The following is a 51765-nucleotide window of genomic DNA, read 5'->3' on the forward strand; positions in this document are numbered from 1 at the left end:
CACCGCCAAACGCGTGACTGAACTCCAGAAACGCCTTGCGCTCGTCGTTCATTGCCAACGTCGTGCTGATGTCGGCCACGCCACTCTGGAGCCGTTCAAGCATGTGGTCGGTGGAAAACGATTCCTGATGGACGAACTGCAATCCGGTCATGGCGCTGATGTGCTTGAGTACATCGTTGTTCAAGCCGGTCCACTGGCCATGCTCGTCCTGAAACAGATACAACGGGTACTGCACCGAGGCGACGGTCACCCGTGGGTTATCTCGAATCCACTGACGCTCATGCTCATTCAGCTCGATGGGCTGAACCGCCTCCAGCGCATCGGAATGCTTCGTCAGATGGGCTGCTTCGATCCACTGCGACAACCCGAAACATCCCAATAAAAACAACCAGCACAGCGCTGGTTTCAATCCTGAAAAAAACCGCATTGCCACATCCTTCGTCATCGACTCGCCCGTCCTTGGTGGGCGAAACGCGCGCAGTGTGGCATGCAAAAACAAGAAAGCCCGTCAGGAGACGGGCTTCAAAATGTGACAGCTTTGCGGGCTTAAAGAGGCTTACCGCGGTTGCCATGCTGGCTGACAAAGGCTTGCACGGCTTTGAGCTCGTTCGCCAGCACAGTGCAGCGCTCTTCTCTCTCAAACAAATCAGAAAGATGTGCAGGTAGTTCGAGAGCTTTTCCTACACCAGCTTTCTCCACCGCGTCCGGGAACTTGACCGGATGCGCCGTGCCCAGAATCACCATCGGGATATCCAGGCTGCGACGGCACTCGCGAGCGGCTTTCACGCCGATGGCGGTGTGTGGGTCCAGCACTTCACCGGTCTGCTCGTAGACTTCGGCGATGGTTTCGCAGGTTTGCGCATCGTCCACAGCCAGCGAGTCGAACAGTTTGCGGGCCTCGGTCCAGCGTTCCTGTTCAACGCTGAAACCACCGCCCTGCTTGAACGAATCCATTAGCCCGGCAATCGCCGCGCCGTTGCGACCGTGCAGGTCGAACAGCAGACGTTCGAAGTTCGACGAGACCATGATGTCCATCGACGGCGACAGCGTGGCGTGCAGGGTTTCCTTGACGTACTGGTTGCCGCTCATGAAGCGGTGCAGGATGTCGTTGCGGTTGGTGGCGACGACCAACTGGTTGATCGGCAGGCCCATGTTGCGCGCCAGGTAGCCGGCGAAGATATCGCCGAAGTTGCCGGTCGGCACCGAGAACGACACCGAACGCGCCGGGCCGCCCAGTTGCAGGGCCGCGTGGAAGTAGTAAACGATCTGAGCCATGATCCGCGCCCAGTTGATCGAGTTCACTGCCACCAGGCGGGTGCCCTTGAGGAAGCTCTGGTCGGCGAAGCTGGCCTTGACCATTTCCTGGCAGTCATCGAAGTTGCCTTCGATCGCGATGTTGTGGATGTTCTCACCGAGGATGGTGGTCATCTGCCGACGCTGCACTTCGGACACACGGTTGTGCGGGTGCAGGATGAAGATGTCGACGTTTTCGCAGTGCTTGCAGCCTTCAATGGCGGCCGAGCCGGTGTCACCGGAGGTGGCGCCGACGATGACAACGCGCTCGCCGCGCTTTTCCAGCACGTAGTCGAGCAAACGACCGAGCAGTTGCAGGGCGAAGTCCTTGAACGCCAGGGTCGGGCCGTGGAACAGCTCCAGCACCCACTCGTTGCCGTTCAGCTGACGCAGCGGCGCAACGGCGTTGTGGGCGAACACACCGTAGGTTTCTTCAAGAATCTTTTTGAAATCGGCGTCCGGAATGCTGCCGGTGACGAACGGGCGCATGACGCGGAAGGCCAGCTCGTGATACGGCAGGCCGGCCCAGGAAGCGATTTCTTCCTGGGTGAAACGTGGCAGGTTTTCCGGGACGTACAGACCGCCGTCGGTCGCGAGACCGGCCAGCAGGACGTCTTCGAAATTCAGGGCCGGTGCCTGGCCGCGGGTACTGATGTAACGCATGACTGACTCCAATGGACAGTGTTCACGACACCGGCCCCGCTGGCGGGACCGGTGGAGGAGATCGGCTTAGTTCAAGTGCTCGACGCGGATCCGCACAACCGGACCGACCACGCCCGCCAGCGCTTCGAGGGCGGCGATCGCATCGTTGATGTGCTGTTCCAGCACGCGATGGGTCAGCAGGATCATCGGCACCAGGCCGTCGTGTTCCTCGACTTCCTTCTGCATGATCGACTCGATGTTGATGCCGCGCTCCGAAAGGATGCTCGCCACCTGAGCGAGTACGCCCGGATGGTCCTTGGCCTGGATGCGCAGGTAGTAGGCGCTTTCGCAGGCTTCGATCGGCAGGATCGGGTGGGCCGACAGCGAGTCCGGCTGGAAGGCCAGGTGCGGCACGCGGTTTTCCGGATCGGAGGTCATGGCGCGAACCACATCCACCAGATCCGCGATCACCGACGAAGCGGTCGGCTCCATGCCGGCACCGGCGCCGTAGAACAGGGTCGAACCGGCAGCGTCACCGTTGACCATCACCGCGTTCATCACGCCGTTGACGTTGGCGATCAGACGATCGGCCGGGATCAGCGTCGGGTGTACGCGCAACTCGATACCGGCGGCGGTGCTGCGTGCCACGCCCAGGTGCTTGATGCGGTAGCCCAGCGCTTCGGCGTAGTTCACGTCGGCGGTGGTCAGCTTGGTGATGCCCTCGGTGTAAGCCTTGTCGAACTGCAGCGGAATACCGAATGCGATCGACGCCAGGATCGTCAGCTTGTGCGCGGCGTCGATGCCTTCGACGTCGAAGGTCGGATCGGCTTCGGCGTAACCCAGCGCTTGCGCCTCGGCCAGCACGTCTTCGAAGGTGCGACCCTTCTCGCGCATTTCGGTGAGGATGAAGTTGCCGGTGCCGTTGATGATCCCGGCGACCCAGTTGATACGGTTGGCGGACAGCCCTTCACGGATCGCCTTGATCACCGGAATGCCGCCGGCTACCGCCGCTTCGAATGCCACGATCACGCCTTTCTCGCGTGCCTTGGCGAAAATTTCATTACCGTGAACGGCAATCAGAGCCTTGTTCGCGGTGACCACATGCTTGCCATTCTCGATGGCCTTGAGTACCAGCTCGCGGGCAACGGTATAGCCGCCCATCAGCTCTATGACGATGTCGATCTCAGGGTTCGTGGCCACTTCGAAGACATCGTTGGTAATCGCAATACCGGTCGTCTGGAACTGAGGCTTTGGCGTGCGCATGGCAATTTGTGCCACTTCGATTCCACGCCCGGCACGACGAGCAATTTCCTCGGCGTTGCGCTGAAGTACGTTGAAGGTTCCGCCACCGACGGTCCCTAACCCACAGATGCCTACTTTGACCGGTTTCACTGTGAACTCCCCATAAAACGGCCGACACGAGGCCGGCCGTGAAAACAACCGCAGGTTCGCGGCTCTCTATTGATGGCCCGGCTATCCAGCCGCCGGACCACGCTCGTCAACGCCTGAGCGTGACGATGCGAATTACTTCGCGCCCAGCGCCAGTTTGGCGACTTGTGGCGCAGGCTGGTAGCCCGGAATGACTTGTCCGTCAGCCAAAACGATGGCCGGCGTGCCGTTCACGCCAATCGACTGACCGAGGGCGAACTGTTTGGAAACCGGGTTCTCGCACTTGGCGGCCTTGATTTCCTTGCCATCGACCATTTTGTCCATGGCGGCTTTCTTGTCCTTCGAGCACCACACGGCTTGCAGCTGTTCGTCACCCGGCGATCCCAGGCCCTGACGCGGGAACGCCACGTAACGCACTTCGATGCCGCGCTTGTTCAGCTCAGGCACTTCGGCGTGCAGCTTGTGGCAGTACGGGCACGTGGTGTCGGTGAAAACGGTGATGTGCGACTTGGTTTCGCCCACAGCCGGGTAAACCACGGTCTCGGCCACCGGGATTGCATTGATCAGTTTGGAAATGCCCAGGCGCTCGGTCTTCTCGGTCAGGTTGACCGGTTTGCCGTCCTTGAGCTGGAACATGTAGCCCTGAACGATGTACTGGCCGTCGGCGCTGGCGTAGAGCACGCGGCTGCCCTTGAGCTTGACTTCGTACAGGCCCGGCAGCGGGCTGGCGGTGATGGTGTCCACCGGCACGTCGAGCTGGAGGTTTTCCAGGCTTTGGCGAATCGCTTTGTCGGCCGCGTCATCGGCGACGGCAAAGGTGCTGACCAACGCAATGGCTGCGGCGGCGAAAATCTGGGTCAGACGCATGAGAACTCCTGAAGGCGGACAAATGGAACGATCAGAACGCCCGTGCCGGAACACCGGGTCATAACCGCCCATCGTGCAAACCGGCAAAGCCTACCACATAAGGCTCCCGTGGCCGAATGCGCCTGTCGCAAGACAAATGGCGCTCAGCCGCGCGGGTGATGTTTGGCATGCAGATCCTGCAAACGTGCCCGGGCGACGTGGGTGTAGATCTGCGTGGTCGACAGGTCGCTGTGGCCCAACAGCATCTGCACCACCCGCAAGTCGGCGCCATGGTTGAGCAGGTGTGTGGCAAACGCGTGACGCAAGGTGTGCGGCGACAACGACTTGCCGATCCCGGCGACCTTGGCCTGATGCTTGATGCGGTGCCAGAAGGTCTGGCGGGTCATCTGTTCGCCGCGCTGACTGGGGAACAGCACATCGCTGGGGCGCCCGCCCAACAATTCGCCACGACCGTCGCGCAGGTAGCGCTCGACCCAGACGATCGCCTCCTCGCCCATCGGTACAAGGCGCTCTTTACTGCCCTTGCCCATCACCCGCAGCACGCCCTGACGCAGGTTGACCTGCTCCAGAGTCAGGCTGATCAGCTCTGTGACACGCAGACCACAGGCATACAAGACTTCGAGCATGGCGCGGTCGCGCTGGCCGATGGCTTCACTCAGATCCGGTGCCTTCAGCAGCGCTTCAACATCGGCTTCCGACAGGGATTTGGGCAATGGCCGACCGAGTTGCGGCATATCGACGCGCAAGGTCGGATCGACCGAAATCAGTTTTTCCCGCAGCAGGTAGCGATAAAAGCCACGTACCCCGGAGAGAAATCGCGCAGTGGAACGAGGTTTGTAGTTCTGTTCCAGACGCCAGGCCAGGTGATCGAGGATCAGTTCGCGACCGGCATTGATCAGTTCGAGACCTTTGTCCTGCAACCAGCCGTTGAACAGCGCGAGATCGCTGCGATAGGCGTCGCGGGTGTTGTCGGAGAGACCTTTTTCCAGCCAGAGGGCGTCGAGAAACTGGTCGATCAGTGGGTGGTCGATGGCAGGCATGGGCGCTCAAGTCACGCAGGCTTGGCCTGCGCGCAAATAAAGAGTGAACGGTTGAAATGGCCGCTAGTCTTTCATAGCCCGCTATTTCAAGGAACAGGGAGCTTCAATGAACGAGCAGCAAATTCTGTTGGCTTTCGGTGGTATCGGTGCCGCCGCACTGGGCTGCCAATGGCTCGCCTGGCGCCTGAAGCTGCCGGCGATTCTGTTTCTGCTGCTGACCGGGATTCTGGCGGGTCCGGTACTGGGCTGGCTCGACCCGCAGGAAATGTTCGGTCCGCTGCTGATGCCATTGGTGTCGCTGGCCGTGGCGCTGATTCTGTTTGAAGGCAGCCTGACCCTGCATCTGTCGGAATGGCGGGAGGTCGGCAGCGTCGTGCATCGCCTGGTCACAATCGGAGCGCTCTCGACCTGGGTAGTGATTGCGGTCGCGACCCACTGGCTGCTGGGCTTTGACTGGCTGCTGGCGATCCTGTTCGGCAGCTTGACCCTGGTCACCGGGCCGACCGTGATCGTGCCGATGCTGCGCGTGGTGCGGCCGAAGGCTTCAATCGCCAACATCCTGCGCTGGGAAGGGATCGTGATCGACCCGATCGGCGCACTGCTCGCGGTGGTGGTCTACAGCTTCATCATCGCCCGGGCCGAAGGCCATGGCCTGGAACAGAGCCTGTTGACGTTTGGCGGGGTGATTGTCTGCGGCAGCGTGTTCGGCATTGCCGGTGGCTGGCTGCTCGGCACGATCATCCGGCGCCAATGGCTGCCGGAGTATTTGCACAATCTGGCATCGCTCGCCGCGGTGCTGGGGATATTCATCGCTGCCAACCAGACCATGCACGAGTCCGGGCTGCTGGCGGTGACGCTGATGGGCATGTGGCTGGCAAACATGAAGGGCGTGGATGTGCGGCACATCCTGCACTTCAAGGAAAACCTCAGCGTGCTGCTGATTTCCGGGTTGTTCATTTTGCTGGCGGCGCGACTGGACCTGAACGCGTTGATCGGTCTCGGGCCGCTGGTGCTAATTCTGTTGCTGGTGATTCAACTGATCGCCCGGCCGTTGAACGTGGCGTTGAGTACCGCTGGTTCGAGTCTGAGTTGGCGTGAGCGTGCACTGTTGAGCTGGATTGCTCCACGCGGGATCGTCGCGGCGGCGGTTTCGGCGATCTTTGCGATTCGCCTGGATGAAGCGGGTCATGAAGGCGCGCTGTTGCTGGTGCCGCTGACTTTCGCCGTGATTATCGGCACAGTCGTGCTGCAAAGTGCGACTGCCCGGCCATTGGCGCGCCTGTTGAAGGTTGCGGAGCCTGCGCCCAGCGGCTTCCTTATCGTCGGGGCGAACGGGCCTGCGCGCCTGCTCGGCAAGTCGCTGCAGCAGTTAGGCAGCCGGGTGCTGCTGACTGATTCGAGCTGGGAAAACATCCGCGCGGCGCGCATGGAGGGTTTGCCGACCTACTTCGGCAATCCGGCCTCGCAGCATGCCGACGCGCATCTGGATCTGGTCGGACTGGGGCATTTGCTGGCGCTGTCACCGTCCGGCGAACTCAATACCCTGGCAGCCATGCGCTTTCGTCATGACTTTGGCCATCAACGCCTGTTCGGGCTCGCCAGTGGGCAGGAGAGCCGCCGCAGCGACAAGCACCGCGCCAGCCTTGAACATCGCGGCAATCAACTGGGGAGCGAGGCGCTGACTTACGCCAGGCTCGCCAGCCAATTGGGTCAGGGCGCGGATCTGTACAGCACGACGCTGACTGACGGATTTGGCTGGGACGATTACCGTGCATTACATGGCAACCGCGCGACACTGCTGTTCATGCGCGATGACAGCGGCTGGGTGCATGTGGTGTCGCCGGAAACCGTGCTGAAGCCGGGGCCGGGGTGGACGTTGCTGGCGCTGATTCAGCCGGAGGATGTCAGCGCCTGACAGACCGGATCGCGGGCAAGCCCGCTCCCACAGTGTCCCTGTCGAACTCAATATCAGCGAACAACACAAAACCTGTGGGAGCGGGCTTGCCCGCGAATGCCGCGCCTCGGTGCCGGATCAGGCCTCAAAACCCGGCAGCACCGGCACCGGACGCTTGTCATCATCAATCGCAACAAAGCTGAACTGCCCGTGAATGGCTTTCTCACGGCCGTCGCAGCTCATGCTTTCGACGAAGACTTCCACCTCGACCTTGAGACTGGTGTTGCCGACCTTGATCACCCGCCCGACCAGTTCGACGATGGAACCCGCCGGGATCGCATGATTGAAATCGATGCGGTCGGTGGACACGGTCACCAAAGGCAAACGGCAAAACCGCGTAGCAGTGATGAACGACACTTCGTCCATCCAGGCCAGCGCAGTGCCGCCGAACAGGGTGTTGTGGTGATTGGTGGTCGGCGGGAAAACCGCCTTGGTCACGCGGGTCACCGAGAGTTCGGTGCGGCGTTCGATTTCTTGCTCGCGAGGGGTCATGGGTCAGGCCTGGAACGGAATGCTGTGGATAAATTGCGGGCAACAAAAAAGCAGCCCGTAGGCTGCTTTTTTCTGCATCGGAAGCTGGACTTAAGCCAGTTTTTCCTTGATGCGAGCTGCTTTACCCGACAGGTCGCGCAGGTAGTACAGCTTAGCTTTACGTACGTCACCGCGACGTTTGACAGCCATGCTGTCGATCTGCGGGGAGTAGGTCTGGAAAGTACGTTCTACGCCAACACCGTTGGAGATTTTACGAACGGTGAACGCACTGTTCACGCCGCGGTTACGCTTGGCGATTACAACGCCTTCGAACGCTTGTAGACGGGAACGATCGCCTTCCTTCACTTTCACCTGAACGACGATGGTGTCGCCCGGGGCAAAGGTAGGGATTTCTTTGGTCATCTGCTCTGCTTCGAGTGCAAGGATGATTTTGTTGGTCATGCTGTGCTCCTAAGGTAAATCGTCTGATCTACCATCGATACGTTGTTAACTATCGTCCCGCTCGCGGATGTATTCCTCGAGCAGCTTCTTCTCTTCTCCAGAAAGCGAGCGGCTTTCCAGAAGATCGGCGCGTCGTTCATAGGTCCTACCAAGGGACTGCTGTAAACGCCAACGCCGGATATGCGCGTGATTGCCACTCAGCAACACGTCGGGAACACGCTGATCCGCATACACCTCAGGTCGGGTGTAGTGCGGGCAATCCAGCAGACCATCCGTAAAGGAATCTTCCTCAGCGGAATCCGCATGCCCTAAAGCTCCGGGCAGCAGTCGTGTAACCGCATCGATCATGACCATGGCCGGCAGCTCGCCGCCAGACAACACATAGTCACCAATCGACCACTCTTCATCGACATGAGCATCAATAAAACGCTCGTCAATGCCTTCATAGCGACCGGCAATCAGGATCAATGCATCCGATTTCGCCAGTTCGCGTACCGCCGACTGAGTCAGTTGACGGCCTTGGGGGGACAGGTAAATCACCTTCGCCGCCTCCCCGGCTGCTGCCTTGGCCTGAACCAGAGCATCTTCCAGGGGCTTGATCTTCATCACCATGCCCGGACCACCGCCAAACGGGCGATCGTCCACAGTGTGATGCCGATCCGTCGTGTAATCCCGCGGATTCCAACAGGTCAGCTGCAAGAGCCCCTGTTTGACCGCTCGACTGGTGATGCCGTAGTCGCCGATGGCGGAAAACATCTCGGGAAACAAACTGATCACTTCTACGCGCAAGTTAGCCACGCTTAGAAGTCCGCGTCCCAATCCACCTTCATCTCGCCCGCTGCGAGGTCGACTGCCAACACGCATTGCTCCGTATAGGGCAACAGGCGTTCGCGATCATCCAGGCTGCCAGCGCAAGGCTTGACTACCATTACATCATTGGCGCCGGTTTCCAGAAGATGATCGATTTTCCCGAGCAATTGCCCAAGAGTGTCGATGACCTTCAGACCTTCCAGCTGGTACCAGTAGTACTCGCCTTCGGTCAATTCAGCGAACAGATTGCGCGGCACGCAGATCTCGTAACCGGCCAGAAGACGAGCTTCTTCACGATCATCAAGACCTTTGAGCTTTGCGACCAGGAACTTGTCGCTCCCGCGTCCACTGACCAGCTCGACCTGTTTGACATTACCTTCGCGCTTGAGCGTCCAGGTTTTGTACTGCAACAGGTTTTCAGTCGGATCAGTAAAGGAATAAACCTTCACTTCGCCGCGAACGCCGTGAACAGAATAAATTTTGCCAATAACGATCAAATCATCGGCAACAGCAGGCGTCGCGTTCATATTGCTCAGGCCGCAGCCTTAGCCGATTCCTTCAGCAACTGAGCAACACGCTCAGAAGGCTGTGCACCAACGCTCAGCCAGTAGGCTACGCGCTCTTGGTTCACGGACAGACGGATTTCCTGACCACGGGCAACAGGGTTGAAGAAACCAACCTGTTCTTTGTGGGAGCCGTCACGCGGGTTACGCGAGTCGGTTACGGTCAGGTGGTAAAACGGGCGCTTTTTGGAGCCGCCAAGGGCAAGACGGATTGTTAGCATGTGAACATCGTTCCTGTAGTCGGTGCTGCAAATCTAAATGCACAGCGGGCATGGGTGCCCGAAAGGCCGCATATTCTAAGGAATATCCGGACTTTTGCAAATGACTTTTTCCGGCGCCTATGGCATGCCGTGCAGATTTGCATATGGGGCCGTCGTTCAAAACGGCCGGTCAGCTCCCGCCGAGTGCGGGTTTGCTGTTGATCCTGCGTCCTTGCAGGGTCTGCGCCGGTGCGACGACCGGCGAAGGCTTTACATCTTTGGCATGCCGCCGCCGGGCAACATACCGCCCATGCCGCGCATCATTTTCGCCATTCCGCCCTTGGCGGAGAATTTCTTCATCATCTTCTGCATCTGCTTGTGCTGCTTGATCAAGCGACCGATGTCCTGCACCTGAGTGCCGGAACCCATGGCGATCCGGCGCTTGCGCGAACCGCTGATCAGCTCAGGGTCGCGGCGCTCGGCCGGGGTCATGGAGTTGATGATGGCTTCCATCTGTTTGAACTGCTTCTCTGCGGCGTTCTGGGCGTTGCCCATTTGCGAGAGATTGACGCCGCCGATATTCGGCAGTTTGTCCATAAGGCCGCCAAGGCCGCCCATGTTTTTCATCTGTTGCAACTGATCGCGGAAGTCTTCGAGGTCGAAGCCCTTGCCCTTCTTCAGCTTCTTGGCCAGTTTGTCGGCCTTGTCCTTGTCGAGGGTCGCTTCAGCCTGTTCGATCAGGCTGAGCACGTCGCCCATGCCGAGGATCCGCGAAGCGATCCGCTCAGGGTGGAACGGATCGAGCGCTTCGCTCTTCTCGCCCATACCGATGAACTTGATCGGCTTGCCGGTGATCGCGCGAACGGACAGCGCGGCACCGCCACGGGCATCACCGTCGACCTTGGTCAGAATCACGCCGGTCAACGGCAGTGCATCACCGAAGGCCTTGGCGGTGTTGGCCGCGTCCTGGCCGGTCATGGCGTCGACCACGAACAGGGTTTCGACCGGGTTGATCGCAGCGTGGAGCGCCTTGATCTCGCCCATCATCTCTTCATCGATGTGCAGACGACCGGCGGTGTCGACGATGACCACGTCGATGAATTTCAGTTTTGCTTCTTTAATAGCCGCGTTGGCGATGTCGACCGGTTTCTGGCTCAGGTCGGACGGGAAGAACGTCACGCCGATGTCATTGGCCAGGGTTTCCAGCTGTTTAATAGCAGCAGGACGGTAGATGTCCGCCGACACGACCATGACCGACTTCTTCTTGCGCTCTTTAAGGAAGCGCGCCAGCTTGCCGGCAGTGGTGGTTTTACCCGCGCCCTGCAGACCGGCCATCAAAATGACAGCGGGCGGCACGGCGCTCAGGTTCAAGTCTTCGTTGGCCGCGCCCATCAGGCTTTCGAGTTCGGCCTGGACGATCTTCACGAACGCCTGGCCCGGCGTCAGGCTGCGCGACACCTCGGTGCCGACAGCGCGCTCCTTGACCGAATTGACGAAGTCCTTGACCACCGGCAGGGCGACGTCGGCTTCGAGCAACGCCATGCGCACTTCGCGCAGGGTGTCTTTGATGTTGTCCTCGGTCAGCTTCGCCTTGCCGGTGACATGGCGCAGCGTCTGCGAGAGACGGTCGGTTAAGTTTTCAAACATTGCGCGATCCTTTCAGGCCCTGTGTAGACCGGGATAATGGCGGCCCAGACCGGATTCAACATGTGCTCGGCGAGCCTGCGGCGTGGGCAGGTCGCGGATTATAGCGAAGACTGCGTCCGGCGGACACCTCGCCGTCGGGTCACGTGGTCTTTCGTGCAATAGCGGTTCTATGCCAAACTCAGCGCCTTTCGGGCTTGCCTAACAGGACTTATGCTCCCCTTGTCACCGAGTTTGCTGACCACCCTCGCCGCCGCCTTTCTCTATGCCGCTGCGACTCTCTATCAGGGCACCCGCCTGGCCACTGGCGCCAAGGCCAACAAGCGCCTGCTGGTCTCGCTCGGCGTCCTCGCCGTGCTGGCCCACAGCGCCAGCCTGCTTACGCATTTATTGACGCCGATCGGTCTGGGCCTGGATTTCTTCAGCGCATCGAGCCTGATCGCCGCCGCTGTCATCGCCCTGACCCTGCTGGCCTGCTCGCGGATTCCGGTGGAAAACCTGCTGGTGCTGCTGTTCCCGTTGGGTGCGATCACGGTGTTGCTGGCGCAGTTCGCGCCGGCAGGCACGGTGCAGATCATCGACGAAGAGCCGGGCATCCTCGCGCACATTCTGTTGTCGATCCTCGCCTACGGCATGTTCACCATCGCTGTTTTTCAAGCCTTGTTGCTGTTGGTGCAGGATCACCAGCTCAAGCACAAGCACCCGTCCGGGCTGATCAAGAACTTCCCGCCACTGCAAACCATGGAAAGCCTGCTGTTCGGTTTCCTCTGGGCAGGCTGGACTTTGCTGTCGCTGTCGCTGATCTCCGGCTGGCTGTTCGTCGAGAACCTGTTTGCCCAGCATCTGGTTCACAAAACCCTGCTGGCCTGCCTGGCCTGGGTCGTGTTCAGCGTCCTGCTGTGGGGCCGTAACCGCCTCGGCTGGCGCGGGCACAAGGCAATCCGCTGGACCCTCGCCGGTTTCTGCCTGCTGATGCTCGCGTATTTCGGCAGCAAACTGGTTCGTGAATACATCCTGCACATCTGACGGGCGGCATAAATGGACGGTTTGCCCATAGGGCCGATGCTCGCGGTATTTGTCCTGCTGATTCTTTGGTCGGGACTGTTTACCGCCATCGAAGTGGCGCAACAGCATCTGTTGGCGCAACGCACCGCTTCGCGCGCCAGTGACAAACCACTGGCAAAACTCAGCTTCCCGCTCGACAGTCTGATCCTGTGCAACACCCTGTGCCGCGCCCTCGCCGTCATTCTGGCCACGCTGCTGGCAATCTTTCTCTGTGAAGAAAATGGCCCTTGGGCGGCTTGCCTTGGTGCCGGCGCCTTGCTGCTGGTTTTTGCCGACTACTTTCCCCGCGCCCTCGCCCAGCGTTATCCGGATGCGGTGCTGTCGTTCGGCAATACGCTGCTGGCGGTCCCGCTGAAGGTTGTTTACCCGCTTGCCTGGTTGCTCAGCCGCATCAGTGGTTTGCTGGTGCGCCCGTTCATCCGCAAGACCCAGGTGGTGCAACAGAGCGAAGACGATGTACCGGCGGAGCGTCATGACGATCCGGATCATCCGGTGCGTCCGCACCCGGTTTCAGGCATCCATGCGCTGGACAACATCACGGTCAATGACATTCTGGTGCCGCGCAGCGATGTCGACGGCATCAACCTCGACGATCCGATCGAAGAAATCATCGAACAATTACGCAAGAACCGGCGCACTCGCCTGCCGGTCTTCCACAGCGATATCAATCAGGTCGAGGCGGTGCTCAACACCCGGCAGATCCGTCACCTGCTGGACAATGGCAGTCTGACGCGCGAAGCCTTGCTGGCGGCCAGTTACGAGCCGTATTTCGTCCCTGAAAGCACCCCGCTGCAACTGCAACTGCTGAACTTCCACAAGCAGCAGCGGCGTCTGGGCATGGTGGTGGACGAGTACGGCGAAGTGCTCGGCATCGTCACCCTGGAAGACATTCTCGAAGAAATCGTCGGCGAATTCGAAAGCGAGCACAGCCTCGACAACCCCCACATCCACCCGCAAGCCGATGGCCGCATGGTGATCGATGGCGCGGCGTCGATCCGCGAGCTGAACAAATGCCTGGGCTGGCACCTGCCCAGCGACGGCCCCCGGACCCTCAATGGCCTGGTGACCGAGGCGCTGGAAACCATCCCGGAAAGCGCGGTCTGCCTGAAGATCGGCCGCTATCGCCTGGAGATTCTCGAAACCGAGGAGAACCGGGTGAGCAAAGTCCTGATCTGGCACACCACTTCCGCCCCGGCGCTGGCCACGGCCCGCTAGACAGCCCCTTGTTCAATCGTTAGCCACCTTCCTATAATCGCGGTGCTTACCCAAGCCCCGCCGAACCGCGTGCTTACCCCGCACCCGACAAATTCCGGCCGGTTCATCGGCAATATCCGCATCACACCGACGACTGTTCCTACCTGAAGCAGCGATCGCGCCTCATCCCACATCCCTGGGTGTTCGACCATAATAATTCGCTCCAACGGAGCTCATGACTGTCAGGGATCACCGCATGACGACCAGTACCGCTTACAGCGACACCACGCCTGCCCAACCGACCAACTCCGCCACCCGCGTGGCGACGGCGAGTTTCATCGGCACGGCCATCGAGTTCTATGATTTCTACGTCTACGCCACCGCCGCTGCGCTGGTGATCGGGCCGGTGTTTTTCCCGCAGACCTCCGGCACGGCGCAGATGCTCTCTGCATTCCTGACCTTCGGCATCGCTTTCCTCGCCCGACCGTTGGGCTCGGCACTGTTCGGCCACTTCGGCGACCGGATCGGGCGCAAATCGACTTTGGTGGCTTCGCTGTTGCTGATGGGTGTCTGCACCACGCTGATCGGCGTGTTGCCGGGTTACGACAGCATCGGGGCCTGGGCACCGATCCTGCTTTGCGTGCTGCGCTTCGGCCAGGGTTTGGGATTGGGTGGCGAATGGGGTGGCGCGGCACTGCTGGCCACCGAAAACGCCCCGAAAGGCAAACGGGCGTGGTTCGGCATGTTCCCGCAACTAGGCCCTTCGATTGGTTTTCTGGCCGCCAACGGTCTGTTCCTGACCTTGGCCATGAGCCTGAGCGACGATCAGTTCCGCAGCTGGGGCTGGCGTATTCCGTTCCTGCTCAGCGCAGTGCTGGTGATGGTCGGGCTGTACGTGCGCCTCAAGCTCCACGAAACCCCGGTGTTCGCCAATGCCATCGCCCGCCAGGAGCGAGTGAAAGTGCCGCTGGTCGAGCTGTTCAGCCAGTACTGGGCGCCGACGCTGCTGGGCGCCGCCGCCATGGTGGTGTGTTACGCCCTGTTTTACATCTCGACCGTATTTTCCCTGAGCTATGGCGTATCAACATTGGGTTACAGTCGCGAAACCTTCCTCGGGCTGCTGTGCTTCGCAGTACTGTTCATGGCAGCCGCCACGCCTTTGTCGGCGTGGGCCAGTGATCGCTACGGGCGCAAGCCGGTACTGATCGTCGGGGGCGTGCTGGCGATTCTTTCCGGGTTTCTGATGGAGCCGCTGCTGACTCAGGGCTCGACCTGGGGCGTGGCCCTGTTCCTGTGCATCGAGCTGTTTCTGATGGGCGTGACATTCGCCCCGATGGGAGCATTGCTACCGGAACTGTTTCCGACGCACGTGCGGTATACCGGCGCATCGGCAGCCTACAACCTTGGCGGCATTGTCGGAGCCTCGGCGGCGCCGTTCTTCGCGCAGAAACTGGTGGCGATGGGTGGTTTGAGTTACGTCGGCGGGTATGTATCGGCGGCAGCGGTGCTCAGCTTGATCGCTGTGCTGTGCCTGAAGGAAACGCGCAATAACGATTTGAATCAGGTTGCCTGATCTTAGATCAAAAGCTTCGCGAACAAGCTCGCTCCCACATTGTCCGTGCCACACACATAATTTGTGAGTGCCGCCGAACTTGTGGGAGCGAGCTTGCTCGCGATGGATGTGACTCGGTTTACAGCTCTACAACAACAGCCTGGGAAGCACGGGTCGCTTTGGCGCGAGCGGCCTCAATCGACTCGTCACGGGCCAGCGCAACACCCATGCGGCGCTGACCATTGACTTCAGGTTTGCCGAACAGACGCAGCGCGGTATCCGGTTCGCTCAGCGCAGCGCCGAGGTTGGAGAATGCGGTCTGGGTCGACTGGCCTTCCACCAGAATCACCGCCGAGGCCGATGGGCCGAACTGACGGATCAGTGGCACCGGCAGGCCGAGGATCGCCCGGGCGTGCAGGGCGAATTGCGACAGGTCCTGGGAAATCAGGGTCACCAGACCGGTATCGTGCGGACGCGGCGACACTTCGCTGAACCACACCTGATCGCCCTTGATGAACAACTCGACACCGAACAGACCACGACCGCCCAACGCCTCGGTCACAGCTTTGGCAACGCGCTCGGATTCAGCCAGTGCGATTGGGCTCATGGCCTGTGGCTGCCAGGATTCCTGGTAGTCACCCTTCTCCTGACGGTGGCCGACCGGTGCACAGAAAGTCGTGCCACCCACGTGACGCACGGTCAGCAGAGTGATTTCGTAGTCGAAATCGATGAAGCCTTCGATGATCACGCGACCTTTGCCGGCGCGACCGCCCTCTTGGGCGTAATCCCAGGCTTTCTGCACGTCATCGGCGCTGCGCAGCAGGCTCTGGCCCTTGCCCGACGAACTCATCACCGGTTTGACGACGCACGGGAAACCCAGGTCCTCAACGGCTTTGCTGTAATCCTCGAAGGTGTCGGCGAAGTGGTACGGCGAAGTCGGCAGGTCCAGCTCTTCGGCGGCCAGACGACGAATGCCTTCGCGGTTCATGGTCAGTTGCGCGGCGCGAGCGGTCGGGATCACGGTGAAGCCTTCGGCTTCCAGTTCGACCAGAGTGGCGGTGGCGATGGCTTCGATTTCCGGCACGATGAAGTGCGGTTTCTCGGCTTCGATCACTGCACGCAGGGCGGCGCCGTCGAGCATGTTGATCACGTGGCTGCGATGGGCAACCTGCATGGCCGGCGCATTGGCGTAACGGTCGACGGCGATCACTTCAACGCCCAGGCGTTGCAGCTCGATCACCACTTCCTTGCCCAACTCACCACAGCCACACAGCAATACGCGGGTCGCGGTCGGCGACAATGGAGTTCCGATACGGGTCATCTCAGGTCCTCAAAGAAGCGGATCATCGAGGAAAGCAACGCCATACGCGCTTTCCATGGGGAGAAAGCGCGGCATTTTACATGAACCTGAGGGTTTGGCTTCAGCCGGCGACAGCCTGTTTGCGTTCACGCCAGGCCATGATCAGCCAGACCGCAGTCACACCGGCGAACTTCGAGGCCAGCGCGGTGATAAGCACCGGCGGTGTCAGCAGGTCGATCATGCCGAAGAAGATGAAGGTATCGAGGGGAATGCTCAGCGCCGAGCTGATCCACAACCGGTCACGCAGCGGACGCTTGGTGATGGTAAACACCAGCCAGTCTATGCACTCGGAAACCGCGAATGCCGTGGCGCTGGCCAACGCAATCGACGGATCGGACGTGACATAGGACAGCACCAGCGCCGCCAGCATCGCCACAATCGCGCCGTGGCCGAAACGGATCTGCACCATGTCGCGCAACACGAACACCAGTCCGCCCCAGGCCGACCAGATGATGTCCAGGTGCGGCGCAGTGGAGAAGGCGAAGTTGATCAGCACGACGCTGCTGATGTAAGCGATGAGGAAAATCATGGGCGTGACCTGTCAATTTGGCGCACAGGTTACTTCAGCCCTTCGATGGCGCCAATCAAATCGGTTATTGCCCTGGCGTTTTGCCGATCATCCAGACCAGGCCGCTGGCCTTCGCCCGTTCATGACAGAGCCCGAGTACAACCCGGCGTTCGTCATTCGTCATGCGGCTCCAGCGGGTGATTTCCTCTACCGTGCGTTGGCAACCGGTGCAAATGTCGTCTTCGTCCAGCGCGCAAATGCTCACGCACGGCGAGGCGACGGGTCTTTCCGGGGTTGTCATTCTTCCTGCTCGACCAAATCGCGCGCATAGCGCTGGGAGTTGTGCACATAGTGCGCGGCACTGGCTTCGAGCATCTTCTTCTGCGGCTCGGTCAGTTCGCGCACCACCTTGCCCGGCGAGCCCATCACCAGCGAACCGTCCGGGATTTCCTTGCCTTCACCGATCAGCGAGTTGGCGCCGATGATGCAGTTCTTGCCGATCTTCGCGCCGTTGAGGATGACGGCGTTGATGCCGATCAGGCTGTAGTCGCCGACCGTGCAGCCGTGGAGCATGGCGTTGTGGCCGATGGTCACGCCGGTGCCGATGGTCAGTGGATAGCCCATGTCGGTGTGCATCACCGTGCCGTCCTGCACGTTGCTGTTCTTGCCGATCAGGATCAGTTCGTTATCGCCGCGCAGCACAGCGTTGAACCAGACGTTGGCGCCCTCTTCCAGTTTGACCTTGCCCACGAGCACGGCGTTGGGGGCGACCCAGCTCTGCGGATGGGTTTCGACACGGGCGTCGCCCAGGCGGTATTTCATCTTGTTTTCCTCAGAGCTCACGATGGCTGGCCATTCGAGCGATGGCTTCAGGTATTGATAAAGCTTTTGGGCGGCTGATGCAGGCTGATTTTGGCGTCATAGAGCAGGTTGATCAACTCGACGATCATGATCGCCGTCAACCCCCAGATCTTGTATTCGCCGTAACGATAGCTCGGCACGTACCAACTGCGACCCTGATAGTCGATGCGGTGGGTGTGTTCGCGCGGATCCTTGCGGAAGAACTCCAGCGGCACACTGAACACCGCAGCAATCTCGGCATCATTGGCCTGGTATTCGACAAAATCGGGAATCACCCCGACATACGGCGTGACCTTGATGCCATGCAGGGAGATCAGCGGACTGAGCGGACCAATCACTTCGACCAGTCCCGGCGGCAGGCCGATTTCCTCTTCGGCTTCACGCAGGGCGGTGAAGATCAGGTCCGGGTCTTCGGGATCCCGTCGCCCGCCAGGAAAGGCGACTTCGCCGCCGTGGGTCGAGAGCCCGCTGGCGCGCAGGGTGAGGACAAGTTCGGGTTCGTCACTGCGAGTAATCGGCACCAGGACAGCGGCCTCGGGGAAACGCGTGTCGGTCTCCAGCGTGCGCGGCGTGTGATTGCTTACCCGGTGCAGTAGCTCGTCCAGCATAAGTGTTCTCGATCGGTGCCTTACCCTGCATCATGCACCAATCATTGCGACCGCCCAAGCCCCGAACAGGCGTCATGTCGCGAAACGACAACTTGCCGACTGACACCGCTGCACGCCAAGATAGGCGCAGCATTCAGGAACCCCAGCATGAAATTTTGCAGCCAGTGCGGCAACCCGGTCACCCAGCGCATTCCCGAAGGCGACTCGCGGCTGCGATTCGTCTGTGACAGCTGTCAGACGATTCACTATCAGAACCCCAATATCGTGGCCGGTTGTGTACCGACCTGGGGCAGCAAAGTCCTGCTGTGTCGCCGCGCCATCGAGCCACGCCTCGGTTACTGGACGCTGCCCGCCGGCTTCATGGAGAACGGCGAGACCATCGAGCAGGCCGCTATTCGCGAAACCGCCGAGGAAGCCTGCGCCCGGGTGCGCAACCTGAGCATTTACACCCTGATCGACGTGCCGCATATCAGTCAGGTGCACGTGTTTTTCCGCGCCGAGCTGGCGGATCTGGACTTCGCCGCCGGCCCCGAAAGCCTGGAAGTGCAACTGTTCGAAGAAGCGGACATTCCCTGGGACGAGCTGGCTTTCCGCACAGTGGGCCGTACTCTGGAATGCTTCTTCGCTGACCGGCGCGTCGAGGTCTATCCGGTTCGCTCCGAATCGATCCCGCCGCTCACTCAACCGGTCATCACTTGATTTCGACGGCGGCCGGCCGATAACCGGCTAACGCAGCCCGCGACAGCGCCTGCACACTATCTATAAATAAAGTAGCTGCTTCATTTCTGGGGAATCGTTTCAATGCGCTGGTTGCTTGCCCTGTTCTGCCTGTCGTTCGTCACCGTCTCCCAAGCGTCATTCGTGACCACCGTGACGCCTTCGAACTCCCCGCTCATCGAAAAAGTACTGGTGCTCAAATCGGCTCATCAACTGCAGTTGATCGCCGACGGCAAGCCACTCAAGAGCTATCGCATTTCCCTGGGCAAGGGCGCGAAAAAAGGCCCGAAGCTGATTGAAGGCGACAAACGCACACCGGAAGGTTTCTATTGGATCGACTGGCGCAAGACCAGCGACAAATTCAACCTGTCGATGCACATCTCCTACCCGAACATCAGCGACTCCGCCCGCGCCCGCCGCGAAGGCGTCGAGCCTGGCGGAATGATCATGATCCACGGCACGCCGGACTCCGAGGACAATCCCGAACAACTGTTCCACACCCTGGACTGGACCGACGGCTGCATTGCCATGCGCAACGTCGACATGCGCGAAGTCTGGAACCTGGTGCCGGATGGCACGATGATCGAAATCCGCCCCTGATTCTGTCACCCAGGGAGCACGCTCCCGAGGGGCCGCAAAGCGGCCCTTTCTCCCGACCATTGGTCGCTCGCAAAAAAATAAATCAAAAAGATCGCAGCCTGCGGCAACGTCCGAACGGTGATACCACTTTCACCCGCCAGAACTACCGCAGACTGCGATCTTTTGCTTTCCAGGCCTCACCTCTAATACCACTTCAAACCACCCACCCTGAAACACCCGAATCCAAAGGACTACAGGCCTTTCCGACGCGTTGACATGGTATGCAAGTGGTATTAGTTTTTGCCGAAATACCGAGCGACAACAATCCTATATCAGCGCCGGAAATGCCTTACATGAACGACCTCCACGCCCTACGCCCTGACGACTCCCAGCCGACGCCGCTGTACCTGCAACTGGCGCGCAACCTGGAAGCGGCGATCCATGCCGGCCAGTGGAAAGCCGAACAGGCGATGCCGTCGGAGCGCAATCTCAGCGAGATGCTGGGGATTTCCCGGGTCACCGCGCGCAAGGCACTGGAAGTCCTGCTCGATCAAGGTTTGATCCGCCGCCTGCAAGGTTCCGGCACCTTCATCACCCCACGTCTTGAACAACCGCTGTCGCGCCTGTCGGGTTTCAGCGAGATGCTGCGCCTCAAGGGCTTCGTGCCCAGTTCGCAATGGCTCGAGCGTGAGGTCACCCTGCCCACCCACGAAGAATTGATCCGCCTGGGCCTGTCACCGAACGACAAGGTCGCGCGCATGAAACGCCTGCGCAAAGCCGACGACACGGTGATGGCCATCGAGATGAGCACTCTGCCCGCCTCGATCATGCCCAAGCCTCAGGTGGTGGGCGATTCCCTCTACGAACACCTCGACAGCATCGGCAAACCGATCGTGCGTGCCTTGCAGCACATCCAGGCAATCAACGCCTCGGACGAGTTCGCCGCTCTCGTCGGCATCGCCCCCGGCACCGCGATGCTGCTGATGACCCGGGTCGGCTACCTGGAAGACAACACGCCGATCGAAGTCACCGACACCTATTGCCGCAACGACTACTACGACTTTGTTGCAGAGCTTCGCCGCTGATCAGCAGCCAGGCCAAACGAGAGAAGCGAAATGTCTGAAGACAACATCCTTACCGCTGACGGCTGGATCCGCGGCCGGCTGATCCACGAACACGGCAGAGTCGTGTCGATCGACGGCGTGCCTTGCGATCCGGCGACCAATGACCTGCCGTATCTGCTGCCGGGTTTCATCGACCTGCACGTCCACGGCGGTGGCGGCAAGGACATCATGGAAGGCGCCAGCGCGTTCGAGACCATCACCAAGACTCACGTGCGCTTTGGCACCACTTCGCTGCTGGCCACCACCATGACCGCGCCGAGTGCCGAGATTGCCAGCGTGCTCAAGGAGGTCGGCGAGTTCTGCGAACAGCGTCCGAAAGGCGCCGCCCGGGTGCTCGGCGTTCACCTCGAAGGTCCGTACATCAATCCCGGCAAGCTCGGCGCCCAGCCGAACTTCGCCCACACCGCGTTGATGGCCGAAGTCGAAGACTATCTGGCGCTGGCGCCGATCCGGGTGATCACCATCGCCCCGGAAATCGCCGGCCATGACGGTTTGATTCGCGAACTCAGCAGCCGTGGCATCCGCATGCAGATCGGCCACACCCTCGGCAGTTACGAGGAAGGCGTCGCCGCCCTCGAAGCCGGCGCCACCAGTTTCACCCACTTGTACAACGCCATGAGCCCGCTGCATCACCGCGAGCCGGGCATCGTCGGCGCGGCGCTGGCCCACGCCAAATTCGCCGAGCTGATTCCGGACTTGCTGCACGTTCACCCGGGCGCGATCCGCGTGGCCCTGCGCTCGATTCCGTGCCTTTACTGCGTCACCGATTCCACCGCCGCCGCCGGCATGCCCGATGGCGAGTACAAGCTCGGCAGCCACACCGTCACCAAATGCCTGGGCGGCGTTCGCCTGCCCGACGGCACCCTGGCCGGCAGCACCCTGACCATGGATCAGGCCCTGCGCAATCTGGTGAAGATCGGTCTGCCGATCGCCGAAGCCTCGCAACGTCTTTCGCAATTCCCCGCCGACTACCTCGGCATCACCGAACGCGGGCGCCTTGCACCAGGCGCCTGGGCCGACTGCGTGCGGCTGGATCGCTCACTCACACTGACCGCCGTCATGGTCGAAGGAGAAGACATTGACTTCAAAAATGCTTGAGGAGGCGCTGTCCTCTTTCGAGGCCGTGCAAGCCCAACTGCAACAGCTCGACCCGCAAATGATCGAGATCGCCGGGCGCCTTCGCCGTCAGCCGCCGCAAGTGGCGATGACCGTCGCCCGTGGCAGCTCCGACCATGCGGCGAGCTACTTCGCTTACCTGACCATGCAGCAACTGGGGATTCCGGTGGCGTCGCTGCCGATGTCAGTGGTGACCATGCAGCAAGCGCCGTTGAAGGTCAGCGGTCAGGTCGCGTTCGCGTTCTCCCAATCGGGCCAGAGCCCGGATCTGGTCAACAGTCTGCGTCTGCTGCGCAAGCGCGGCGCCCTGAGCGTGTCGATGGTCAACGCCGCCGATTCGCCGCTGGAAGCCGCGTGCGAATTCAGCCTGCCGCTGCTGGCCGGCACTGAAAGCAGCGTCGCCGCAACCAAGAGTTTCATCGCCACCCTCAGCGCCAGCGCCCGTCTGATCGCCCACTGGAAAGAAGACAGCGAATTGCTGGAAGCGCACAACGCCCTGCCCGAAGGCCTGCGCGAAGCTGCGCAACAGGACTGGAGCCTGGCCATCGACGCCCTGCGCGATTGCGAGCGGTTGATGGTGATCGGCCGTGGCGCGGGTTTCGCCATTGCCCAGGAAGCCGCACTGAAATTCAAGGAAACCTCGGCGATCCAGGCCGAAGCCTTCAGCAGCGCCGAAGTCCGCCACGGCCCGATGGCCCTGATCGACGAACATTACCCATTGCTGGTGTTCGCCCCGCGCGGTGCCGAACAGGCCGGTCTGCTGAGCCTGGCGGCCGAGATGCGTCAGCGCGGCGCCCGCGTGCTGCTGGCCGCGCCGGATGACGTCAGCGAACGCGACCTGACCCTCAGCCGTGCCGAGCATCCGGCCCTCGATCCGATCCTGGCGATCCAGAGTTTCTACGTGATGGCGGCCGGTCTGGCCGTGGCCCGTGGCATGGACCCGGATCAGCCGCGACACCTGAGCAAAGTCACCCGTACGCACTGAGTCCGAACCGAACGTTTTCCTGATGAGACCGAGCCATGCACAACAACAATAAAGAGCTGACTTTAAGCGCCCCGCTCAGCGGCCCGGTGCTCACGCTCGCCAAAGTCCCGGACGCGGTGTTCGCCAGCGGCGCGATGGGCGACGGCATTGCCATCGATCCGCTGAACGACACCCTGTATTCGCCCTGCGCCGGCGTGGTGATCCACGTCGCCCGCACCGGCCATGCACTGACCGTGCGCGCCGACAACGGCGCCGAGCTGTTGCTGCACCTCGGCCTGGACACAGTGGAGTTGCAGGGCGAAGGGTTCTCGATGCTGGTCAAGGAAGGCGCGCGGGTCAGCAATGGCCAGCCGCTGCTGCGCTATGACCTGGACAAGGTCGGCCGCCAGTGCAAAAGCCTGGTCAGCCTGCTGATCCTGACCAACAGCCAGGATTTCCAGGCGCGCCCCATCACCCTGAAAACGGTGAAGGTGGGCGAGCCGCTGCTGCACATCGTCGCTCGTCACAGCGCAGCGGCGAACACAGAAGAACTCGGCGGCCCGGAAGTTCACGGCCACGTGCAGGTCGCCCATCGCGGCGGCCTGCATGCGCGCCCCGCGGCGTTGATCCGTCAGACCGCGCAAGGGTTCAAGAGCCAGTCGCAACTGCATTTCGCCGGCAAATCGGCGCCGTGCAACAGCCTCATCGGTTTGATGGGCCTGGCGATTGGCGAGCAGGACGAAGTGCAGGTCAGTTGCCAGGGGCCGGACGCACAGGCTGCGTTGCAAGCCTTGCTCACCGCGTTGGCCACCGCCCTGCCCGAAGATCATCACGCCGCTGCACCGGTAGCCGCCACCCCACGCAATCGCCCGGCCGAGGCTGGCGTGTTGCACGGTGTTTGCGCCGCACCGGGCCTGGTCGGCGGGCCGCTGTTTCGCCTGAACGCGATCAGCCTGCCGGCGGACAGCGGCAATCATCAGCCCGAGCAACAATTGCAGATCCTCGACACCGCGCTGAATCAGGTTCGCAGCGAAATCGACGGCACCCTCGCCCAGGCGAAAAAACAGCGCAATGCCGACGAAGAAGCCATCTTCGCCGCGCATCTGGCCTTGCTGGAAGACCCGGCCCTGCTCGACGCCGCCCAGCAATCGATTGAAACCGGCACGGCGGCGACTCACGCCTGGAGCCAGTCCATCGACGCGCAATGCGAGGTGCTGCAAAACACCGGCAGCGCGCTGCTGGCCGAACGCGCCAACGATCTGCGCGATCTCAAGCAACGGGTGCTGCGTGCCCTGCTCGGTGAAGCCTGGCATTACGACGTGCCGGCCGGCGCCATCGTCGCCGCCCACGAACTGACACCGTCGGACCTGCTGCAACTGAGCGCACAGGGCGTCGCCGGTTTGTGCATGGCCGAAGGGGGCGCGACTTCCCACGTGGCAATTCTGGCCCGGGGCAAAGGCCTGCCGTGCATGGTCGCACTGGGCTCGGCGCTGCTTGATCAAGCGCAAGGCCAATCTGTGGTCCTCGACGCCGACGGCGGTCGCCTCGAACTGACGCCGAATGCCGAGCGTCTGGCCGAAGTCCGCCAAGCGCAGATCGACCGCCAACAACGGCGCGATGCCCAGCAGGCCCAAGCCCATCTTCCGGCGGAAACCCGCAACGGCGTATCCATCGAAGTAGTCGCCAACGTTGCGTCCAGCCATGAAGCGGCGGATGCGCTTGCCAACGGCGCCGACGGCGTCGGCCTGTTGCGCACCGAGTTCCTGTTCGTCGATCGCCACACTGCGCCGGACGTCGAAGAGCAACGCACCGCCTATCAAGCGGTGATCGATGCCATGGGCGACAAGTCGGTGATCATCCGCACCATCGACGTCGGTGGCGACAAGCAACTCGACTACCTGCCGCTACCCGTGGAGGCCAACCCGGTACTCGGCCTACGTGGCATTCGCCTGGCCCAAGCCCGCCCGGAAATCCTCGATCAGCAACTGCGTGCGTTACTGCAAGTCAGCCCGTTGCAGCGCTGCCGGATCCTGTTACCGATGGTCACCGAGGTCGACGAACTGCTGCACATCCGCCAGCGGGTCGATGCGCTGTGCCTGGAACTGGGCATCAATCAACGTCCGGAAATCGGCGTGATGATCGAAGTCCCGGCCGCCGCCTTGCAGGCCGAGCAACTGGCCGAGCACGCGGACTTCCTGTCCATCGGCACCAACGACCTGTCGCAATACACCCTGGCCATGGACCGCGACCACGCGGGCCTCGCCGCTCGGGTCGATGCCTTGCACCCGGCGCTGCTGCGCCTGATCGCCATGACCTGCGAAGGCGCGGCGGTGCATAAACGCTGGGTCGGCGTGTGCGGCGCCCTGGCTTCCGATCCGCTGGCGACGCCGGTGTTGATCGGCCTGGGTGTGACCGAACTGTCGGTGAGCCCGGTACAGATCGGCGAAATCAAGGACCGCGTGCGCCAGCTGCACGAAGCCGAATGCCAACGCCTCGCCCGGGACTTGCTCAAGCTGAGCAGCGCCGCCGCAGTGCGTCACGCCTGTCATCAACATTGGCCTCTGCGCTAACAAAAACAACAAGGACAAACGCCATGTACCAACTCTTCATCGAAGGCCTGCAACGCCTCGGCCGGGCGCTGATGCTGCCAATCGCGATCCTGCCGATCGCCGGCCTGTTGCTGCGCCTGGGCGACACCGACCTGCTGAACATCGCGATCATCCACGACGCCGGCCAGGTGATCTTCGCCAACCTGGCGATGATCTTCGCCATCGGCATCGCGGTCGGTTTCGCCCGGGACAACAACGGCACCGCCGGCCTCGCCGGGGTGATCGGTTACCTGGTGATGATCTCCACCCTCAAGGTGCTCGATGCGAGCATCAACATGGGCATGCTCGCCGGGATCGTCAGCGGCCTGATGGCCGGCGCGCTGTACAACCGCTTCAAGGACATCAAGCTGCCGGAGTACCTGGCGTTCTTCGGCGGCCGGCGCTTTGTCCCCATCGTTACCGGGTTCAGCGCGGTCGGTCTGGGCGTGCTGTTCGGCTACATCTGGCCGCCGATCCAGCACGGCATCAACAGCTTCGGCACCCTGCTGATGGAAAGCGGCAGCTTCGGCGCCTTCGTCTTCGGCGTGTTCAACCGCCTGCTGATCGTCACCGGCCTGCACCACATCCTCAACAACATGGCGTGGTTCGTGTTCGGTAACTTCACCGACCCGACCACCGGCGCGCTGGTCACCGGCGACCTGTCCCGCTACTTCGCCGGCGACCCGAAAGGCGGCCAGTTCATGACCGGCATGTTCCCGGTCATGATCTTCGGCCTCCCCGCCGCCTGCCTGGCGATGTACCGCAACGCCCTGCCGGAGCGCCGCAAAGTCATGGGCGGGATCTTCCTGTCGATGGCCCTGACCGCGTTCCTCACCGGCGTCACCGAACCCATCGAATTCGCCTTCATGTTCCTCGCACCGCTGCTGTTTTTGCTGCATGCGCTGCTGACCGGATTGTCGATGGCAATCACCAACGCACTGAACATCCACTTGGGCTTCACCTTCTCCGGCGGATTCATCGACATGGTGCTGGGTTGGGGACGCTCGACCAACGGCTGGCTGGTGGTGCCGGTAGGCCTGGCGTATGCGGTCATCTACTACGCGGTGTTCGATCTCTGCATCCGCCGCTTCAACCTGAAAACCCCGGGACGCGAAGACGTCGCCACCGCCGACAAAGCGGTCCTGACCGAAAACGAACGCGCCGGCGCTTACATCAAGGCACTCGGCGGCGCGGAGAATCTGGTCACCGTCGGCGCATGCACCACGCGTCTGCGACTGGAAATGGTCGATCGCAACAAAGCCTCCGATGCGGACTTGAAAGCACTGGGCGCGATGGCCGTTGTACGTCCGGGCAAGGGCGGCAGCCTGCAGGTTGTTGTGGGGCCGATGGCCGACAGCATTGCCGACGAAATCCGCCTGGCGATGCCCGCACTGGGCCGAGCCGTAGCGAATGCTCCTGTCGCCGACGTCGAAACCAGCGAGCCTGTCGCAGTCTCCACACCTCAGGCCCAACAATGGTTGACCGCCTTGGGTGGCAGCGACAACGTGCTACAACTCGACTGCATCGCCATGAGCCGGATCCGCCTGCAACTGGCCGATGGCAAGGTGCTGTCGGAAAGCCGATTGAAAGAGCTTGGATGTCTGGGTGTGAGCGCGCTGGAAGATGGCGTGTGGCACTTGCTGGTGGGCCAGCGGGCGCAGAGCTTGAGTGCGGCGTTGGAGGGGTTGGTTAATCGGAGTGAGGTGAGTGCAAAAGTCTGATGGTTGCCATCAAGTTTTGACTTTAAGCGGTCAAAACCAGGAAACCCGGCCTTGGCCGGGTTTCTTGTTCCATTTGAGGCAACCACCGCAGGACCAGGACTTCCGAGGGGCAAGCTGAAACCAAATGGAAAGATTCGGTAAATCCCACACCTCTTTAAACATTCGGAAATGGAACGCGGAGCGTCCCGGGCTGCATTCCCACGCGGAGCGTGGGAACGATCAAGCAGTACGCAGTTGCCTTCTGCCTTCTGCTTCTTGCTTCTTGCTTCTTGCTTCTCGCTTCTTGCTTCTTGCTTCTCGCTTCTTGCTTCTTGCTTCTCGCTTCTTGCTTCTCGCTTCTCGCTTCTCGCTTCCCACCACTCAACACGATGAGCGTTAGCTCGAGTACCGCTTTTGACGTGCCGGCCCCATCGGAAGGCTGAGTGGAGGGGTTTATCCGGGGGTGGGAGCGCAGCGACCGTGCGGCGCAGCCGCATGCATCGAGAGGAGGTGCAGCGAAGCAAACCGTAGGCGATGCCCCCGGATGAATCCCGGAACGAAGGAACGCCGAGCCACAGCGAGGCGCCGAACGCAGGGGCCCAGACCTTTGGTTCCTTTGGGCTGGGCCGGCATTCCGGCGTTTGCCAAAGGGACTCGCCGTAAGGGCGAAACCATAAGAAGCCGTTACCGCAGCAACGGATATTCACCCAACCCAAACCGAGAACAACAAAAAACCCGCTGAAATCACTCTCAGCGGGTTTCCCGTTTCAGCAGCCAAGGAAGATCAAAAATCCTCCAACCGCCAAACTTCATAAGCTGGCGTCTCGTATGGGTGGCTCAACTTAAGAGCAGCCACCACCCCACGAATCAACTCATCACCAACGACAAGCTCAACCTTCCACTCCTCGACCCGCTCAACCCGCCCCGCCTCACCAATGAACGGCTGACTCCCGTCCAGAGGCCGAAACTGACCCGTACCAAGCACCTGCCACGCACAGTGGTCATAATCACCGATCCGCCCACCACCGGCAGCGAATACAGCATCCTTGACCACCTCGACATGACTGTCGGGAACAAAAAACGCGAGCTTGTACACAGCGCTTAGTTCACCCACACACGAGCATTACGGAACATACGCATCCAAGGCGCGTCTTCGTTCCAGTCCTCAGAACGCCACGAGTTCTGCACGGCACGGAACACACGCTCCGGGTGCGGCATCATGATCGTCACGCGACCGTCGCGGCTGGTGAGACCGGTGATCCCGCGTGGCGAGCCGTTCGGGTTGGCCGGGTAGGCTTCGGTGACCTTGCCGTGGTTGTCGACGAAACGCATCGCCACGCAACCGGACAGATCGGCTTCGAGCAGTGCCTCTTCGCTTTCGAATTCGGCATGGCCTTCACCGTGAGCGATGGCGATCGGCATGCGCGAACCGGCCATGCCCTGCAGGAAGATCGAGTTCGATTCCTGAACCTGAACCATCGCCACGCGCGCCTCGAACTGCTCCGAGCGGTTGCGCACGAAGTGCGGCCAGAACTCGCTGCCCGGGATCAGCTCGTGCAGGTTGGACATCATCTGGCAACCGTTGCACACACCGAGGGTGAAGCTGTCGCTACGCTCGAAGAAACCCTGGAACGCATCGCGGGCACGGCTGTTGAACAGTGCGGACTTGGCCCAGCCTTCACCGGCGCCGAGAACGTCGCCGTAGGAGAAACCACCGCAGGCCACCAGACCTTTGAACTCGTTCAGGTCGACACGGCCGGCCAGAATGTCGCTCATGTGCACGTCGATCGCGTTGAAACCGGCGCGGTCGAACGCAGCCGCCATTTCCACCTGACCGTTGACGCCCTGCTCACGCAGTACCGCAACCTGTGGGCGGATGCCTTTCTTGATGTAAGGCGCGGCGATGTCCTGATTGACGTCGTAGCTCAGCTTGACGCTCAGGCCCGGGTTATCTTCTTCCAGCAGCGCATCGAACTCTTGCTCGGCGCAGTCGGCGTTGTCGCGCAGACGCTGGATCTGGTAGCTGGTCTCGGCCCACTGACGTTGCAGCAGACGACGCTGGCCTTCGAACACGGTGTCACCGTTGAAGGTGATGTTGATCTGGCCGTTGTTGATCGGCTGACCGATCACCGAAACGCAGTCGCCCAGACCGGCAGCGCTGAATTGGGCGAGGATGTCCGGGGTGGCGTCCTGGCGAACCTGGATCACGGCACCCAGTTCTTCGTTGAACAGGATGGCGGCGATTTCTGCCGAGGATTCAGCAACGCTGTCGAGGTTGAGGCTCAGACCGCAGTGGCCGGCGAAGGCCATTTCCACCACGGAGGTCAGCAGACCACCGTCGGAACGGTCGTGGTAAGCCAGCAGATGACCGTCGGCGTTGAGGCCCTGAATCACTGCGAAGAAGGCTTTCAGGTCTTCGGCGTCATCGACGTCCGGAGCCTGCTTGCCGAGCTTGCCGTGAACCTGCGCCAGGATCGAGGCGCCCATACGGTTCTGGCCGCGACCGAGGTCGATCAGGATCAGGTCGGTGGTGCCCTTGTCCATGCGCAGTTCCGGAGTCAGGGTCTGACGGATGTCAGCCACTGGCGCGAAACCGGTCACGATCAGGGACATCGGCGAGGTGACGGTCTTGTCTTCGCCGTTGTCATTCCAGCGGGTGGCCATGGACATCGAGTCCTTGCCAACCGGAATAGTCAGGCCCAGTTCAGGGCACAGTTCCATGCCGACCGCTTTCACGGTGTCGTACAGACGCGCGTCTTCGCCCGGGTGGCCGGCAGCGGACATCCAGTTCGCCGACAGTTTGATGTCGGAGAGCTTGTTGATGCGCGAGGCGGCAATGTTGGTCAGGGTTTCGCCGATGGCCATGCGGCCCGACGCCGGAGCGTCCAGCAGCGCCAGCGGAGTGCGCTCGCCCATCGCCATCGCTTCCCCGGTGTAGACGTCGAAACTGGTGGCGGTAACGGCAACGTCAGCCACCGGAACCTGCCATGGGCCGACCATCTGGTCACGGGCCACGAGGCCGGTGATGGTGCGGTCGCCGATGGTGATCAGGAAGCTTTTGCTCGCCACGGCCGGGTGGTGCAGAACGCGCTCGATGGAATCGGCGATGTCGAGGTTCGACGGATCGAAGTCATCGCCCAGCTCGGCTTCGCGAACCACCGAACGGTGCATGCGCGGTGCCTTGCCCAGCAACACTTCCAATGGCATGTCCACCGGGTTGTTGCCGAAGTGGCTGTCGGTCACGGTCAGTTGCGGCTCGGCGGTGGCTTCACCGACGACGGCAAACGGGCAACGCTCACGTTCGCAGATCGCCTTGAAGCGCTCGAAGTCGGCCGGGCCGACCGCCAGAACATAACGTTCCTGGGATTCGTTGGACCAGATTTCGTGCGGGGCCATGCCCGGCTCGTCATTTGGAATGTTGCGCAGTTCGAAACGGCCACCGCGGTCGCCGTCGTTGACCAGTTCCGGGAAGGCGTTGGACAGACCGCCCGCACCCACGTCGTGGATGAAGCTGATCGGGTTCTTGTCGCCCAACTGCCAGCAACGGTCGATGACTTCCTGGCAGCGACGCTCCATTTCAGGGTTTTCACGCTGCACGGAAGCAAAGTCCAGGTCCGCCGAGCTGGTGCCGGTGGCCATGGAGGAAGCAGCGCCGCCGCCCAGACCGATCAGCATCGCCGGGCCGCCGAGCACGATCAGCTTGGAGCCGACAACGATCTCGCCCTTCTTGACGTGTTCTTCACGGATGTTGCCCATGCCGCCAGCCAGCATGATCGGCTTGTGGTAACCGCGAACTTCATCACCGTGCGGGGTGGTGATCGATTGTTCGAACGTACGGAAGTAACCGGTCAGGGCCGGACGACCGAATTCGTTGTTGAACGCGGCGCCGCCCAGCGGGCCTTCGATCATGATGTCCAGCGCGTTGACGATGCGCTCAGGCTTGCCGTACGGCACTTCCCACGGCTGTTCGAAGCCCGGGATCTGCAGGTTCGACACGGTGAAACCGGTCAGGCCGGCCTTCGGCTTGGCGCCACGGCCGGTTGCGCCTTCGTCGCGGATCTCGCCACCGGAACCGGTGGATGCGCCCGGGAACGGAGCGATCGCGGTCGGGTGGTTGTGGGTTTCAACCTTCATCAGGATGTGCACCGGCTCCTGCACCGCACCGTACTGGCGGGTTTCCGGATCCGGAAAGAAGCGGCCGGCGACGTTGCCGACGATCACCGAAGCGTTGTCCTTGTAAGCGGACAGCACGCCTTCGCTGTGCATCTGATAGGTGTTCTTGATCATGCCGAACAGGCTTTTTTCCTGGCTCTCACCGTCAATATCCCAACTGGCGTTGAAGATCTTGTGGCGGCAGTGCTCGGAGTTGGCCTGGGCGAACATCATCAGTTCGATGTCGTGCGGGTTGCGCTTGAGACCGTTGAAGGCGTTGACCAGGTAATCGATCTCGTCTTCGGCCAGGGCCAGGCCCAGCTCGACGTTGGCTTTTTCCAGCGCGGCGCGACCGCCGCCGAGGATGTCGATGGCGGTCAGCGGCTTCGGTTCGGCGTGGCTGAACAGACCGGCGGCCTGCTCGAGGTTGGCCAGAACGATCTGAGTCATGCGGTCATGCAGTACGTCGGCGATCTGCTGCGCGTCGGTTTCGCTGAACTGACCGGCCACGTAGAACGCAATGCCGCGCTCCAGGCGCTGGATCTTGTTCAGGCCGCAGTTGCGGGCGATGTCGCTGGCCTTGCTCGACCATGGCGAGATGGTGCCGAAACGCGGCAACACCAGGAACAGACGACCGGTCGGCTCTTGAACCGGAACGCTTGGACCGTACTTCAGAAGGCGCGCAAGCACCTGCTGTTCGTCGCCGGTCAGGACGCCGGTGACTTCGGCGAAGTGAGCGAATTCAGCATACAAGCCACTGACAGCCGGAACCTTCTGGCTCAGTTGCTCAAGGAGTTTGCTGTGGCGAAAGGCAGAAAGGGCAGGAGCGCCGCGCAGGATCAACATCTTCGGGACAGCCTCGGGAAGGGGTGTGCTTTGAGGCCGTGCATTCTAGCCTAAACCGCCCTCAACATCACCCGAAACGCTACGCACGGTTGCACCCGGATGTCGAGTGGTGTTCCTGCCTTGAGGGTCAAATTTACAGGGTGTCGGAACGCGGGTTATTTTTTCTGTCACAAAATGCCTTTCGGGCCCGTTCCTGCGGGGTTTCGAGCGATTTTGTGATCCCTAGCAGACAACCCCGCAACTGTCGAGATATGGCGCCCGTTGTCCTTTGCGTATACTGCGCACATGTTTTCCCCAACGGCTTTGCGTCCGCGGTACGCCAAATGGCTGATCGCTACCGGACTCTTCCTGATGCTCAGTGGCTGTGTTGATAAACCCAACACACTCGAGCGCGTAAAGGAGGATGGCGTGCTGCGGGTGGTCACCCGAAACAGCCCCGCCACCTACTTTCAGGATCGCAGCGGTGAAACCGGCTTCGAATACGAGCTGGTGAAGCGCTTCGCCGACGATTTGGGAGTCGAGCTGAAGATCGAAACCGCCGATAACCTCGACGACCTGTTCAACCAGATCGGCAAGCCGAATGGCCCGGTACTGGCGGCCGCCGGTCTGGTCAGCAGCGAACAGCGCAAGAAGCAGGTGCGCTTTTCCCGCTCCTACCTCGAAGTCACCCCGCAAATCATCTATCGCAACGGCCAGTCACGTCCTACCGACGCCGGCGATCTGGTGGGCAAGAAGATCATGGTGCTCAAGGGCAGCACCCACGCCGAACAACTGGCGGAGCTGAAACAGAAATACCCTGGCATCCAGTACGAAGAATCCGACGCCGTAGAAGTGGTCGACCTGCTGCGCATGGTCGATGAAGGCCAGATCGACCTGACCCTGGTCGATTCCAACGAAGTGGCGATGAACCAGGTGTACTTCACCAACATCCGCGTGGCCTTCGACCTCGGCGATGCGCGCAGCCAGAGCTGGGCCGTGGCCGCCGGCGAAGACAACAGCCTGCTCAACGAAATCAACAGTTATCTGGACAAGGTGCAGAAGAACGGCACCCTGCAACGCCTGAAAGACCGTTATTACGGCCACGTCGACGTCCTCGGCTACATGGGCGCCACCACCTTCGCCCAACATTTGCAGCAGCGGCTGCCCAAATACGAACAGCACTTCAAGGCCTACGCCAAAAAAGAGAAAGTCGACTGGCGCCTGCTGGCGGCCATCGGTTATCAGGAATCGCTGTGGCAACCGGCGGTCACGTCGAAGACCGGCGTGCGGGGCCTGATGATGCTGACCCAGAACACCGCTCAGGCCATGGGCGTGTCCAACCGCCTCGATCCGAAGCAGAGCATCATGGGTGGCGCGAAATATCTGGCCTACATGAAGGATCAGCTCGACGAGTCGATCCAGGAGCCGGATCGCACATGGTTTGCTCTGGCGGCCTACAACGTCGGCAGCGGTCATCTGGATGACGCACGCAAACTGGCGGCCAAGGAAGGGTTGAACCCGGACAAGTGGCTGGATGTGAAAAAGATCCTGCCGCGCCTGTCGCAGAAGCAGTGGTACAGCAAGACCCGCTACGGCTACGCCCGTGGCGGCGAGCCGGTGCATTTCGTGGCGAACATCCGTCGCTACTACGACATCCTGACCTGGGTGACCCAGCCGCAGCTTGAGGGCGATCAGGTGGCCGAGGGCAATCTGCATGTACCGGGAATCGACAAGTCGAAACCCGCTCAAGAGCCCGCTCCGCTTTAACCATCACCAAGAACCCAAAGTGGGAGCGAGCTCGCTCGCGAATGCGTAGTGTCAGTCAACAAATTCGTTGGCTGATACACCGCTATCGCGAGCAAGCTCGCTCCCACAGGATTTATGTTGATACTTAGTGCTTGGCAGCCGCCAGAATCAACGCCTTCATCTCCGACACCGCCGACTTGAAGCCCACGAACAACGCGTGCGCCACCAGCGCATGGCCGATGTTCAGCTCGTTGATGCCCTTGATTGCGGCAACCGCCTCGACGTTGTGATAGTGCAGGCCATGGCCGGCATTGACGATCAGGCCCTGGGCCAGACCGAAGGCCACGCCGTCCGCCACACGCTTGAGCTCTTCAGCCACTTCCGTCGGCGTTTCGGCATCGGCGTAACGCCCGGTGTGCAGTTCGATGGCCGGTGCGCCGACGCGCTTCGACGCAGCAATCTGCCGCTCGTCGGCGTCGATGAACAGCGACACTTCGCTGCCGATCTTCGACAGACGTTCGACCGCCGCCCTGATTCGCTCTTCCTGCCCCGCTACATCCAGACCGCCTTCGGTGGTCAGCTCCTGACGGGTTTCCGGCACCAGGCAGATGTGCGCCGGACGAATGCGCTCGGCAAACGCCATCATTTCTTCGGTGACGCCCATTTCGAAGTTCATGCGGGTTTGCAGCACATCCTTGAGCAGCAGCACGTCGCGCTCCTGAATGTGCCGACGGTCTTCGCGCAGGTGCACGGTAATGCCGTCGGCGCCCGCCTCTTCCGCGTCCAGCGCTGCCTTGACCGGATCCGGATAGCGCGTGCCACGGGCCTGACGCAGGGTGGCGACGTGGTCGATGTTTACGCCAAGGAGAATACGATTGCTGGTGGTCACGGATGCGCTCCTGAATGGAAAGATTCGGCGCACAGCATATCAGGGCTTGCGAAACAGCTCGCGACTGACGAGAGGACGACCACCCAGATGCACGGCCAGCGCTTGTCGCATCAAGCGCTTGGCGGCGGACAACGCGCCGGGGGCCGACCAGTCGGCTTCGGCCATGGCCAGCAGTTCGGTGCCGTTGAACAGACCGGGTTGCAGCAGGTAGACCCGTTCGAGTCCGGCATCCACCTGCAAACGGTAGAGACCGTCCGCAGCGATGGGCTCGTCATTGATGTCGGTGTTCAGGGAAAAACCGTAACCAAGATCATCCAGCAGCCGCCATTCGAAGGAACGCAGCAGTGGCTCCAGTGGCCGGCCTTCGGCCAATGCCAGCAAGGTCGCGGCGTAATGATCGAACACCGCCGGGTGCGGATCTTCGGCGGGCAACAGGCGGATCAGCAGCTCATTGAGATACAGGCCGCTGAACAGCGCCTCGCCGACCATCCACGTTGCGTTGCCGACGCTTTCCATGCGCCCGACATTCTTCAACTCACCCTTGCCGCGAAACTCCACTTCCAGCGGCACGAATGGCCGCGCCAGCGTCCCGGCCTTGCCCCGCGCACTGCGCAACACCGCCCGCAGCCGACCTTGCGGCGTGAGGAAGTCCACCAATGCGCTGGTTTCGCGGTAGGCGCGGGAGTGCAGGACGTAGGCGGGTTGGGCGGGAGGCGCTTGAGACATGGATTTCTCGTTGAGGGAAACGCGGTTTACTCATCACCCAAAACCAATGTGGGAGCGAGCTTGCTCGCGAAAGCGGTGCAACAGTCAACATCTATGCCGAATGTTACATCGTCTTCGCGAGCAAGCTCGCTCCCACAATGGATCGATGTATTGCTTTACACGTCGCCGTAACCCAGCGAACGCAGCGCACGCTCGTCGTCGGACCAGCCGCCCTTCACCTTGACCCACAGGTTGAGCATGATCTTGGAGTCGAACAGCAGCTCCATGTCCTTGCGCGCCTCGGTGCCGATGCGCTTGATGCGCTCGCCCTTGTCGCCAATGATGATTTTCTTCTGACCGTCACGCTCGACGAGGATCAGCGCATGAATGTGCAGCGTCGCACCCTGCTGCTTGAACTCTTCGATTTCCACGGTGATCTGGTACGGCAGCTCGGCGCCGAGCTGACGCATGATCTTCTCGCGCACCAGTTCGGCGGCGAGGAAGCGGCTGCTGCGGTCGGTAATCTGGTCTTCCGGGAAGAAGTGATCGTTCTCCGGCAGATGCTCGGCGATGACCTTTTCCAGCGCGTCGAGGTTGTGACCCTGTTGCGCCGAGATCGGAATGATCTGCGCATTCGGCAGCTGTTCCTGCAACCACGACAGGTGCGGCATCAGCTCGGCCTTGTCCTCGATGCGATCGGTCTTGTTCAGCGCAACGATCAAAGGGCCGGTCACGTACTGCACGCGCTCCAGCACCATCTGGTCTTCTTCGGTCCACTTGGTGCGATCGACCACGAAGATCACCACGTCGACGTCTTTCAACGCCGCCGAAGCGGTCTTGTTCATGTAGCGGTTCAGGGCTTTTTCGCCACCCTTGTGCATGCCGGGGGTGTCGACGTAGATCGCCTGCACATCGCCTTCGGTCTTGATCCCGAGCATGTTGTGGCGAGTGGTCTGCGGCTTGCGCGAGGTGATCGCGAGCTTCTGGCCAAGGATGTGGTTCAGCAGCGTGGACTTGCCCACGTTGGGACGGCCGACGATGGCAACATAGCCACAGCGAGTTGCGTTTGTATCAGTCATTGCCATTCTCCACACCCAGGGCAATCAGTGCTGCGGCGGCCGCTACCTGTTCGGCAATACGACGGCTTACACCCTGACCCCGGCTTTTTTCATTCAATAGGACAACTTCGCACTCGACGAAGAAGGTACGGCAGTGCGGCTCGCCCTGGATATCCACCACTTCATAACGCGGCAGTTCGCAGCCGCGCGATTGCAGGAATTCCTGCAGGCGGGTCTTCGGATCCTTGTTGGTATCGACCAGCGTCAGACCTTCGAACTCGCCGGCCAGCCAGGCCAGTACGCGTTCGCGGGCGACTTCCATGCCGGCGTCGAGGTAGATCGCACCGATCAGCGCTTCAAGGGCGTCGGCCAGAATCGACTCGCGACGGAAACCGCCGCTCTTCAACTCGCCGGAACCCAGACGCAGGTAATCGCCCAGATCGAAACCGCGGGCCAGCACCGCCAGCGTCTCACCTTTTACCAGCCGTGCGCGCAAACGCGACAACTGGCCTTCGCGCGCCAGCGGGAAACGGTCGAACAAGGCTTCGCCGGCAACAAAATTGAGGATCGCATCGCCGAGGAATTCCAGACGCTCGTTGTTGCGTCCGGCAAAGCTGCGGTGCGTAAGGGCCAGGACCATCAGTTCCTGGTCCTTGAAGGTGTAACCGAGCTGACGCTCGAGACGGCTTAGAGAAACGCTCACGGTTTACCCACGCTGAGTTCGTGGCTGGATTCCACCGCCATCGCCGGGATACGGCGCAGGCCTGGGACAATTAACGCTGTGTTCAAAAATGACGTCCTGAATATCGTGGCTTCATGCCCCGGAGCCGGTTGTGCCGACGCCAGAAATGCATTCGGCGCTGTGGTCAACAGCGCCGTGTTTGTTTACTTGATCAGGCCGACCCGCGAGAAATTCGGCAGGTGGCTGAGTTTCGGTTCCGGCCAGCTCATCCAGACCGCGAAGGCCTTGCCGACGATGTTCTGGTCGGGAACCATGCCCAGCAGATCCTTGGGAATGTTCGGATCATCCCAGTAGCGACTGTCGTTCGAGTTGTCGCGGTTGTCGCCCATCATGAAGTAGTGCCCGGCCGGCACGGTCCAGGTATGGTCCGGCGTGGCGCGGTAGCGGCTCATTTCCTTGCGGATCAGGTGCTCGGCGACGCCAAGTTTTTCCTTGTAGAGCTCCGCGCTGCCCAGCGTGCCCGGCTCGGAGCCGACCAGTTGCTCGGCAATCGACTCGCCATTGACGAACAGACGCTTGTCGGCGGTGTACCGCACGGTGTCGCCCGGCAGGCCGACCACACGCTTGATGTAGTTGACGTTCGGATCGCTCGGGTAGCGGAATACCATCACATCGCCGCGCTGCGGATCACCGACTTCGATGATCTTCTTGTCGATCACCGGCAAACGGATCCCGTAGGAAAACTTGTTCACCAGAATGAAGTCGCCGACGTCCAGGGTCGGTTTCATCGAGCCGGACGGAATCTGGAACGGCTCCACCAGAAACGAACGCAGCACCAGCACGATGAACAGCACCGGGAAGAACGACTTGCCGTACTCGACCAGCAGCGGTTCCTTGTTCAGCTTCTCGACCACCATCACATCAGGCTGGCTGACGCTGCCCTGATAGGAGGCGATGGCAGCACGCCGACGCGGTGCCAGGATCAACAGATCGAGCAACGCCAACAGACCGCAGACGAACACGGCAATGACCAGCAACAGCGGGAAATTTAGTGACATAGGACCTGACTATTCCAACCTGAGCACGGCGAGGAAGGCTTCTTGTGGAATCTCCACGTTGCCGACCTGTTTCATGCGTTTCTTACCGGCCTTCTGCTTCTCAAGCAGTTTTTTCTTACGGCTGACGTCGCCGCCGTAGCACTTGGCCAATACGTTCTTTCTGAGCGCCTTGACGGTTGTCCGGGCGACGATCTGACCGCCAATGGCAGCCTGGATGGCCACGTCGAACATCTGACGAGGAATCAGTTCTTTCATCTTCTCGGTCAACTGGCGACCTTTGAAGTGCGAATTGTCACGGTGCACGATCAGCGCCAGAGCGTCGACCTTGTCGCCGTTGATCAGCACGTCCAGTTTCACCAGATTAGCCGATTGGTAACGATCGAAATGGTAGTCCAGCGAAGCATAGCCGCGGCTGGTGGATTTCAGACGATCGAAGAAGTCCAGGACCACTTCGTTCATCGGCAGGTCGTAGGTCACTTGCACCTGATTGCCGAGGAACAGCATGTCGACCTGCACACCGCGTTTTTCGATGCAGAGGGTGATGACGTTGCCCAGGTGTTCCTGCGGTACCAGGATGTTGGCGCGCACGATCGGCTCGCGCATGTCTTCGATCGACGAGACGTCCGGCAGCTTCGACGGGTTGTCGACGTAAATCGTTTCACCGGTTTTCAGCACCAGTTCGAAGATTACCGTCGGCGCGGTGGTAATCAGGTCCAGGTCGTATTCGCGCTCAAGGCGCTCCTGGATGATCTCCATGTGCAGCATGCCGAGGAAGCCGCAACGGAAGCCGAAGCCCAGTGCGTCGGAGCTTTCCGGGGTGTATTGCAGCGACGAGTCGTTCAGGGTCAGTTTCTGCAGCGCTTCGCGGAAGTCCTCGAAGTCGTCGGAACTGACCGGGAACAGACCGGCGTAAACCTGCGGCTGGATGCGTTTGAAACCTGGCAGCACCGGAACGTCCGGGGTGGAGCTCAGGGTCAGGGTGTCACCGACCGGCGCACCGTGAATGTCCTTGATGCTGGCGATGATGAAGCCCACTTCGCCGGCCTTCAGGTCAGCGGTGGCGGTGTGTTTCGGGGTGAATACGCCAACGCTGTCGACCAGATGCACCTTGCCGGTGGATTTGACCAGAATCTTGTCGCCCTTCTTCACGCGACCGTGACGCACACGCACCAGGGAGACAACGCCCAGATAGTTGTCGAACCAGGAGTCGATGATCAACGCTTGCAGCGGATCTTCGATGTTGCCGGTCGGCGCAGGAATGGTAGCAACCAGACGCTCGAGCACTTCGTCGACACCCAGGCCGGTCTTGGCGCTGCAGGTGACGGCGTCGGTGGCGTCGATGCCGATGATCTTCTCGATCTCGTCCTTGACGCGATCGGGCTCGGCCTGTGGCAGGTCGATCTTGTTCAGGACCGGCATGACCTCGAGGCCCTGCTCGATGGCGGTGTAGCAGTTGGCAACGGACTGGGCTTCAACGCCCTGCCCCGCATCGACCACCAGCAACGCACCTTCACAGGCCGCCAGGGAGCGGCTGACTTCATAGGTGAAGTCAACGTGGCCCGGGGTGTCAATGAAGTTCAGCTGGTAGGTGACGCCGTCTTTGGCCTTGTAATGAAGGGTGACGCTGTGGGCCTTGATGGTGATCCCGCGCTCACGCTCCAGCTCCATGGAGTCGAGGACCTGGGCTTCCATCTCGCGATCGGCCAGGCCGCCGCACATCTGGATGAAACGGTCAGCCAGCGTCGACTTGCCATGGTCAATGTGGGCGATGATGGAGAAATTGCGGATATGACTCAAATCACTCACGGATCAACACTCAAAAAGGCTGCAGGCTTGGCCCGCCGAAAAATAGCCGGGAATTGTACCTGATACACGGCGCAAGCGTCACGTTCGCCTGTCACCCGGATTGCATGCAAAAACGCCCCGGTCTGGCGACCGAGGCGTTTTCAAGGCTAGAGCGTTAGTGAAACCTTGTTCATCAACCGGCTCGACGCAACAACCAGACACCCGCCAGCGCACACACGCCAGCCGGCACCAGCACCGCGAACAGCGGCGAGAAGCCGAACACCAGACTGGACGGGCCCAGCAGATCCTGAACGATGCGGAAGGTGAAGCCCACCAGCACACCGGTGAACACCCGCTGACCGAGGGTCACCGAACGCAGCGGACCGAAGATGAAGGAGATCGCCATCAGTACCAGCGCGGCGGTCACCAGCGGCTGCAACACCTTGACCCAAAATGCCAGCCAGTAACGGCCGTTGCTCAGGCCCTGATCGGCCAGATAGTGGATGTAACCCCACAGACCGGTGATCGACAGCGATTCCGGCGCCATCACTACGGTGCTCAGCAATTGCGGGCTCAGCGAGACATCCCAGCGCTCGACCGGCGTATTGACCACTTCGGTGCTGCGCTCATGGAATTTGGTGGTGGTCACGTCGGTCAGCTGCCAGTGATCCGTGTCGAACTCGGCGCGCTTGGCGAAGCTCGAGCTCAGCAGATGACGCTCTTTGTCGAAGTGATAACGGGTCACGCCATACAGGCGACCGTTGGGCTGTACGGAGTTGATGTGAATGAACTCCTCGCCCTGACGATGCCACATGCCGTGCTTGGCGCTCTGCGCGTCGCCGCTGCCCTGCGCCAGCGAACGGTTGGCCTGGGCCATGCTTTCGGTGGCCGGTGCCACGTACTCGCCGATCAGCACGCCGGCCAGCATCAGCACCAGCATCGGCTTCATCACCGCCCAGACGATGCGCCCGATGGACACACCGGCGGCACGCATTACGGTCAGCTCACTGCTGCTCGCCAGACTGCCGAGGCCGATCAGGCAGCCGATCAGCGCCGCCATCGGCAACATGTCGTAGAGCCGGCGCGGCGCGGTCAGGAGCACGAAACTCAGGACATCGACCAGGGTGTAAGTGTCACTGACGTCGCCCATCTCGTCGATGAACGCGAACAAAGTGGCCAGGCCGAGAATGATCGCCAGTACTGCGATGATCGCAATGAATACGCTGCTGCCGATGTAGCGGTCGAGTTTAACCACGAGCCACCTCCAGCGCAGCGCTGCGACGGCTGGCCAGCTTCAGGCGCAGAGGTTCCCAGTACAACAGGCCGAGACCGATGACCAGGAAGATCGCGTGCACCCACCACAAGCCGAGCGCCGGTGGAATCTTGCCTTTCTCGAGGGCGCCGCGGGCGGCAATCAGGATGGTCAGGTAAGCCATATAAAGAAGAATCGCCGGCAGCAGCTTGAGGAAACGCCCTTGACGCGGATTGACCCGCGACAGCGGCACCGCCATCAGGGTCACGATAAACACCAGCAACGGCAGCGACAGGCGCCATTGCAGTTCGGTTTTCGAGCGAATGTCGTCGCTGCCCAGCAAAGACGAGGTCGGCATGGCGTCACGGTCGGTGACTTCCTCGCTGACATCCGGCTTGGGCAGCAGCACGCCGTAGGTTTCGTAGTGAATGGCGCGGTAGTTGGCCTGACCCGGGCTGCCGTCGTAGCGGTAGCCGTTGTCAAGGATCAGGTAGCGGTTGCCGTCGGGACGCACTTCCTGACGACCCTTTTCCGCCACCAGCACGGAAATCCCGCGATCCTTCTGGTTGGCGCCGAGGTTCTTCTGCGAAATGAACACGCTGCCAAGGTTGACCCGATCATCGCTCAGGGTTTCGGTGTAGGTCACCCGCGTACCGTCGCGCAGGGCCTGGAAGCGGCCGGGCTCGAGGGTGTCGAATTCGGTCAGGGCGTCCTGCTTGTTCAGCAGCAGCTGGAACTGGTTGGCGCCTTGCGGGGCCAGGCTCAGGCTCAGCCACGCCACCACCAGTGCCACCAGGGTGGCCGGGAACAGGGTCATGCGAAACAGACGCTGCTGGCTCATGCCGGTAGCCGAGAGCACGGTCATCTCGCTTTCCAGGTACAACCGGCCGTACGCCAGCAGGATCCCGAGAAACAGGCCCAGCGGCAGGATCAGTTGCAGGAAGCCCGGCAGACGGAAGCCCATGATCAGGAACAGCGATCCCGGATCGAGCTGGCCCGCGGCGGCCTGGGCAAGGTATTTGATGAAGCGACCGCTCATGATGATGACCAGCAGCACGGCGCTTACCGCACTCAGGGTCAACAGGACTTCGCGGGACAGATAACGGAAGACGATCAAACCAGACACTCCAGGGTTGTCAGGCTAAGGCGGCCAAACAAGCAAACGTATCGACCGGCCCGCAATGCAGAGCCGTCGAAAAAAGATGCGGCATTATCCTGTGATTGAGGGCGCCTGTCACTGCGCACACTCACGCAAGCATGCAATCCGTTGAAGATCGTACAACCGAGGGTTGTCAGGCGCGGTGAGCGAGGTTCAAACTGCCGCCTCTGTCGCAGGCACTGGCCTGCGCCTCTTCTCTCTATAAGCAGGCGACGGCGGACACCGTCGAACGCCTGCGTGTTGACCATTCATTCAGGGATCCGGACATGGAACTGGTTGTAAAAAGCGTTAGCCCAGAAACGTTGAAAACCGCCACCCTGGTGGTTGCCGTCGGCGAAGGCCGCAAACTCGGTGTTGCCGCCAGGCAGGTCGACGAACTGAGCGGTGGCGCCATCAGCGCCGTGCTCAAGCGTGGCGATCTGGCCGGCAAGGTCGGCCAGAGCCTGTTGCTGCACAGCCTGCCGAACCTGAAAGCCGAACGCGTGCTGCTGGTCGGCGTGGGCAAGGATGAAGAACTGGGCGACCGTCCTTTCCGCAAGATCGTCGCCGGCATCCTCAACACCCTCAAAGGCCTGGGCGGCAGCGACGCCGTGCTGGCGCTCGATGAAATCATCGTCAAGAACCGCGACAGCTACGGCAAGACCCGTCTGCTGGCCGAAACCCTGGTCGACGGCGAATACACCTTCGACCAGTTCAAGAGCCAGAAAGCCGAACCGCGCGCCCTGAAGAAAATCACCCTGCCGACCATCAAGGCCGCTCAGGCCGAAGTGCAACGCGCCGTGAACCACGCCACTGCGATCGCCAACGGCATGGCATTCACCCGTAACCTGGGCAACCTGCCGCCGAACATCTGCCACCCGACCTTCCTCGGCGAACAGGCCAAGAACCTCGGCAAAGAGTTCAAGGATCTGAAAGTCGAAGTGCTCGACGAGAAGAAGATCAAATCGCTGGGCATGGGTTCGTTCTACGCTGTCGGCCAGGGCAGCGCCCAGCCGCCGCGCCTGATCGTCATGCAATACAACGGTGGCAAGAAATCCGAGAAGCCGTATGCACTGGTCGGTAAAGGCATCACCTTCGACACCGGCGGCATCAGCCTGAAACCGGGCGCCGGCATGGACGAGATGAAGTACGACATGGGTGGCGCCGCCAGCGTGTTCGGTACCCTGCGCGCCGTGCTGGAACTGAAACTGCCGATCAACCTGGTGTGCATCCTGGCCTGCGCCGAGAACATGCCAAGCGGCACCGCTTCGCGTCCGGGCGACATCGTCACCACCATGAGCGGCCAGACCGTGGAAATCCTCAACACCGACGCCGAAGGCCGTCTGGTGCTGTGCGACGCGCTGACCTACTCCGAGCGCTTCAAGCCGCAAGCGGTGATCGACATCGCCACCCTGACCGGTGCCTGCGTGGTTGCTCTGGGCGCCCACACGTCGGGCCTGCTGGGCAACAACGACGAACTGATCGAGCAACTGCTGAGCGCCGGCAAGGCTGCCGACGACCGCGCCTGGCAACTGCCGCTGTTCGACGAGTACCAGGAGCAACTGGACAGCCCGTTCGCGGACATCGCCAACATCGGCGGTCCGAAAGCCGGCACCATCACCGCCGCCTGCTTCCTGTCGCGCTTCACCAAGAACCTGAACTGGGCGCACCTGGACATCGCAGGCACCGCCTGGACCAGCGGCGGCAAGGACAAGGGCGCCACTGGCCGTCCGGTTCCGCTGCTGACCCAATACCTGCTGGACCGCGCCAAAGCCTGAAACCGATGACTGCGAGCGGCGCCTCTCTTGAGGGGCGCCGTTTACAGCTCAGGAACCGCAATGACCAAAGTCGACTTTTATATCCTGCCCAGCGCCGATCCTTCGGCTCGCCTGGACTTTGCCTGCAAGCTCACCGAGAAAGCCTGGCGCATGGGCCATCGCATCTATCTGCATTGCAGCGATGCCGCCCAGCGTGATGATCTCGATGCGCGACTGTGGGCATTCAAGGGCGAAACCTTCGTGCCTCACGGTCCGGCTGAAAGCGAACCGGAAGGTTTGATCGTGTTGGGACTGGGCGATGACTGCGGCCAACACACGGACTTGCTGGTCAACCTCGGCCTGAAAGTCCCAGCTTTCGCCAATAAATTCGCCCGGGTGGCGGAGGTTGTAGTGGAAGATCCGGCGATCCGCACTGCGGCGCGGGAGAGTTTCCGTTTCTACCGCGAACAGGGCTATCCTCTGCAAGACCACCGTTTACAGCGACTCTGAGTACGCCGATGGACACGCCAAAACCGCTGCAAAAACCCGCGCACCTGCTGGATGACCTCGAGTCGATCCGCCAGTTACTCGGCGATGACAACCTGCAACCGCCACTGCTGACCGACACGGTCGACGATGGCGAACAGGAACAGATTCCGATGTTGTTCGATTCGGTCGACAACGCACCGCAAGCCGTCGAAGCTGCACCCGCGCCGACGCCAGCCGCGCAGCCTGCCGCTGCGCCTGTGGATAAAGGCCCCGACGCCCTGCTGCACCTGGACAGCGAACTGCGCGCCGCCGCGCAACTGATCATGCAAGACGTGATCGACGACTTCGCCCCGCACATCGAAACCGAAATCAAACGCCGCCTCGAGGCGCGGATGGAACGGCTTCTCGGCCAGTACGAATAATCCCCCCAATCCCTTGTGGGAGTGAGCTTGCTCGCGATGCAGGCACTGCGATCTTTCCTAATATTGCGGCGATGCCATCGCGAGCAAGCTCGCTCCCACATTTAGTTCCACGTCCAGTCGCCACTCGCTCGCCCTGCGCCCCATGCCCCGCTATACTTCCCGGCTTTTCCTGAATAAATGCCAATAGGGTCCCGCCGCGCATGGATAAGACCTACCAGCCGCACGCCATTGAAACTTCCTGGTACAACACCTGGGAGTCCGAGAACTACTTCGCCCCGCAAGGCGCGGGCGACTCCTACACCATCATGATCCCGCCGCCGAACGTCACCGGCAGCCTGCACATGGGTCACGGTTTCAACAACGCGATCATGGACGCCCTGATCCGTTTCCGCCGCATGCAGGGTCGCAACACCCTGTGGCAGCCGGGCACCGACCACGCCGGTATCGCCACGCAGATGCTGGTGGAGCGTCAACTCGAAGCCCAGGGCCAGAATCGCCACGATCTGGGCCGCGAGAAATTCCTCGAGAAAGTCTGGGAATGGAAGGATCAGTCCGGCGGCAACATCAGCCGTCAGATCCGCCGCCTCGGTTCGTCCGTGGACTGGAGCCGCGAGCGTTTCACCATGGACGACGGCCTCTCGGAAGCCGTTAAAGAAGCCTTCGTGCGCCTGCACGAAGACGGTCTGATCTATCGCGGCAAGCGTCTGGTCAACTGGGACACCAAGCTGCACACGGCGATTTCCGACCTCGAAGTGGAAAACCACGACGAGAAAGGTTTCCTGTGGAACCTGAAGTACCCGCTGGCCGACGGCGCGAAAACCGCTGAAGGCAACGATTTCCTGATCGTCGCGACCACCCGTCCGGAAACCATGCTCGGGGACTCCGCCGTCGCGGTGAACCCGAACGACGAGCGCTACAAAGCCCTGATCGGCAAATTTGTCGAGCTACCGCTGGTTGGCCGCCGCATCCCGATCATCGCCGACGATTACTGCGATCCTGAATTCGGCACCGGCTGCGTGAAAATCACCCCGGCCCACGATTTCAACGACTACGAAGTCGGCAAGCGCCACAACCTGCCGCTGCTGAACATCTTCGACAAGAACGCCAACGTGCTGCCGGCAGCGCAGGTGTTCAACCTCGACGGCACGCTGAACGACAGCATCGACGGCAAGATTCCGGCCGAGTACGCCGGTCTCGAGCGTTTCGAAGCGCGCAAGCAAATCGTTGCCGCGTTCGACGCCGCCGGCCTGCTGGTCAGTGTCGACGACCACAACCTGAAAGTGCCAAAAGGCGACCGCTCCGGCACCGTCATCGAGCCTTGGCTGACCGACCAGTGGTACGTGTCCACCAAACCGCTGGCCGAGCCTGCGATTGCTGCCGTTGAAGACGGCCGTATCCAGTTCGTGCCGAAGCAGTACGAAAACATGTACTTCTCGTGGATGCGCGACATCCAGGACTGGTGCATCAGCCGTCAGCTGTGGTGGGGCCACCGGATTCCGGCCTGGTACGACGAGTCGGGCAAGGTTTACGTCGGTCGCGACGAAGCCGAAGTGCGCGCCAAGCACAACCTCGGCCCGGACGTTGCGCTGCAACAGGACAACGACGTTCTCGACACCTGGTTCAGTTCGGGCCTGTGGACCTTCTCCACCCTGGGCTGGCCGGAAAAGACCGAGTTCTTGAAGAAATTCCACTCCACCGACGTACTGGTGACGGGCTTCGACATCATTTTCTTCTGGGTTGCCCGGATGATCATGCTGACCATGCACCTGATCAAGAACGAGGACGGCACGCCGCAGGTTCCGTTCAAGACCGTTTATGTGCATGGTCTGGTGCGTGACGGCCAGGGCCAGAAGATGTCCAAGTCCAAGGGCAACGTCCTGGACCCGCTGGACATCATCGACGGTATCGAGCTCGAAACCCTGGTGCAGAAACGCACTTCCGGTCTGATGCAGCCGAAACTGGCGAAGAAGATCGAGAAGCAAACCCGCGACGAGTTCGCCGACGGCATCGCCAGCTACGGCACCGACGCCCTGCGCTTCACCTTCTGCTCGCTGGCGTCCACCGGTCGCGACATCAAGTTCGACATGGGCCGCGTCGAGGGCTACCGCAACTTCTGCAACAAGATCTGGAACGCCGCGCGTTATGTTCTGGACAAGGGCGAAGACTGCGGCCAGAACGGCGAAGCCTACGAGCTGTCGCTGGCAGACCGCTGGATCATCTCGCAACTGCAACGCACCGAAGCCGAAGTGACCCGTCAACTGGATCAGTTCCGTTTCGACCTGGCGGCGCAAGCGCTGTACGAGTTCATCTGGAACCAGTATTGCGACTGGTACCTGGAACTGTCCAAGCCAGTGCTGTGGGACGAAAACGCGCCGGTCGAGCGTCAGCGCGGCACCCGCCGCACGCTGGTTCGCGTACTGGAAGTGGCGCTGCGCCTGGCGCATCCGTTCATGCCGTTCATCACTGAAGAAATCTGGCAGCGCATCGCGCCGCTGGCCGGCATTCAGGGCAAGACGATCATGCTGCAAGCGTGGCCGGTGGCCAACGAAGAGCGCATCGATCCGGCGGCCGAAGACGACATCGAATGGCTCAAGGGCCTGATGCTCGGCACGCGCAACATCCGTGGCGAAATGAACATCGGCCCGGGCAAACCGCTGCCGATCTACCTGAAGAACGTCACCGCTGAAGACCAGCGCCGCCTGACCGAGAACGAAGCGCTGCTGAAAAAGCTGGCGCGTCTGGAATCGATCACCGTACTGGCCGCCGGCGAAGAAGCGCCGCTGTCCGCGACCGCGCTGGTTGGCGAGATGGAAGTGCTGGTGCCGATGGCCGGCCTGATCGACAAGAACGCCGAGCTGGCGCGTCTGGACAAGGAAATCCTGCGTCTGCAGGGCGAAGTCCAGCGCGTTGGCGGCAAGCTGTCCAACGCCGGTTTCGTTGACAAGGCCCCGGCCGAAGTCATCGAGAAGGAGCGCGCCAAACTGGCCGAAGCCGAACAGGCTCTGGCCAAGCTGGCCGAGCAGCACGCGCGGATTGCCAGTCTGTAACGGCAAATCGCACTGAAAAAGGGAGGCCCGCAACGGCCTCCCTTTTTTGTGCCCGGCACTTTTCCGGCCAACAACACGGCTCCCTGTGGGACAATAGCCGCCACTTTCAGCCCTACCCGAATCGACCACGCCCATGAACGCCCCACGTACACCGAAACCTGCGCGCAAGAAGCCTGACTCCACCCCGGCCAAGCCCGTGGAACCGCGTAAAGAAGCCAGCCTTCACCCGCGCAATCGCCATCAGGGTCGTTACGACTTTCCGGCGCTGATCAAGACCACGCCGGAGCTGGCGAAGTTCGTGATCACCAACCCGTACGGCAAGGAAAGCATCGACTTCGCCAGTCCCGATGCGGTGCGCGTGTTCAACCGGGCGCTGCTCAAATCGTTCTACGGCATCCAGCATTGGGACATCCCGGCCGATTATCTGTGCCCGCCGGTGCCGGGCCGGGCCGACTACATCCACTTCCTGGCTGACCTGCTGGCCAGCAACAACGACGGCGTGGTTCCACGCGGCGCCATCGTCAATGTGCTGGATATCGGCATGGGCGCCAACTGCGTGTATCCGCTGATCGGCAACAGCGAATACCGCTGGCACTTCCTGGGCTCGGAGATCGATCCGACCGCCGTGGCCGCCGCCAGGGCCATCGTCCAGTCCAACGACCTGAACAAGGTCATCCAGCTGCGCCAGCAGGAGAACCGCAAGCACATCCTGATCGGCCTGCTGGAGCCGGGCGAGCGTTTTGACCTGACCATGTGCAACCCGCCGTTCCACGCGTCGATGGAAGAAGCCACCAAGGGCAGCGAGCGTAAATGGCGCGCCCTGGGCAAGGCCGACCCGAAACGCAAACTGCCAGTGCTGAACTTCGGCGGGCAGTCGGCCGAACTGTGGTGTGAAGGCGGCGAAGCGCGTTTCGTGACGCAACTGATCGCCGAAAGTGCGAACTTTGCGCACAAGGTGTTGTGGTTCAGCACCCTGGTCTCGAAGGCTTCGAACCTGCCTGCCATCGAAACCGCGCTGAAAAAGGCCGGTGCGCTGGAAAGCCAGGTGGTGGAGATGTCCCAGGGGCAGAAGCAGAGCCGCTTCGTCGCCTGGACCTTTCAGACCAAGTCCGAACAGCAGATCTGGCGGCGCGAACGCTGGGTGCGCAAGTAATACGCTTCAACCGGGGCGGCGCTTGAGTGAAAAGTAGCCGCCGCTACTGCTGAAACACAAACATCAGGAACAAAAAAACCGTGCCCGGATCACTCCGGTGCACGGTTTTTTTATCGCTGCGTCTTACTTGTTCACAGCGTCGGTCAGGCCTTTGGCCACAACCAGCTTGATCACTTTCTTGGCAGGGATTTCGATGGCAGCGCCAGTCGATGGGTTACGGCCAGTGCGGGCAGGACGCTCGGTCACTTTCAGCTTGCCGATACCTGGCAAGGTGATTTCGGCACCGTTTTCCAGCTGATCGGCAACGATTTGGCCCAGTTGGTCCAGAGCGGCACGCGCGGTGGTTTTCGGCGCGTCGATAGCTTCAGCGATGTCGGCGATCAGTTGGTCTTTAGTAAGAGCCATGTAGTGTTCCTTCCCTATCAAATTCATATGGATTGCAGAGTGCAGTGTCAGCCATCGAGCCCGATCTTCTGGATCTGGCACCCTCGGCGATAACCACGACGAGTCGGGGTTATAGATGCCGAAATCAAGGTTTGGTTCGACCTGACAAAAGCTGAATGCATGCTTGTCGCGGTGACTTCGCACAAGACCGGGCAAAACTAGCACAGAGACAAGGAAATATCCGCCTCTAGCTAGCCAAATGGTCAGGTTTATTGCGCTAAATCGGTAAATAAATGCATAAGGGCCGTCGGGTGACCCGGATTTACCCTTCACCCCGCGCCAAATCCAGTGGTTGCGGTACACTGAGCGCTTTTTCGGGGGAGCCCGCCCTCCTCCCTTCCACCAGCCGAGAAGCCTATGCCGATCCGTCATTGCATCGTCCATTTGATCGACAAAAAACCCGACGGCACACCCGCAGTCCTGCACGCCCGCGACTCCGAACTGGCTGAGTCCGCAGCCATCGAGAACATGCTCGCCGATCTCAACGAGAGCTATAACGCCAAACAGGGCAAAGCCTGGGGTTTGTTCCATCCGGAGTCCGGCGCGTTCCCGTTCAGCGGCTGGCTGAAGGAATACATGGAAGGCGGCAAGGACTTCACCGCGTTCAGCAAAGTCGCGGTCGAGCACCTGCAGAAGCTGATGGAAGAGTCGAACCTGTCGGTCGGCGGCCACGTGTTGTTCGCCCACTATCAGCAAGGCATGACCGATTACCTGGCCATCGCCCTGCTGCACCACAGCGAAGGCGTGGCGGTGACCGATCAGCTGGACGTGACCCCCTCGCGCCACCTCGACCTCGGTCAACTGCACCTGGCGGCGCGGATCAACGTTTCCGAGTGGCAGAACAACAAGCAGTCCAAGCAGTACATCTCGTTCATCAAGGGCAAGAACGGCAAGAAGGTTTCGGAATACTTCCGCGACTTCATCGGCTGCCAGGAAGGCGTCGACGGCCCGGGCGAGACCCGCACCCTGCTCAAGGCCTTCAGCGACTTCGTCGAGAGCGAAGACCTGCCGGAAGACTCAGCCCGCGAGAAGACCAAGACCCTGGTCGACTACGCCAGCAGCCAGGCCAAACTCGGCGAGCCAATGGGCCTGGAAGAACTCTCGGAGCTGATCGACGAAGAACGCCCGAAAGCCTTCTACGATCACATCCGCAACAAGGATTACGGCCTGTCGCCGGAGATCCCGGCGGATAAACGCACGCTTAACCAGTTCCGCCGCTTCACCGGCCGCGCCGAAGGCCTGTCGATCAGCTTCGAAGCGCACCTGCTGGGCTCGAAGATCGAATACGACGAAGAAGCCGGAACACTGGTCATCAAAGGCCTGCCGACCTCGCTCACCGATCAGCTGAAGCGTCGCAACTGATGCTCGGCAATGTGCTGAAAAAGGTTCTGCTGGTTCTGCTGGTGGTCGTGGTCTATCAGAACTGGGGCAAGATCGAGCGGGTGTTCAACCCGTCGCAGATGGCGTCCGAGCAGGTCCGCGCCAACGCCCATGTCGTGCTGTACGCCACGGACTGGTGCGGCTACTGCAAGCAGACCAAGCGTTTTCTCGATCAGAAAGGCATTCCGTTCAAGGAATTCGATATCGAGAAAGATGCCGAGGCACGCAAGGCGTACGAAGCGCTGGGCGGACGAGGGATCCCGCTGATCGACGTCAATGGCACGCTGATTCGCGGGTTTGATCCGGACGAGATTCTCGCTGCACTGAAATAACGACTGTGGGAGCGAGCCTGCTCGCGAAAGCGGACCATCAGCCAACAACGATGTTGAATGATGGATCGCATTCGCGAGCAGGCTCGCTTGTATGCTGGTACTTGAAGGGAGGAGGAGGGACAAGGCTCGATTCTGACTGTTGGCGCAGTACAGATCCGTGGGAGATTTCGCCCCTCCTCC

The 51765-nt window shown here is 61.1% G+C and carries 46 protein-coding genes (1 of these 46 only partly in view); 19 read left to right on the plus strand and 27 right to left on the minus strand.

Features of this window, described 5'->3' with window-relative positions:
- The 5 genes from CAF63_RS22290 to xerD form a co-directional block, all read right to left on the minus strand.
- Window positions 1-427 carry the 5' portion of a transporter substrate-binding domain-containing protein gene (locus CAF63_RS22290; RefSeq protein WP_085688881.1) on the minus strand. 944 nt of this gene lie to the left of the window's left edge, so the window shows 427 of its 1371 coding nt (coding positions 1-427); the start codon lies at window positions 425-427; its stop codon lies off the left edge, out of view.
- Window positions 428-546: 119 nt separating this feature from the next.
- Window positions 547-1956 carry a threonine synthase gene (thrC, locus tag CAF63_RS22295; protein WP_085688884.1) on the minus strand — a complete coding sequence of 470 codons (1410 nt, stop codon included), beginning with the start codon at window positions 1954-1956 and terminating at the stop codon, window positions 547-549.
- Window positions 1957-2022: 66 nt separating this feature from the next.
- Entirely contained in the window at window positions 2023-3327 is a 1305-nt protein-coding gene (locus CAF63_RS22300) for a homoserine dehydrogenase (RefSeq protein ID WP_018926703.1), read from the minus strand.
- A 132-nt stretch (window positions 3328-3459) separates the two neighbouring features.
- Window positions 3460-4191 carry a bifunctional protein-disulfide isomerase/oxidoreductase DsbC gene (dsbC, locus tag CAF63_RS22305; protein ID WP_007954633.1) on the minus strand — a complete coding sequence of 244 codons (732 nt, stop codon included), beginning with the start codon at window positions 4189-4191 and terminating at the stop codon, window positions 3460-3462.
- Between the two features lie 143 nt (window positions 4192-4334).
- Window positions 4335-5231, minus strand: a complete 897-nt coding sequence (xerD, locus tag CAF63_RS22310; protein WP_085609146.1) for a site-specific tyrosine recombinase XerD — start codon at window positions 5229-5231, stop codon at window positions 4335-4337.
- A gap of 106 nt (window positions 5232-5337) precedes the next feature.
- On the opposite strand from xerD, the gene CAF63_RS22315 reads away from it, so the two are divergent.
- Window positions 5338-7146, plus strand: coding sequence for a sodium:proton antiporter (locus CAF63_RS22315; RefSeq protein ID WP_085688887.1), 1809 nt, complete (start codon window positions 5338-5340; stop codon window positions 7144-7146).
- 117 nt (window positions 7147-7263) lie between these two features.
- Here CAF63_RS22315 and CAF63_RS22320 read toward each other — a convergent pair whose 3' ends face one another.
- The 6 genes from CAF63_RS22320 to ffh form a co-directional block, all read right to left on the minus strand.
- On the minus strand, window positions 7264-7677 hold the full coding sequence (locus CAF63_RS22320; RefSeq protein WP_085688890.1) for an acyl-CoA thioesterase: 414 nt from the start codon (window positions 7675-7677) through the stop codon (window positions 7264-7266).
- Between the two features lie 90 nt (window positions 7678-7767).
- Window positions 7768-8118: a 50S ribosomal protein L19 gene (rplS, locus tag CAF63_RS22325; RefSeq protein WP_003175895.1), complete on the minus strand. Its 351-nt coding sequence runs from the start codon at window positions 8116-8118 to the stop codon at window positions 7768-7770.
- A gap of 45 nt (window positions 8119-8163) precedes the next feature.
- Complete coding sequence (gene trmD / locus CAF63_RS22330) at window positions 8164-8916, minus strand: tRNA (guanosine(37)-N1)-methyltransferase TrmD (protein ID WP_085688893.1); 753 nt, start codon at window positions 8914-8916, stop codon at window positions 8164-8166.
- A 2-nt stretch (window positions 8917-8918) separates the two neighbouring features.
- On the minus strand, window positions 8919-9455 hold the full coding sequence (gene rimM, locus CAF63_RS22335; protein WP_085688896.1) for a ribosome maturation factor RimM: 537 nt from the start codon (window positions 9453-9455) through the stop codon (window positions 8919-8921).
- A gap of 5 nt (window positions 9456-9460) precedes the next feature.
- Window positions 9461-9712, minus strand: coding sequence for a 30S ribosomal protein S16 (gene rpsP, locus CAF63_RS22340; protein WP_003185073.1), 252 nt, complete (start codon window positions 9710-9712; stop codon window positions 9461-9463).
- 249 nt (window positions 9713-9961) lie between these two features.
- The gene (gene ffh / locus CAF63_RS22345) at window positions 9962-11338 is read right to left on the minus strand and encodes a signal recognition particle protein (protein WP_007954627.1); all 1377 of its coding nucleotides are present in this window, start codon (window positions 11336-11338) and stop codon (window positions 9962-9964) included.
- 210 nt (window positions 11339-11548) lie between these two features.
- On the opposite strand from ffh, the gene CAF63_RS22350 reads away from it, so the two are divergent.
- The 3 genes from CAF63_RS22350 to CAF63_RS22365 all read left to right on the plus strand — a co-directional run bounded on the left by CAF63_RS22350 (window position 11549) and on the right by CAF63_RS22365 (window position 15167).
- Window positions 11549-12361, plus strand: a complete 813-nt coding sequence (locus CAF63_RS22350) for an inner membrane protein YpjD (protein WP_085688899.1) — start codon at window positions 11549-11551, stop codon at window positions 12359-12361.
- A 12-nt stretch (window positions 12362-12373) separates the two neighbouring features.
- On the plus strand, window positions 12374-13615 hold the full coding sequence (locus CAF63_RS22355) for a transporter associated domain-containing protein (RefSeq protein ID WP_085688902.1): 1242 nt from the start codon (window positions 12374-12376) through the stop codon (window positions 13613-13615).
- 235 nt (window positions 13616-13850) lie between these two features.
- Window positions 13851-15167 (plus strand): MFS transporter, encoded by a 1317-nt coding sequence (locus tag CAF63_RS22365; protein ID WP_085688908.1) that lies wholly within the window; start codon window positions 13851-13853, stop codon window positions 15165-15167.
- Between the two features lie 118 nt (window positions 15168-15285).
- Here CAF63_RS22365 and purT read toward each other — a convergent pair whose 3' ends face one another.
- The 5 genes from purT to CAF63_RS22390 all read right to left on the minus strand — a co-directional run bounded on the left by purT (window position 15286) and on the right by CAF63_RS22390 (window position 18483).
- The gene (purT, locus tag CAF63_RS22370) at window positions 15286-16467 is read right to left on the minus strand and encodes a formate-dependent phosphoribosylglycinamide formyltransferase (RefSeq protein ID WP_085688911.1); all 1182 of its coding nucleotides are present in this window, start codon (window positions 16465-16467) and stop codon (window positions 15286-15288) included.
- Between the two features lie 100 nt (window positions 16468-16567).
- Window positions 16568-17035, minus strand: a complete 468-nt coding sequence (locus CAF63_RS22375) for a preQ0 transporter (RefSeq protein ID WP_007954619.1) — start codon at window positions 17033-17035, stop codon at window positions 16568-16570.
- Window positions 17036-17099: 64 nt separating this feature from the next.
- On the minus strand, window positions 17100-17315 hold the full coding sequence (locus CAF63_RS22380; RefSeq protein ID WP_007954618.1) for a DUF1289 domain-containing protein: 216 nt from the start codon (window positions 17313-17315) through the stop codon (window positions 17100-17102).
- Entirely contained in the window at window positions 17312-17836 is a 525-nt protein-coding gene (locus CAF63_RS22385; protein ID WP_007954617.1) for a gamma carbonic anhydrase family protein, read from the minus strand. The genes CAF63_RS22380 and CAF63_RS22385 overlap by 4 nt, the downstream gene beginning before the upstream one ends.
- 47 nt (window positions 17837-17883) lie before the next feature.
- On the minus strand, window positions 17884-18483 hold the full coding sequence (locus CAF63_RS22390) for a CoA pyrophosphatase (RefSeq protein ID WP_085608172.1): 600 nt from the start codon (window positions 18481-18483) through the stop codon (window positions 17884-17886).
- A gap of 147 nt (window positions 18484-18630) precedes the next feature.
- Here CAF63_RS22390 and CAF63_RS22395 point away from each other — a divergent pair, with 147 nt between their 5' ends.
- From CAF63_RS22395 to nagE, 7 genes are all read left to right on the plus strand, one after another.
- Entirely contained in the window at window positions 18631-19182 is a 552-nt protein-coding gene (locus tag CAF63_RS22395) for an NUDIX hydrolase (RefSeq protein ID WP_085688913.1), read from the plus strand.
- 102 nt (window positions 19183-19284) lie between these two features.
- Window positions 19285-19800, plus strand: coding sequence for a murein L,D-transpeptidase family protein (locus CAF63_RS22400; RefSeq protein WP_085688916.1), 516 nt, complete (start codon window positions 19285-19287; stop codon window positions 19798-19800).
- Between the two features lie 332 nt (window positions 19801-20132).
- On the plus strand, window positions 20133-20864 hold the full coding sequence (locus CAF63_RS22405) for a GntR family transcriptional regulator (RefSeq protein WP_085688919.1): 732 nt from the start codon (window positions 20133-20135) through the stop codon (window positions 20862-20864).
- A 30-nt stretch (window positions 20865-20894) separates the two neighbouring features.
- Window positions 20895-22001 (plus strand): N-acetylglucosamine-6-phosphate deacetylase, encoded by a 1107-nt coding sequence (gene nagA, locus CAF63_RS22410; protein ID WP_085688921.1) that lies wholly within the window; start codon window positions 20895-20897, stop codon window positions 21999-22001.
- The gene (locus CAF63_RS22415; RefSeq protein WP_143492484.1) at window positions 21982-23004 is read left to right on the plus strand and encodes an SIS domain-containing protein; all 1023 of its coding nucleotides are present in this window, start codon (window positions 21982-21984) and stop codon (window positions 23002-23004) included. Before nagA ends, CAF63_RS22415 begins: the two co-directional genes overlap by 20 nt.
- A gap of 35 nt (window positions 23005-23039) precedes the next feature.
- On the plus strand, window positions 23040-25553 hold the full coding sequence (ptsP, locus tag CAF63_RS22420; protein ID WP_085688927.1) for a phosphoenolpyruvate--protein phosphotransferase: 2514 nt from the start codon (window positions 23040-23042) through the stop codon (window positions 25551-25553).
- A 23-nt stretch (window positions 25554-25576) separates the two neighbouring features.
- Entirely contained in the window at window positions 25577-27292 is a 1716-nt protein-coding gene (gene nagE, locus CAF63_RS22425) for an N-acetylglucosamine-specific PTS transporter subunit IIBC (RefSeq protein ID WP_085688930.1), read from the plus strand.
- Between the two features lie 763 nt (window positions 27293-28055).
- Here nagE and CAF63_RS22430 read toward each other — a convergent pair.
- The gene (locus CAF63_RS22430; protein ID WP_085688979.1) at window positions 28056-28367 is read right to left on the minus strand and encodes a YqfO family protein; all 312 of its coding nucleotides are present in this window, start codon (window positions 28365-28367) and stop codon (window positions 28056-28058) included.
- Window positions 28368-28372: 5 nt separating this feature from the next.
- Entirely contained in the window at window positions 28373-32269 is a 3897-nt protein-coding gene (purL, locus tag CAF63_RS22435; RefSeq protein ID WP_085688933.1) for a phosphoribosylformylglycinamidine synthase, read from the minus strand.
- A 285-nt stretch (window positions 32270-32554) separates the two neighbouring features.
- On the opposite strand from purL, the gene mltF reads away from it, so the two are divergent.
- Window positions 32555-34015 carry a membrane-bound lytic murein transglycosylase MltF gene (gene mltF / locus CAF63_RS22440; protein ID WP_085688936.1) on the plus strand — a complete coding sequence of 487 codons (1461 nt, stop codon included), beginning with the start codon at window positions 32555-32557 and terminating at the stop codon, window positions 34013-34015.
- 124 nt (window positions 34016-34139) lie between these two features.
- On the opposite strand, the gene pdxJ is transcribed toward mltF, so the two are convergent.
- From pdxJ to lptF, 8 genes are all read right to left on the minus strand, one after another.
- A complete protein-coding gene (gene pdxJ / locus CAF63_RS22445) occupies window positions 34140-34883 on the minus strand; it encodes a pyridoxine 5'-phosphate synthase (protein ID WP_064382428.1) in 744 nt (247 codons plus the stop codon).
- Window positions 34884-34922: 39 nt separating this feature from the next.
- Complete coding sequence (gene recO, locus CAF63_RS22450) at window positions 34923-35609, minus strand: DNA repair protein RecO (protein ID WP_085688939.1); 687 nt, start codon at window positions 35607-35609, stop codon at window positions 34923-34925.
- Window positions 35610-35764: 155 nt separating this feature from the next.
- The gene (gene era / locus CAF63_RS22455) at window positions 35765-36667 is read right to left on the minus strand and encodes a GTPase Era (protein ID WP_085688941.1); all 903 of its coding nucleotides are present in this window, start codon (window positions 36665-36667) and stop codon (window positions 35765-35767) included.
- Window positions 36660-37349, minus strand: coding sequence for a ribonuclease III (gene rnc, locus CAF63_RS22460; protein WP_011332589.1), 690 nt, complete (start codon window positions 37347-37349; stop codon window positions 36660-36662). The genes era and rnc overlap by 8 nt, the downstream gene beginning before the upstream one ends.
- A 182-nt stretch (window positions 37350-37531) precedes the next feature.
- Window positions 37532-38386 (minus strand): signal peptidase I, encoded by an 855-nt coding sequence (gene lepB / locus CAF63_RS22465; protein ID WP_085688944.1) that lies wholly within the window; start codon window positions 38384-38386, stop codon window positions 37532-37534.
- 9 nt (window positions 38387-38395) lie between these two features.
- On the minus strand, window positions 38396-40192 hold the full coding sequence (gene lepA / locus CAF63_RS22470) for a translation elongation factor 4 (RefSeq protein WP_085688947.1): 1797 nt from the start codon (window positions 40190-40192) through the stop codon (window positions 38396-38398).
- Between the two features lie 172 nt (window positions 40193-40364).
- Window positions 40365-41426, minus strand: a complete 1062-nt coding sequence (gene lptG / locus CAF63_RS22475) for an LPS export ABC transporter permease LptG (RefSeq protein WP_085688950.1) — start codon at window positions 41424-41426, stop codon at window positions 40365-40367.
- Window positions 41419-42540, minus strand: a complete 1122-nt coding sequence (gene lptF, locus CAF63_RS22480; protein ID WP_064593584.1) for an LPS export ABC transporter permease LptF — start codon at window positions 42538-42540, stop codon at window positions 41419-41421. The genes lptG and lptF overlap by 8 nt, the downstream gene beginning before the upstream one ends.
- 308 nt (window positions 42541-42848) lie before the next feature.
- On the opposite strand from lptF, the gene CAF63_RS22485 reads away from it, so the two are divergent.
- The 5 genes from CAF63_RS22485 (at window position 42849) to rlmF (ending at window position 49429) form a co-directional block, all read left to right on the plus strand.
- Window positions 42849-44339, plus strand: coding sequence for a leucyl aminopeptidase (locus tag CAF63_RS22485; RefSeq protein WP_085688953.1), 1491 nt, complete (start codon window positions 42849-42851; stop codon window positions 44337-44339).
- A 60-nt stretch (window positions 44340-44399) separates the two neighbouring features.
- Window positions 44400-44828, plus strand: coding sequence for a DNA polymerase III subunit chi (locus CAF63_RS22490; protein WP_085688957.1), 429 nt, complete (start codon window positions 44400-44402; stop codon window positions 44826-44828).
- 8 nt (window positions 44829-44836) lie between these two features.
- A complete protein-coding gene (locus CAF63_RS22495) occupies window positions 44837-45229 on the plus strand; it encodes a DNA polymerase III subunit chi (protein WP_085688960.1) in 393 nt (130 codons plus the stop codon).
- A gap of 200 nt (window positions 45230-45429) precedes the next feature.
- On the plus strand, window positions 45430-48276 hold the full coding sequence (locus CAF63_RS22500) for a valine--tRNA ligase (RefSeq protein WP_085688963.1): 2847 nt from the start codon (window positions 45430-45432) through the stop codon (window positions 48274-48276).
- Window positions 48277-48409: 133 nt separating this feature from the next.
- A complete protein-coding gene (gene rlmF, locus CAF63_RS22505; RefSeq protein ID WP_085688966.1) occupies window positions 48410-49429 on the plus strand; it encodes a 23S rRNA (adenine(1618)-N(6))-methyltransferase RlmF in 1020 nt (339 codons plus the stop codon).
- A 123-nt stretch (window positions 49430-49552) separates the two neighbouring features.
- On the opposite strand, the gene CAF63_RS22510 is transcribed toward rlmF, so the two are convergent.
- Window positions 49553-49834, minus strand: coding sequence for an HU family DNA-binding protein (locus CAF63_RS22510; protein WP_007957357.1), 282 nt, complete (start codon window positions 49832-49834; stop codon window positions 49553-49555).
- Between the two features lie 396 nt (window positions 49835-50230).
- On the opposite strand from CAF63_RS22510, the gene yejK reads away from it, so the two are divergent.
- Together yejK and CAF63_RS22520 are read left to right on the plus strand one after the other, a co-directional pair.
- Window positions 50231-51235 carry a nucleoid-associated protein YejK gene (gene yejK / locus CAF63_RS22515; RefSeq protein WP_007957356.1) on the plus strand — a complete coding sequence of 335 codons (1005 nt, stop codon included), beginning with the start codon at window positions 50231-50233 and terminating at the stop codon, window positions 51233-51235.
- Window positions 51235-51585, plus strand: a complete 351-nt coding sequence (locus CAF63_RS22520; protein WP_007957354.1) for a glutaredoxin family protein — start codon at window positions 51235-51237, stop codon at window positions 51583-51585. The genes yejK and CAF63_RS22520 overlap by 1 nt, the downstream gene beginning before the upstream one ends.
- The last annotated feature ends 180 nt before the right edge of the window (window positions 51586-51765 follow it).

The organism is Pseudomonas sp. B20(2017), from assembly GCF_002113125.1.
GTDB lineage: Bacteria > Pseudomonadota > Gammaproteobacteria > Pseudomonadales > Pseudomonadaceae > Aquipseudomonas.

Bases quoted from the DNA above. Each gene is read 5' to 3' on its own strand.
- thrC (WP_085688884.1), bottom strand. From the start codon at position 1,956: ATGCGTTACATCAGTACCCGCGGCCAGGCACCGGCCCTGAATTTCGAA.
- dsbC (WP_007954633.1), bottom strand. From the start codon at position 4,191: ATGCGTCTGACCCAGATTTTCGCCGCCGCAGCCATTGCGTTGGTCAGC.
- xerD (WP_085609146.1), bottom strand. From the start codon at position 5,231: ATGCCTGCCATCGACCACCCACTGATCGACCAGTTTCTCGACGCCCTC.
- CAF63_RS22315 (WP_085688887.1), top strand. From the start codon at position 5,338: ATGAACGAGCAGCAAATTCTGTTGGCTTTCGGTGGTATCGGTGCCGCC.
- CAF63_RS22320 (WP_085688890.1), bottom strand. From the start codon at position 7,677: ATGACCCCTCGCGAGCAAGAAATCGAACGCCGCACCGAACTCTCGGTG.
- rplS (WP_003175895.1), bottom strand. From the start codon at position 8,118: ATGACCAACAAAATCATCCTTGCACTCGAAGCAGAGCAGATGACCAAA.
- rimM (WP_085688896.1), bottom strand. From the start codon at position 9,455: ATGAACGCGACGCCTGCTGTTGCCGATGATTTGATCGTTATTGGCAAA.
- rpsP (WP_003185073.1), bottom strand. From the start codon at position 9,712: ATGCTAACAATCCGTCTTGCCCTTGGCGGCTCCAAAAAGCGCCCGTTT.
- ffh (WP_007954627.1), bottom strand. From the start codon at position 11,338: ATGTTTGAAAACTTAACCGACCGTCTCTCGCAGACGCTGCGCCATGTC.
- CAF63_RS22350 (WP_085688899.1), top strand. From the start codon at position 11,549: ATGCTCCCCTTGTCACCGAGTTTGCTGACCACCCTCGCCGCCGCCTTT.
- CAF63_RS22355 (WP_085688902.1), top strand. From the start codon at position 12,374: ATGGACGGTTTGCCCATAGGGCCGATGCTCGCGGTATTTGTCCTGCTG.
- CAF63_RS22365 (WP_085688908.1), top strand. From the start codon at position 13,851: ATGACGACCAGTACCGCTTACAGCGACACCACGCCTGCCCAACCGACC.
- purT (WP_085688911.1), bottom strand. From the start codon at position 16,467: ATGACCCGTATCGGAACTCCATTGTCGCCGACCGCGACCCGCGTATTG.
- CAF63_RS22375 (WP_007954619.1), bottom strand. From the start codon at position 17,035: ATGATTTTCCTCATCGCTTACATCAGCAGCGTCGTGCTGATCAACTTC.
- CAF63_RS22380 (WP_007954618.1), bottom strand. From the start codon at position 17,315: ATGACAACCCCGGAAAGACCCGTCGCCTCGCCGTGCGTGAGCATTTGC.
- CAF63_RS22385 (WP_007954617.1), bottom strand. From the start codon at position 17,836: ATGAAATACCGCCTGGGCGACGCCCGTGTCGAAACCCATCCGCAGAGC.
- CAF63_RS22390 (WP_085608172.1), bottom strand. From the start codon at position 18,483: ATGCTGGACGAGCTACTGCACCGGGTAAGCAATCACACGCCGCGCACG.
- CAF63_RS22395 (WP_085688913.1), top strand. From the start codon at position 18,631: ATGAAATTTTGCAGCCAGTGCGGCAACCCGGTCACCCAGCGCATTCCC.
- CAF63_RS22400 (WP_085688916.1), top strand. From the start codon at position 19,285: ATGCGCTGGTTGCTTGCCCTGTTCTGCCTGTCGTTCGTCACCGTCTCC.
- CAF63_RS22405 (WP_085688919.1), top strand. From the start codon at position 20,133: ATGAACGACCTCCACGCCCTACGCCCTGACGACTCCCAGCCGACGCCG.
- nagA (WP_085688921.1), top strand. From the start codon at position 20,895: ATGTCTGAAGACAACATCCTTACCGCTGACGGCTGGATCCGCGGCCGG.
- ptsP (WP_085688927.1), top strand. From the start codon at position 23,040: ATGCACAACAACAATAAAGAGCTGACTTTAAGCGCCCCGCTCAGCGGC.
- nagE (WP_085688930.1), top strand. From the start codon at position 25,577: ATGTACCAACTCTTCATCGAAGGCCTGCAACGCCTCGGCCGGGCGCTG.
- purL (WP_085688933.1), bottom strand. From the start codon at position 32,269: ATGTTGATCCTGCGCGGCGCTCCTGCCCTTTCTGCCTTTCGCCACAGC.
- mltF (WP_085688936.1), top strand. From the start codon at position 32,555: ATGTTTTCCCCAACGGCTTTGCGTCCGCGGTACGCCAAATGGCTGATC.
- recO (WP_085688939.1), bottom strand. From the start codon at position 35,609: ATGTCTCAAGCGCCTCCCGCCCAACCCGCCTACGTCCTGCACTCCCGC.
- era (WP_085688941.1), bottom strand. From the start codon at position 36,667: ATGACTGATACAAACGCAACTCGCTGTGGCTATGTTGCCATCGTCGGC.
- lepB (WP_085688944.1), bottom strand. From the start codon at position 38,386: ATGTCACTAAATTTCCCGCTGTTGCTGGTCATTGCCGTGTTCGTCTGC.
- CAF63_RS22485 (WP_085688953.1), top strand. From the start codon at position 42,849: ATGGAACTGGTTGTAAAAAGCGTTAGCCCAGAAACGTTGAAAACCGCC.
- CAF63_RS22490 (WP_085688957.1), top strand. From the start codon at position 44,400: ATGACCAAAGTCGACTTTTATATCCTGCCCAGCGCCGATCCTTCGGCT.
- CAF63_RS22495 (WP_085688960.1), top strand. From the start codon at position 44,837: ATGGACACGCCAAAACCGCTGCAAAAACCCGCGCACCTGCTGGATGAC.
- CAF63_RS22500 (WP_085688963.1), top strand. From the start codon at position 45,430: ATGGATAAGACCTACCAGCCGCACGCCATTGAAACTTCCTGGTACAAC.
- rlmF (WP_085688966.1), top strand. From the start codon at position 48,410: ATGAACGCCCCACGTACACCGAAACCTGCGCGCAAGAAGCCTGACTCC.
- CAF63_RS22510 (WP_007957357.1), bottom strand. From the start codon at position 49,834: ATGGCTCTTACTAAAGACCAACTGATCGCCGACATCGCTGAAGCTATC.
- yejK (WP_007957356.1), top strand. From the start codon at position 50,231: ATGCCGATCCGTCATTGCATCGTCCATTTGATCGACAAAAAACCCGAC.
- CAF63_RS22520 (WP_007957354.1), top strand. From the start codon at position 51,235: ATGCTCGGCAATGTGCTGAAAAAGGTTCTGCTGGTTCTGCTGGTGGTC.